Here is a 55,075-nt window from a genome sequence, read left to right as displayed (position 1 = left end):
ACACGGCGTCCGCGCACCGGACGCGGGACGGGGAGCGTACGACGCGACGCCCTTCCTGCCGCGGCGCGGCGGGCTTCCCGCGCACCGCCGGGCGGCGGCGGACTGCCGAGGCTGCCCCTTAACCGGGAGGCGAGCGGCACCGTCTTCGGGGCGCGGTGCCGCGCACGCCCGGCTGATGCCGGTGGGAGAGCGGCCCGGCGACCGGGAGGGCCGGCGACCGGGAGGGCCAGGCCTTCATCGGCCCCGCGGGGCGGCTGCGCGACGCGGGCATCGACGAGGACGCGGGCATCGACGAGGAAAGAGTTCTCTCTGACGAACGCGGTCAAGCACTTCACGTTCCCCCAGGACGAAACCCGCAAGCGCCGGATCCACCAGGCGCCGAGCCTGCGGGAAACCCCTGCGGGAAACCCTGGCCTGCCGGCCCTGGCTGCTCGCCGAACTCCGTCTGGTGTCCCCCGGCTGATCGTCATGCTCGGCACCACGGCCGGGCGCTCGCTCCTCGGCCCGTCGTACCCGACCCGCGCCGAGTGCCACCGTATCCGCGACCGGCGCGCGACCCGGCTCCCGGCCCGAGGGCGGCCCGCGTCGATCCGGGCAGCCGGCACGGTCCCGGGCAGCCGGGCTCAGCCGCCCGCGCGGTCCGGCGGGCGGGACAGCGGGCTCGTGTCGATGCGGCGCAGCAGCGTCATGGCGTCCTCGCAGACGAGGACGGCGCCCGCGTCCTCCAGTTCGGCGCGCGAGGTGCCACCGGTGAGGAGGCCGATGCAGGGCAGACCGGCGCGGCCGGCGGCCTCGACGTCCCACACGGTGTCGCCGATGAACACGGCGTCCTCGGGCTCGGCGCCGACCGCCCGCAGGGCGGCCTCCACGAGGTCGGGCGCGGGCTTGGTGACGTCGACGTCGCCGCCGGAGGTGACGGCGTCGATCACCTCCTCGGCGTCGAGGCGCCCGCGGATGGCGTTCACCTCCTCCTCGGAGGCCGAGCTGGCGAGCACCACCTGCCAGCCGCGGGCGGCCACGGCGCGCAGCAGCTCCGTGGCGCCCTCGAACGGCCGGAGGTTCTCGTACCAGGTGGCGTAGAGGGCCCCGTGGGTGTCGGCGACGGAACCGTCCTCCTCGCGCCGGCGGTTCTGGCCGAGCACGTGGTCGAGGAGGCGGTCGGCGCCCATGCCGATGGCGCGGTGGATGCGGGCCATCGGCACGTCGTGGCCGTGCCGGCGCAGTGCCTGCCACCAGGCGAGGGTGTGCAGGTAGTTGGTGTCCACCAGAGTGCCGTCGACGTCGAACAAGGCGGCGCCGCGGGATTCCTGTGCCCCACGCGTTGTCATCGTGTCCTCCTCGGGCCGCGCCCGCGGTCGGCGGCGGCCGTACGCACGGCGGCAGCCGTACGGGCTGCGGGGTGCGATCAGGCCGCTTCGCGGTCGCGGGTGCCCGCCATCGCCACGGACATGCGGGCCGCCGGGTCGCGGACCGCGCGGATCACCACGAGCACCTCGCTGGTCGTGCCGGGCTCGGCCAGCCCGCGTCGCTCGAACCAGCGTGCCCGGGCCGCCATCACGGGCCCGTAGGGCTGGGGCCGCCGGTCGGTGACGTCGGCCCTCAGGCCGGCGCGGCGCAGGCCGGTGACGGTGGCGGCGACTCCGCTGAGCGAGGACTGGACGATGAGCAGCACGCCGCGGGGGGTGAGGAGCGGGGGGACGGTCCGGCAGATGCGGTCCAGCAGGAGCCGCCCGTCGGGGCCGGCGTCCCAGGCCCGGCGCGCGCCGCGCGCGGGTCCGTCCGGCGCGTCGGCGGGCACGTAGGGCGGGTTCACCGTGACGAGGCCGAAGCGCTCGCCGGCGACCGGCTCGGTGAGGTCGCCGCGCAGGACCCGTACCCGGCAGCCGTGGAGCCGGGCGTTGCAGCGTGCCGCGGCGACGGCCGCGCCGGAGATGTCGGCGGCGGTGGCCTCGGCGCCTCTGCGGGCCGCCGCGAGGGCGAGGACGCCGGTGCCGGTGCACAGGTCGAGCGTGCGCACGCCCGGATCGATGCGTTCGCGGGCCAGGCTCTCCAGGAGGAGGGCCGTGTCGCCCTGGGGTGCGTAGACACCGGGCGGTCGGATCAGCCTGAGCGGGGTTTTCGTGGTCATTCCGCGCGAATACCCCGATACGGCGCGGACACGCACCGGCCGCGTGGTGCGGGCGCCCGCGATTACGACCGCCTACCGCGGGTACCCGCGCTGCCGACCGGTCCTTTCGCGGGCCAGGGAGGTGAACACGATGGCGCACACCACGATCGAGGTGGATGCCGCGCCGAGCGGGGTCCACGACCGGTGGACGCGGTTCGGGGCGTCCGGCGCCGCCACCTTCGTACGGTCCGGACGACTGCCGTACCCGCGTGGACCCGGCCGTGGAGGTGGAGCCCCACAACCTGGCCGACAAGGCCGAACCGCCCGGCCGGCAGCCGGTCGCGCGAGCGGCCTTCCGATCCTCTCAGGAGACTCGTCATGATTCCTTTGCTCATCGTCCTGCTTGTGATCCTCGTGCTCTTCGGCACCGGTTTCGCCCTAGACGTGCTGTGGTGGATCGCCCTCGCCCTGCTCGTCGTGTGGGTGCTGGGATTCTTCCTCCGCTCGGGGGACCGGCGCTGGTACCGCTGGTGACCGCACCGCCGCGGTAACCACCGCTCCACCGACGGCGCCGGCCCGCTTCGGGCCGGCGCCGGGCCGTGCGCGCACGGGATCCGACGTCACCTGTCGCTGACGTCACCTGTCGGCCGTCCTGAGACGTGTCACTGGACTACGTCTCAGGAACGGCCGACAGGAACGGCAAGAGGGAACGCCAAGAGGGAACGCCAAGAAGGCCGGACAAGAAGGCCGCCGGGAACGCGCGCCGGCAGGGAGGCGTCAGGGAAGGCGTCAGGGCGAGACGAACAAGGCGTCAAGGCGAGGCGAGGCCGTCCTCAGGACGAGGCCGTCTGGCGGGCGAGTGCGTCCACCACGTCGCTGAGGAGGCCCTGGCGCCGGTACGCGGCGCGCTGTCGGGCCGCCCCGACGCCGTGGGCGCGGATGCCGTGCCACTGGCGCAGCACCCGGTCGGTGTCGCCGGTCAGGTCGAGCTGGGGTCGCACCCGCGCGACGAGGCGGTCGACGAGCTCGGCCGCGGGCCGCTCGGCGCCGGTGCACGGATCGATGCCGTAGCCGGAAAGGCCGTAACGGGCGGCGAGTTCGTGGGCGAGCAGGAGCCGGCGCAGCGGGGTCCGCTGCACGGGCCGGTGCGCGCGCTCGTCGGCGAGCAGGCTCGCGGCGAGGGCACGGACGAGGGCGGCGACCATGACGACGGTGTCGACGTCGGCGTTGGAGTCGGCGACGCGGATCTCCAGGGTCGGCACGTGCTCCGACGGGCGGGCGTGCCAGTACACCATCCGCCGGTCGAGCAGGGTGCCGGTGCGCACCAGTTCGGCCACGTGGGCGAGGTAGCGGGGTTCGTCGAGGTCGGGTGCGGGCCCGACGGTGGGCCAGCTCGCGTACTCGACGGAGCGCCAGCTGGCGAAGCCCGTGTCGCGCCGCCGTGCGAAGGGCGAGTTGGCCGTGACGGCCTGGAGCACGGGAAGCCACGGGGCCATACGACGGGAGAGGGCGAGGGCGAGTTCGCGGTCGAGGCTGCCGACGTGGACGTGGCAGCCGCAGACGAGGCCGTCGACGGTGCTGAAGCGGGAGGCGAAGCGCCGGGCCATGCGGCGGTAGCGTTCGGTGTCCGTGATGGTCAGCGGCCGCGCGGGCGGCACCACCGGCGTGCCGGTGGCGATCGGCAGGCAGCCTTCGGCGCGGGCGGCGGTGCCCACGACGGAGCGCAGCCGCACCAGTTCGTCCCGCAGGTCACCGCACGAGGCGGTGGGCTGGGTCATCGTCTCGACCTGGGCGTTGAAGAGCTCGTTCTGGACCTGGTCTCCGAGGATCCTGGCGGCCGACGCGATGACGTCCGGAGCCCGGTCGACCGGGGCCCGGCTCGTCGGGTCGACGAGGACGAACTCCTCCTCGACCCCGATGGTCAGATCGTTCATGTCCGCCTCCTCGCTTCGGTCCGCGACTACCCGGCCGGCGGCGGTCCACCCGTGCCGGGGCGCGCCGGGTGTGCCGTGCCGGGACGCGCCGGGCGTGCGTGGCAGGGCGCGCCAGGCGTGTTCCGTCCGGGGTGGGGCACTCGCCCCGGTGGGACCCGTGCACCACGGGGCCCGTGGTGAGTGCCGAGCCGACGGGAGCATGATCATGATCCGGACGCCGGACCTCCTGTCCTTCCTGGAGGGCCTGGCCGTGCCGCGTGCGACGCGGGGCGGCGCCGGGCCGTTCGACGAGGGCCGCACGGTGGCGGTGACGGGTGCGCGTGCGCGTGCGGACGGGTCCGAAGGGCGGGGCCGTGGCGCGCTCGGCGGCTTCGGCCCGGAGTCGGCCGGGCGTGCGCCGTACACGGCCCTGGCCCGTCGTCCGGTGACCGTCGCGTCGGCCACGGGAGCGGGCGCGCCGGCCACGGGAACGGGCGCGCCGGCGGCCCGTGCCTCTCGCGCCGGCGACGGCGCGCCGAAAGGCGGTGACCGGCCGTGACCGGTTTCGAAGTCCGCGACGTCTCCCTGCACACCGAGGAGCTGGGGCGGTTCGAGGTGCCGCGGGGCGACGGCTCCCGTGAGGCCGAGCCGATCACGGTGCCCGAGGGCACCGTGATCAGCCTGGGTCTGACGTTCCGGCTCGGCCAGGACGTCGACGGGCTGGCCTTCGAGGAGTCCCTGGCCATGGAGGGGAAGGTCCTCACGACGACCCGCACCGTCCTCGGCGGCTTCCGGACCGGCGGCCCGTACGAGGTACGGCTGCCTCCGGAACGCCTGCCGGTGGGCCGGGCGCACTGCGGCGTGTACACGGTGACCGGCCGGTTCACGGACGGCGGCGGCCGGGAACTCGCCGCAGAGGGCTACCGGCTCCGTCTCGAGCACCGTTCGGGGCACCCCGGCTCCCTGCCCGCCGCTCCCCCGCACCCCGCCGCTCCCCCGCACCCGGCCGCCGCCCCGCACCCCGGCTCGCCTCCGTCGGCCTCACCGCGCCCCGCTCCGGCGGCCGGAGCTGGCACCGTGCCCGGCGTACCGGGGCCGGGCGTACCGGGCTCGTCAGCGCCGGCGGCATGAGGCCCGGCGCACCCCCGGGGCGGCCGGTCGGCCGCCCCGGGGGTGCGCCGGGGTCCGTCGGGCCGGTGGTGTCAGCCGCCGGTGGTGCGGGGCGCGGTCGGCGCGTCCTCGGTGAGGAGTCCCGCGCGCAGTTCGCCGAGGATGCGGGTGAGCAGGCGGGAGATGTGCATCTGGGAGAGGCCGAGGCGGGCGCCGATCTCGGCCTGGGTGAGCTCCTCGCCGAAGCGCAGCGAGAGGATCGTGCGGTCCCGTTCGCCGAGGTGGTCGATGAGCGGCTTCAGGGAGGCGAAGTCCTCGATCAGTTCGTACGAGGGCTCCGGCTCGGCCAGCCGGCGGGAGCCGCTGCGCGGCGGGTCGCCCTCGTCGGAGACGGAGGCGTCCAGGGAGCGGGCGGTGTAGCCGCGGGCGGCGAGTTCGCCTTCGGCGACGCGTTCCTCGGTGACGTGCAGGTGCTCGGCGACCTCGGCGCGGGTGGGCCTGTGGCCGAGGCTCTGTTCGAGGGCGTCGGCGGCCTTGGCCATGTCGATGCGGAGTTCCTGGAGGCGCCTGGGTACCCGGACGGCCCAGGTGGTGTCACGGAAGAATCGTTTCATCTCTCCGACGACGGTGGGCAGCGCGAACGCGGAGAACTCGATGCCGCGCTCCGGGTCGAACCGGTCGATGGCCTTGATCAGGCCGATCGTGCCGACCTGGACGATGTCCTCGCGCTGTTCCGGCCGGTTCTTGAAGCGCCGGGCGGCGAACCGCACGAGGCTCAGGTTCAGCTCGACGAGGGTGTTGCGTACGTAAGCGTGCTCGGGAGTGCCGGGTTCCAGTTCGCGCAGCCGGGTGAGCAGCGCGGTGGACAGCGTCTGCGCGTCGTCGGTGGAGACCTGGGTGGGCCGGTCGATCTCGGGCAGTCCGTCCAGCGCCTCGCGGCGCATCGAGGCCGCCGGGCTGGGCGGCGCGGGGCGGACGGTACTGCGGCGCGTCGGCGTCGCGTTCCTGGACATGTGACTCCTTCGACGGTGACCGGCGGCCTTCGCCACGCGGGGTACGCGGAGGGATCCGTCGGTCCGAGCGTCTGAAAGGAGGATTCCCGTTCCCGTCCGGTTTGACACGAATTATTCGGATCGGTGAGGGAAGCGGCCTCGTGAAGGCCCGGAGAACAGCCCCGGCACGCCCCGGAGAGGAGCGCACCATGCCCCGTGGATCGAGCGCCAAGCGCGAACGTCAGTACGAGCACATCAAGGAGAGCGCCCAGGACCGCGGCGAGAGCACGAAGCGGGCCAAGGAGATCGCCGCCCGCACCGTGAACAAGGAACGCGCCCGCGCGGGCGAGTCCAAGACGGCGAGCAAGAGCTCCGTCCAGGACATGTCGTCCTCGCGTCGCGGCGGGAAGCGCTCGCACAGCGGCTCCGAGGGACCGACGTACGACCAGCTGTACGCGGAGGCACAGCGCCGCAACATCCACGGCCGGTCCTCGATGAACAAGGCCGAACTCAAGCGCTCCCTCGGAGGCAACTGACCTCGGGGGCCCCGAAGGGATCCATCGTGACGCTCGACGGAACGACCGTTCTCGTCCTCACCAGCAACTACGGGACGGAGCAGGACGAACTCATGCACCCGATGGCGGTACTGCGGGAAGCCGGTGCCCGCGTCACTGTCGCCGCCCCGCGGGACGAACCCGTCCTGACCCTGATCTCCGACCGCCGGCCGGGAAGCGTCGTCGAGCCGGACACGACCCTCGCGGAGGCCTCACCGGAGGCGTACGACGCCGTCGTCGTGCCGGGCGGCACGCTGAACGCCGACCGGCTGCGCACCAACCACCAGGCCCAGCGCCTGATCGCCGCCTTCGCCGACGACGGCAGGCCGGTGGCGTCGATCTGTCACGGACCGTGGCTGCTCCTGGAGAGCGGGGTGGTCAAGGGCCGCGAACTCACCTCCTACCCGTCCCTCCGGACGGACCTGGAGAACGCGGGCGGCCACTGGCAGGACCGTGAGGTCGTCGTGGACACCTCCGGCGGCCATCCGCTGATCACCTCGCGCAGACCCGCCGACCTGGACGCCTTCTCGAAGGCGATCGTCGAGGCGCTCGAAGGCCGTACGGCCCGAGCCTGAACGCCGGCGCGCCCGCCGTCGCGCGCCGCGCCTCCCCGACCGCGCCCCCTCCCCCGACGCCGACCCCACCACCCACGGGAGATCACCATGACCACCGCACGCGAGATGATGACCGCCGACGCGACGTGCGTCCGCTGGGACGAGACCATCGCCGAGGCCGCCCGGAAAATGGTCCGGCTCGACGTGGGCGCGCTGCCCATCTGCGGCCCCGACGAGCGGCTCAAGGGCATGCTCACCGACCGTGACATCGTCCTGAAGGTCGTCGCCGAGGGCAAGGACCCCGCGGCGTGCACGGCGGGCGAGCTCGCCCAGGACGAGATCGTCACCGTCGGCGCGGAGGACTCGGCCGACGAGGTGCTGCACGTGATGAGCGAGCACCGGATCCGCCGCGTCCCCGTCATCGACGGGCACGTCCTCGTGGGCATCATCGCCCAGGCGGACGTCGCCAGGACCCTGCCGGACCGACCGGTCGGCGACCTGGTCGAGGCCATCTCCGAACACTCCTGAGGCTGCGCCCGGGAACACTCCCGAGGCTGCGGCCGGAGCGGAAACGCCCCTGGCAGCCGCGCACGGACGGCGCGGCTGCCAGGGGCGTTTCACGGGTCGCCGCGCGGGCGCGGGTCACCGCTCCGACTCAGGGGTCACCGCTGGGGCGGCTGCTCCGGGGGCTGCTCCCGGTCCGTTCCGCCCAGCTGCTGCTTCATCCTGTCCTGGGCGGTGTCGACCTGGCTGCTGTACTTGCCCTGCGTCTTGCCGTCGACGTAGTCGCCGGCCTTGTCGATGCCCTGACCCGCCTTGTCCTCGTGGCCCTTGAGCATCTGCTTGAGCTTGTCCATCACGGACATCGCGGCCCTCCTCGAGTGGCCCCCCTGTCCCGTCCAGCATCCCGGACCCGGACGCGGCCCGCATCCGCAGAGCGGCCCGGCCGGTGCTCCGGGCGCGGTCACCGGGAGGCCGACACGGTGTCCGACCCCGGGTGTACGGGCGGCCGGGCCGGTTCCGTCCGTGGTCTGACGCGGGGCCCGGGCGCGGGACCGTAGCGTCCTGGGCATGATCACACCGATCCGGGCGGCCGCGACCGCCCTCCTCGCCTGCGCCGTCGCGTTACCCGCCACCGCCCTTCCCGCCACCGCGGCGACGCCCACGGCCGTCGCCGCGGCTCCCGCGCCCGCGCCCGCACCCCTGGCCGGCACCGCCCCCGCGGCCGACCCGCTCGAACTTCCCGCACCCACCGGCGGGTTCCGCGTGGGCGCCTCCGTCCTGCACCTCGTCGACCGGTCCCGTCCCGACCCGTGGGTGCCCACGGCAGACGGCCGCGAACTGATGGTGACGCTCCACTACCCCGCGGCCCGCAAGGCGCACGGCCGGCCCGCCCCGTACGCGACCGAGGACGAGGCGCGGCTGCTCCTGCGGGGCGTCGGAACGGCGGACCCGGCGTCGGTCCGCGCACTGGCCGGCATGGGCACGTACAGCGTCAGGGACGCGCGGCCCGCGCCGGGGCGCCATCCGCTCGTGGTGCTGTCACCCGGCTTCGGCGTGCCGCGCTTCACCCTGACCGCCACCGCCGTGGAACTGGCCTCGCGGGGCTATGCCGTCGCCTCCGTCGACCACGCCTACGAGACCTCGGGCACCTCCGTGCCGGGCGGGCGGGTCCTCACCTGTGTGGCCTGCGCGGCGCTGGAGGAGGGCCGGGTGAAGGGCAGTGACGTCACGGCCGCCCGTGCGGCCGACGTCCGCTTCCTCCTGGACCGGATCACCGGCCCGCACGCCGCCTGGCCGTACGCGCGGAGCATCGACCGGTCACGGATCGGCATGGCCGGCCACTCGATCGGCGGAGCGAGCGCGGCCACCGCGATGCTCGCCGACCGGCGCATCGACGCCGGGGTGAACATGGACGGCTCGTTCTGGGACACGTTGCCGGCGGGCGGACTCGGCGGCCGGCCGTTCCTGTTCCTGGGCACCGACGACGCGGTGCACCGTCCCGGCGGCGAGGACGAGACCTGGGACCGCACGTGGCAGGCGCTCGACGGCTGGAAGCGCTGGCTGACGGTGGCGGGCGCCGACCACTTCACGTTCTCGGACGGGCCGGTGATCCAGCGCCACTTCGGCCTGCCCGCCGGGCCGATCCCGGCCGACCGGGCCCTGGCCGTGACCCGCGCGTACGTCGCCGCGTTCTTCGACGAGCACCTCAAGGGCGTACCGCAGCCGCTCCTGACGGGGCCGAGCGCACAGCACCCCGAGGTGCGGTTCCACCGGCCGTAGCGGCGTACGGGCCGTACGGCCGGGCCGCGGGGGGAGCAGTCCCGGGGCGCCGCCGGGCGCGTACGGCCGGAGGCCGCGGGGCACGCCCGGGACGACCGTCTCAGGCGCGTCCCGCGGCCTTCTGGCTCCGCCGGGACAGCGAGTCCACGACCACGGCGGCGAGCAGCACGGCGCCGGTGATCATGAACTGGACGGCGTTGCTGACGCCCATGATGTTCATGCCGGACTGGATGGAGCCGATGACCAGTGCGCCGAGGAGCGCGGACCAGACCGAGCCGCGGCCGCCGAACAGGCTCGTGCCGCCGATGACGGCGGCGGCGATCACGTTCATCAGCAGATTGCCGCCGCCGGAGGTCTGACTCGCGGACTGGATCTGGCCGGCGAGGAAGAGGCCGCCGATCGCCGCCATCGTGCCGGAGACGGTGAAGACGCTCATCCGGACGAAGGGCACGCTGATGCCGGCCCGGCGGGCGCCCTCGATGTTGCCGCCGACCGCGAAGATCTGCCGCCCGTAGCGGGTGCGGCGCAGCACGAAGTCGAGGAGCACCAGCAGGATCAGGAAGATCAGCAGGGGCAGCGGCAGTCCCTGGTACTGGTTGAGGATGTACGCGGCGACGAAGGCGATGGCCGCGATGACGACCGTGCGCAGCACGATCTCGCCGAACGGCCGGAACGGCACGTGGGCGGCCTGCCGGCGCCTGGCGTCCTGGAGCGAGGCGAGCAGGAAGAGTCCGACGCCCACGCCGGCCGCGACGTAGGCGGTGGCCGGGCTGTGGAAGATGGTCGAGTACAGCTTGGCGACGATGCTCTCGCTGGGGATGTTCACCGTGCCGCTGGTGCCCAGCACCTGGAGCATCAGGCCGTTCCAGAAGAGGTTGCCGGCGAGGGTGACGACGAAGGCGGGCACGCCGACCTTGGCGAAGAAGAAGCCGTGGATGAGGCCGACCGCGGCTCCCCCGGCGACGGCGACCAGCAGCGCCAGCCATTCGTTCATGCCGTTGAGCACGTTGAGCACGGCGAAGATCGCCGCGCACAGTCCGCTGACGGAGCCGACGGACAGGTCGATCTCGCCGAGCAGCAGCACGAAGACGATGCCGACGGCGATCATGCCCGTGCCGACGATCTGCTGGCTGAGGTCGGAGAGGTTCTGCGCGGAGAGGAAGGTGCTGTCGAGGCTGCCGAAGACCGTCCAGATGACGGCGATGGCGACGACGACGGGCAGCGAGCCGAGTTCGCCGCTGCGCATCTTGCGCCGGAACTCGCCGACGTAGCCGCGCAGGCCCTCCTCGCGGACGATGAGCCGGCTGTCGACGGCGGGTACGGCCTTGGGCGCGGGTTCCTGGGACGGGGCGCCTGCGGGGCGCTCCGGGCCGCCGCCGGAGTCGCGGTCGCCGTTCATGGCTCCTCCTCCCCGCGGGCCTGCCGCTCCTCGCGGATGCGGGCCTGACGCCGGGTCACGGCGCTCTCGGTGGCCCCGGTGATGGCGGAGATGATCTCCTCCGTGCTGGTGGACCGCTTGTCGAAGAAGCCGTTGTTGCGGCCGAGGCGGAGGACCGCGATGCGGTCCGCGACGGCCATCACGTCCACCATGTTGTGGCTGATCAGGATGGTGCCCAGGCCGTGCTCGCGGAGCCGTTCCACGAGATCCAGGACCTCGGCGGTCTGCTCGACGCCCAGGGCGGCGGTGGGCTCGTCCAGGAGCACGACCTTGGGGTCGCCGACCAGGGAGCGGGCGATCGCCACCGTCTGGCGCTGGCCGCCGGACAGGGACGCGACGGGGATGCGGACCGACGGGATGCGGATGGACAGGGTGTGGAGGAGCTCGCGGGAGCGCTGCTCCATGCGGACCTCGTCGAGCACTCCGAAGCGGCGCAGTTCGCGGCCGAGGAAGAGGTTGCCGACCACGTCGAGGTTGTCGCACAGCGCGAGGTCCTGGTACACGGTGGCGATGCCGAGGTTCTGGGCGTCGTGGGGCCGGTTGATCGAGACCCGCCGGCCCTGCCATTCGATGACGCCCTCGTCGGGCGGGTTCACTCCGGCGATCGCCTTGATGGCGGTCGACTTGCCGGCGCCGTTGTCGCCGACGAGGGCGACGACCTCTCCGGCGTTCACCTCCAGGTCGAAGCCCGACAGGGCCTGGACCGCGCCGAACCGCTTGGAGATCCCCCGCAGGGACAGCACAGGTGTTTCCGGCACAGCGACCGCCTCCGACGCCTACCAGGACCGTTGCGGGCCGCGCGACCGCCGCGGGCCGCGCGCTTCCGGGCCGCTCACTTCGGGCGGCCTACTCCAGACCGGCCTGCTTGCAGGCTTCCTCGTACGTCGGCGTGCAGATCTCGTCGACCGTGTAGAGCCCGTCCTTGACGACGGTGTCCTTGATGTTGGTCTTGTCGACCACGACCGGCGTCAGCAGGTTGGCCGGGACCTTGTCGCCGCTGCCGTTGGTGACGGTCAGGGGCACGAGGTCCTTCGGGAGCGCCTTGCCCTCGGCGAGGTCGACGGCCATCGTGGCGGCGATGTCCGCCTCGGGCTTGTACGGCTTCATGACGGTGATCGTCTGATCGCCGACCAGGATGCGCTGGATGGCGTCGAGCTGGGCGTCCTGGCCGGTCAGCGGCACGTTCATGCCGGCCGCCTTGAGGGCGGTCGAGATGCCGGCGGCGAGGCCGTCGTTGGCGGAGTAGACGCCGACGATGTTGTCCTTGCCGAGGGCGCTGATCGCTCCGGACATCTGCTGGTTGGCGTTGTTGGGGTCCCAGTTGGGGGTGTCGTACTCCTTGCCGATCTTCACCTTGCCGTCGAGGACGGAGTGCGCGCCGGCCTTGAAGTCGGCGGCGTTCGGGTCGGTGGGCGAGCCGTTGTGCATCACGATCTGGCCGGAACCGGCCTTGTCGCCGAGTGCGTCGAGGAGTGCCTTGCCCTGCAGTTCGCCGACCTTGCGGTTGTCGTACGACACGTAGGAGTCGACCGGGCCCTGGGCGAGACGGTCGTAGGCGACGACCTTCACGCCGGCGGCGTGCGCCTTGTCCACGGAGGACTGGATGGACTTGGAGTCCACCGCGTCCAGGATGAGCACCTTGTCGCCCTTGGCGAGCGCGGTGTTGACCTGCTGTTGCTGGGTGGTCGCGCTCTCGGCGGCGTTGTAGTAGTCGACCTGGGCGCCGGGCGCCAGCTCCTGGATCTTCTGCTCGATGTAGGGCTTGTCGAACTTCTCGTACCGGGTGGTCTTGCTCTCCGGGAGCAGCAGGCCGATCTTGATGTCCTGGCGCCGTTCCGAGTCCGGGGCGGACTGGGCGACGCCGCTCGTGGTCACCACGCTCAGGGACAGGACCGCGGCTCCCGCGACGGCGATCGCCGCGCGCACTGTTCGGGTCATGGCAGGCTCCTTCCGCGCGCCCTCGACCCCTCTACCGCGGGGGCTGCGAGGCTTGCGAAGACTGCCTGACCGCGGGAGCGTCGGCGCACCTTATGGCCTATGTATCGACACTAGCCCCAACCCGCGGGGCCTTCCATTCGCGGCGCCGCACCCCCCGTGGGCGCGGCGCCGCGAACGGTCCGGGCGGCCGGTCGGCCGGTCGGCCGGCGTGGCCGACCGGGCAGCGGGCGTGGCGGGCCGGTCAGCCGGCGTGCCGGGCCATCCAGGCCTCGACCTCGTCGGCGGACCGGGGCAGGCCGGCCGACAGGTTCTCGTGGCCGTCCCCGGTGACGAGGAGGTCGTCCTCGATGCGGACGCCGATGCCCCGCCACTCCTCGGGCACGGTCAGGTCGTCCGGCTGGAAGTAGAGCCCGGGCTCGACGGTGAGCACCATGCCGGGCTCCAGGACGCCGTCCACGTACTCCTCGTTGCGGGCGTGGGCGCAGTCGTGGACGTCCAGGCCGAGCATGTGGCCGGTGCCGGCCATGGTGAAGCGGCGCTGCAGGCCGAGTTCGTACGCGCGCTCGGCAGGCCCCTCGATGAAGCCCCACTCGACGAGCCGGGCGGCGAGGTGGCGCTGGGCGGCCTCGTGGAAGTCGCGGTAGGCGGCCCCGGGCTTGACGGCGGCCATGCCGGCCTCCTGGGCCTCGTACACCGCGTCGTAGACCTGCCGCTGCACGGGCGTGAAGGTGCCGCTGATGGGGAGGGTGCGGGTGACGTCGGCGGTGTAGAGGCTGTGGGTCTCCACGCCGGCGTCGAGGAGCAGCAGCTCGCCGGGGCGCACGGGTCCGTCGTTGGTGGTCCAGTGCATGATCGTGGCGTGGTCGCCGGCGGCGCAGATGGAGCCGTAGCCGACGGAGTTGCCCTCCAGGCGGGCGCGGCGGAAGAAGGTGCCCTCGATCCAGCGCTCGGAGGTGGCGACGGCGCGGGAGAGCTCGGAGACGGCGTCGGTGAAGCCGCGGACGGTGGAGTCGACCGCCTTGCGCATCTCGCCGATCTCCCAGGCGTCCTTCACCAGGCGCAGCTCGCTCAGCACCTCCTCCAGCTCGTCGTCGCGCTCCTCGTCGGTGCGGACGGCGGCCTCCAGGGCCGGGTCGACGCCGCGGACGACGCGGGTGGGGACGGTAGAGGCGGCGAGGTCCAGGACGGCGGTGCGGACGTCGCGACAGGGCAGGCCGAGAACGCGCTCGGATTCGGCGAGGGAGCGGCGGCGGCCCATCCACAGTTCGGCGTGGTAGCCGATCCAGAACTCGTCGGTGTCCCGTCCGTCGCGGGGCAGCTGGTAGCAGTAGGCGTCGTGCCCGCCGTCCGCGCGCGGTTCGAGCACGAGGGCGCCGTCCCTGGCCTGGTCGCCGGTCAGGTGCACGTAGCCGGAGTACGGCCGGAACGGGTACAGGTCGTCGTTGGAACGGGCCTTGAGGTTGCCCGAGGGGACCACCAGGCGCTCGCCGGGGAAGCGGGCGGAGAGCGCCGCGCGGCGGGCGGCCGCGTACGGGGCCTGCTCGTCGAGGGCGAGGTCGTGCCGTTCGGTGTCGGCCCAGCCGGTGCGCATGAGCGCCGACAGTTCCGCGGAGACGCCTCCGTACAGACCGTTCTTCCGTGCCTTGGCCACGTCGTACCCCTTCGTCTCGTGCCGGGTGCCCGGTGTCCGGTGCCCGGCGTCGGTGAGCGTGCGGTTCCGGAAGGTAGTGGGCGGAGCGGACGCCGTGGGCCCGGGAGTGCCAGTGGCACCGATCGGCCATACGGAGCGACGGGGAGCGCCGACAATGTGGGCATGACGAACGCGAAACTCGGTGAGGCGCTACGGCTCCTGGGCGTCGGCCCCACGGCCGGCCGGGTCTACCGGGCCCTGCTGGAATCGGCGCCCGCGCCGCTCGGCGTGATCGGCCGGGCGGCGGGCCTCGGCGGCGCCGAGCTGACCTCCGCCTACGCGGAGCTGGTCGACGCGGGTCTGGCCAGCTCCGCCGAGGACGAGACCGACGTGGTGGCGCCGGTGCCGCCCGCGGCGGGCCTGGAGATCCTGGCCCGGCACCGGGCGGCGGAGCTGGAGGAGTCGCGGATCGCGGTCGGCGGTGCCTTCGAGTCGTTCCGGCGGCACCGGCTGGCCGCGTACAACGACGATCTGGTCGAGGTCGTCACGGGCGAGGCGATCGGGCCGCGGATGCGGCACGCGTGGGCGAGCGCGCGGGAGCAGATCCGGCAGTTCGAGTCGCCGCCGTACGTGCCGCTGCCGGGCGCCACGGAGGACGCGCTCGCGACGCTGGCGCGCGGGGTGCGGCAGCGGGTCGTGTACTCCCGGGAGTCCCTGGAGCACCCGGGGCATCTGCGGGACGCCATCGAGCCCGCCATCGCGGCGGGCGAGCAGGCCCGGGTGCTGCCGTCGGTGCCGGTGAAACTGCTGATCATCGACGAGGCGTACGCCCTGGTGTCGCTGTCGATCCGGGAGGCGGACGTGGTCAACACGATGCTGGTGGTGCAGCCGTGCGGGCTGCTCTCCGCGCTGGTGGCGCTGTTCGAGCAGTGCTGGCACAGCGCGCTTCCCTTCCACGGCGGCGCGGCGCGGCCCGCCGCGCTGCCGCCGGCCGACCGCCGGCTGCTGCGGCTGCTGGCGGGCGGGGCGAGCGACGAGGTCATCGCGCGCGAGCTCGGCGTCAGCCGCCGGACCCTGTTCCGGCGGCTGCAGGTCCTGATGGCGAGACTCGGCGCGGCGAACCGCTTCCAGCTCGCCCTGCAGGCCCAGCGCGCCGGCTGGCTGTGAGAGCGCCCCGGCCACGCCCCGCGGGACCGGCGGCAGCGCGAACCGGCACCGAGGTGCCGCGGCCGCATTCGCGGCGGCGGTGAGCGGCACGGAGCGGCTCCCCCTCCTCACTTCGGGCAGGTCGGATGACGGGTGAGTACGCCGAGTACGCCCTGGACGAGGCTGGTGATCCGTGTGGTCGAGCACTCCCGGCCTCGGCGAGGGCGTCGGCGATGCCGTGTTCGCGGGTCGCGCGGACGTCGTGGACGGCGCCGGGCAGGGGGGCGTGAGGCCCACGGCTGCCGCCCGAAGGGGGCGGCGATGACCTGCACGTTCATCCCGTGCCTCTTGCGCCTGCCGGAGCAGGGGAGAACGGCCGGGCCGCGGCAGCACCGCCGGAGCATGTGCCGCGGCCGTGAGGCGCGCGGGCGCCGCCCGTCCGCACCGTCCCGAGGCGCGCGGACCCCACCGGCCCCGCACCGTCCCAAGGCACGCGGACCCCACCGGCCCGCACCGTCCCAAGGCACGCGGGCGCCGCCCGCCCGCACCGTCCCAAGGCACGCGGGCGCCGCCCGCCCGCACCGTCCCAAGGCACGCGGGCGTCGTCGGTCCCCGCGGCCGTGGGCCCCACCGCCGCCGGGCTCCACGGCCCTCCCCCCTGCACTCGTCACCGCCTGACGAGAACCCGCACATTGTGGAGGTGACTTGAACCGCGTCTCCCCCACCGCACTCCGGACCGGCACACGGCCCGGGGCCGGATGCCGGGCTTCGCCCGGTTCGCCCCCTGCCCCTCACCACCCCCCGGAATCTGTTACTCCGCTCTGCGGAGAAGCTGTCGCCATTACGTGAAACATGCTGCACGGGCGGCTTCCGACGGTGCGCGAATGGCGCGGAAAAGGCGTCAACGGAATTGGCTCGTACACCCGTTGGCGTGCTTTGATCTGGCCCGCCGCGGCAGACGGATTCCCCCCACCGAACGAAAGGTGCGCTCCATGCGTAACGACATCGAGACCCGCGAGATCGCCGACACCGAGCTGGACGCCGTGTCCGGCGGTGTCATCAGCGTCCAGGGCGGGCTCGCCGGCGCCGTGACGGGCGACGTGGCCAACCTGCTCGGCACCGTCGGCAACCTGCAGACCGTGCAGAACGTCGAGGGCCTGGTCAACGGCGTTCCCGGCCTGGTCCAGGGCGTCACCGGCGTCTCGGTGAACACCGGCGCCATCACCGGCATCGCCGGTCTCTGAGCGAGTCACCGCCGGGCCGCCCCGGGGCACACGCCCCGGGGCGGCCCGGCACCCGGGGCGGGTCGGTCGGCGGTCGTCCCTGCCGCGCGGTCGTTCCGCCGCGGCAAGGAAATCGCGGTCGCACCACGGTCACACCGCAGGAAAGGGAAATGCCATGCAGTTTCGCCAAAAGGCCCTTTCCCGCCTGCAGTCCCCCGAGGAACTCGATCTTCCCGTGCGTTTCGCCCGCCCCCAGGGGCGACTCGTCCTGGCCGTCACGGTGCTCGTGATGGCCGCCGCCGGGTACTGGGCGTTCACCGGCACGGTGACGTCGAAACTGACCGCGCCCGGCGTCCTCACCCCCGCCGAGGGTCGCCACCTGCTGCAGAGCCCGGTGGCCGGCCAGGTGACCGAGGTCCTGGTCTCCGAGGGCACGACCGTCGCCTCGGGGCAGCCGCTGGCCGTCGTCCGCACGGACCGCGGCGACCGGCCCGTGCGCGCCGTGGCCGGCGGCCGGGTGGCCGCCCTGTTCGCCCGTACCGGCGCCGTCGTGACGGCCGGCGCCGACGTGGCCGCCGTCGAGCGGGTCACGGATCCCGGCGAACCGCTGGTGGCGGTGTTGTACGTGCCGGCGGGCGAGGCCGCCGGAATCCGTGCGGGCGCCGCCGTCGACGTGACGGTCCGCCAGGCGACCGCGGGCCGGGCCGGGACGCTGCGCGGCCGGGTCGCGGCCGTGGGCCGCACGCCGCAGTCCCGCGCCCGGATCGGCGGCTTCCTCGGCGACGACGGGCTGGCGGCGGAGTTCACCCGGCAGGGCAACCCGGTGGCCGTGCTCGTGCGCCTGCCCCGCTCCCCCGAAGGCCCCGGACCGGCCGACTCCGGCACGCCGGTCACCGGCGCCGTCCACCTCTCCTCGCAACGCCCCGTCGACTGGCTGCTCCCGTGAACCCGCGCAAGAAGTCCCCTCGTCAGCAGACGCCCAGCAAGCAGGTCCCTCCCGAAAGCCCCTCCCGCACGGAGACCTCCCGTGCGAAGAACTCCCGTGCGAAGAACTCCCGTGCGGCCGCCTCCCGGCGCCGTCCGGCGCGCACGGCCCCGCCCCGCGCCCGCCGGACCCGTACCGTCCGCACCCCGACCGTGCTGCAGATGGAGGCCGTGGAGTGCGGCGCCGCGGCGCTCGCGACGGTGCTCGGGCACCACGGCCGGTTCGTGCCGCTGGAGGAGCTGCGGATCGCGTGCGGCGTCTCGCGCGACGGTTCCCGGGCCGGCAACCTCCTGAAGGCGGCGCGGAGTTACGGTCTGACGGCCAAGGGCATGCAGATGGGCCTGGCGGCGCTCGCGGAGGTCGTCGCACCGGCCGTGCTGTTCTGGGAGTTCAACCACTACGTCGTCTACGAGGGCATGGGCCGGCGTCTCGGCCGGTCCGGCGTGTACGTCAACGACCCGGCCAAGGGGCGGCGGTTCGTGCCGATGGAGGATTTCGACGCCGCCTTCACCGGCATCGTGCTCGTCCTCGAACCGGGCGCCGGTTTCCGGCCTGGTGGCCGCCGGCCGGGCGTCCTGGACGCCGTGCCGGCACGGTTGCGCGGCACCTCGGGCACGATGGCCGCCGCGGTGCTGGCGAGCGTGCTGCTCGTGGCCGTCGGAGCCTGGGTGCCGGCGCTCAGCCGCACGTACATCGACACCTTCCTCATCGGCGGGCAGTCCTCGCTGCTCGGCGTGCTGTTCGCGGCGATGGCGACCGCGCTGGTCCTCACGGCGGCGCTCACCGCGCTCCAGCAGGGCAACCTGCTGCGCGGGCGGATCGTCTCCTCGACCCTGGGCGGCGCCCGCTTCCTGCGGCACCTGCTCCGCCTCCCGGTCGCCTTCTACGCCCAGCGCAGCCCGGCCGACCTGGTGCAGCGGCTGCGCTCCAACGACCAGGTCGCCGAGACGCTCGCCCGCGACCTGTCGGCGGCGGGCGTGGACGCCGTCGTCGTGCTGCTGTACGCGGTGCTGCTGTGGACGTACGACCCGCAGCTGACCCTGGTCGGAGTCGGTGTGGCGCTGCTCAACGTGGTGGCGCTGCGGATCACGATGCGGGTGCGGGCCACGGGCACGCACAAGCTGCGTGCCGAGAGCGCCCGGCTGACCAGCACCTCGTACGGCGGTCTCCAGATGATCGAGACGATCAAGGCCACGGGCGGCGAGGACGGCTTCTTCCGCCGCTGGTCGGGGCAGCACGCGGTCACGCTCGACGTGCAGCAGCGGCTCGGGGTGCCGGGCGCGTGGCTCGCGATCGTGGCGCCCGCGCTGGCCGCGCTGAACAGCGCGCTGATCCTGATGATCGGCGGACTGCGGGCGGTGGAAGGGCATCTGACGGTGGGTCTGCTCGTCGCCTTCCAGTCCCTGGTGACCGGGTTCACCGCGCCCGTCGCGCGGCTCGGCGCGGTCGCGGGCCGCATCCAGGACTTCGCGGCGGACGTCGCCCGGCTCAAGGACGTGGAGAACTTCCCCGTCGACCCGGTCCACACCCGCCGCGAGCCCGCCGGCGGGGCTCGCAGGCTCACCGGCCACGTGGAGCTCGACGGGGTCACCTTCGGCTACAGCCCGCTGGACGCGCCGCTCCTGAAGGACTTCTCGCTCGCGGTCGGTCCCGGGCAGCAGGTCGCGCTGGTCGGCGGCTCGGGCAGCGGGAAGTCCACGGTCTCGCGGCTGATCGCCGGTCTGTACGCGCCGTGGGAGGGCGCCGTCCGGATCGACGGGATGCCGCTCGCGGACATCCCGCGCGGCGCGCTCGCCGCCTCGGTGTCCTTCGTCGACCAGGACGTCTTCCTCTTCGAGGGCACCGTCCGCGACAACGTGGCCCTCTGGGACCCGTCGGTGCCGGACGAGGCGGTCGTCGCGGCGCTCGCGGACGCCGCCGTCCTGGACGTGGTCTCCCGCCGTCCCGGCGGCATCCACAGCCGGGTCGAGCAGGACGGCCGGAACTTCTCCGGCGGGCAGCGGCAACGGCTGGAACTCGCCCGGGCCCTGGTCCGCGACCCGAGCGTGCTGGTCCTCGACGAAGTGACCAGCGCCCTGGACGCGGTGACCGAACGAGAGGTCATGGACAACCTGCGGCGGCGCGGCTGCGCCTGCGTGGTCATCGCCCACCGGCTGAGCACCGTGCGCGACAGCGACGAGATCCTGGTGCTCGACCGGGGCACGGTCGTGGAACGCGGGCGGCACGCCGGTCTGGTGGCCGCGGGCGGCCCGTACGCCCATCTGGTCAGGGAGCACTGAGATGACCACGCCCCGCTCCGTCACGCCCGGCCCCGCCGCGATGGCCGGGTGCTCCGCCGGTCCCGAGGCCGGGGCCTCCGGCGCGCACCCGCAGGACCCGGTGCTCGCCGCGTTCGGCGGGCTCGGCGCGGGCGTGGACTGCTCGGGTCTGCGCGCGCTGTCCCTGGAAGGGCCGTCCGTGCTGTGGCTGGTGGCGCACGGCAGCCTGGACCTGTTCGCGGTGGACGCGGCCGGCGCCGGGGCCTGGCACTTCCTCGGCCGGGTCGGCGCCGGCGCGCTGCTGCTCGGTCCGGCCGAGGGCCCCCGGCACACCCTGGTCGGCCGGCCTTCCGCGGAGTGCCTGCTGCGCCGCGTCGACCTGCGCGAGCTGTACCGGCCGGAGCCCGGCCGGTACGAAGGCGGCGCGCCCGGCTGGTACGAATCCGGTACGCCCGGCTGGTACGGGGCGGTCACCAACGGCTCGTACGGGTCCGGCGCGCCGGTCGCGAGTCCGCTGGAGGATGCGTTCGCGCTCGGCGTGGGGCGCGGTCTGCGGGTCCTGTACGAGGCGCCGCTCGACGACCGGACCGGCGGGCCGGACGTCGTCACGGACGACGAGGTCGTGTGGATGCGGGTGCCGCCCGGGAGCCTGGCGTACGGCGCGGTGTACGAGTCGGCCGCGGCAGGCACCCTGCTCGTGGACGCGGCGCTGTGGCAGGGCATGGTGGAGCAGCAGTACCGGCTGCTCCACGCCCTGGACGGCTGGATCGAGGAGCGGGAGCGGGCGCAGGAGGACCGGACGGCGGCGGGTCTCGCGGCGGGCCGGGCGGCCGGCAGCGAGGCGGACCGGACGCTGCTCGCGGCCCTCGGCCGGCACGGCGGGCGGTCGCGCGGCGGGGGTGACGCCGACGCCACGCTGGCGGTGTGCCGGCTGGTCGCGGCGGACGCCCGGATCGCTCTCCCGGAGACGGTCGGCGGGGCCGCGGCGGCCGCGGGTGACGAGCGGCTCGACCCGGTGGAGCGGATCGCGCTCGCCGCCCGCGTCCGCACCCGGGAGATCGGGCTGCGCGGGCGCTGGTGGCGGGAGAACGCGGGCCCTCTGGTGGGCCGCCGGGAGCGGGACGGCGCGCCGGTGGCGCTGCTGTGGCGGCGCGGCCGCTACGTGGCGGTCGACCGGCCCGGTGGGCGGCGCGAGCGGATCGGCGCGGACGAGGCGGCCGGCTTCGAGGACCGGGCGGTGATGTTCTACCGGCCGCTGCCTGAGGGCCGGCTCGGTCTGGTGCGGCTGCTGCGCTTCTGTGCCCGTGGCACCCGCCTGGAGCTGAGGGACCTGCTGCTGGGCGGTCTGGTGTCGGTGGTCCTCGGCGCGACGGTGCCGCTGGCGACCGGGCGGGTCCTGGGCGCTTACGTGCCGGCCGGCGAGAGCGGCCTGATCGTGCGGACGGCTCTGGCGCTGGTCGCGGCGGCGGTGGTGTCGGCCGCGTTCATGCTGTTGCAGAACGTGGCCCTGCTGCGGATGGAGGGCCGGATCGAGGCCACGCTCCAGCCGGCCGTCTGGGACCGGCTGCTGCGGCTGCCGACGACCTTCTTCACCGGCCGTTCGACCGGTGAGCTCGCCAACGCGGCCCTCGGCATCGGCGTCATCCGCCGCATGCTGTCCGGCGTGGCCCCGGTCTGCCTCCAGGCGGGCGCGGTGGGCGGCGTGAACCTGGTGCTGCTGCTCGCGCACAGCGTGCCGCTGGGGCTTGTGGCCCTCGCGATGCTGCTGGTGGTCGCCGCGGTGCTGCTCGGGCTCGGTCTGTGGCAGCTGCGGTACCAGCGGCGCCTCGTGGAGCTCGGCAACCGGCTCGACAACCAGGCGTTCCAGACCCTGCGCGGGCTCCCGAAGCTGCGGGTCGCGGCGGCGGAGAGCTTCGCCTACGCGGCCTGGGCGCGGGAGTTCGCCCGGACCCGGGTGCTGCAGCAGCGGGCCGGACGGATCCAGAACGCCGTCACGGTCATCGGCGCGGTCTGTCTGCCGCTGTGCACCCTGGTGATGTTCGTGCTGCTCGCCGGTCCGGCCCGGGGCACGATGTCGGCGGCCGGGTTCCTCACCTTCTCCACGGCGCTGACGATGCTGCTGGCCTCGGTCACCCAGCTGACGGGCGCGCTCCTGTCGGTCGCCGCCGTGCTGCCCGTGTTCGAGCAGGTCGAGCCGATCCTGCGCGAGGCGCCCGAGGTGCGCGGCGGCGCGGCCCGTCCGGGCGTGCTGAGCGGCGCGATCGAGGCCCGGCAGCTGTCGTACCGGTACGGCGAGGACGGCCCGCTGGTGCTGGACGGCGTCGACCTCACCGTGGGCGCCGGGGAGTTCGTGGCGGTGGTCGGGGCGAGCGGCTGCGGCAAGTCGACGCTGCTGCGGCTGCTCATCGGCTTCGACCGGCCCACCGAGGGCGCGGTCCGTTACGACGGTCAGGACCTGGCGGCGCTGGACCAGGCGGCGGTGCGCCGTCAGTGCGGTGTGGTGCTCCAGCACGCGCAGCCGCTGACGGGCTCGATCCTGGACTGTGTGCGCGGCGCGGAGGCGTACACGCTGGAGGAGGTCTGGGAGGCGGTCGCCCTCGCCGGTCTCGCCGACGACGTGCGGGCGATGCCGATGGGCCTGCACACGATGCTGTCGGACGGCGGCGGCACGATCTCCGGCGGCCAGCGGCAGCGGCTGATGATCGCCCGGGCCCTGATCCGCAAGCCGCGCATCCTGTTCCTCGACGAGGCGACCAGCGCGCTCGACAACGAGGCCCAGCGCGTGGTCATCGAGTCGACCCGGGCCCTGCGCACGACCCGGGTCGTGATCGCCCACCGCCTGTCCACGGTGATGGGCGCGGACCGGGTGGTGGCGATGGCGGACGGGCGCGTCGTCCAGCAGGGCACGCCCGCCGAGCTGCTCGCGGACCCGGACGGCCTGTTCCACGAGCTGGTGCGGCGCCAGCTGCGCTGACCGGCGGTCCCCGGCTGCCGGCCCGGCCGACCGCGCACACGGCCGCGGGCTCGGCCCCGGCCTCGGCCTCGGCCTCGGCGGTCAGCGCACCCCACGGGTGCGGAACTGGACGCTGATCCGGGGTCCGACGGCGCGGGTGGTCTTCGGTACGGCGTGTTCCCAGGTGCGCTGGCAGGAGCCGCCCATGACCAGCAGGTCGCCGTGACCCGACGGCAGCCGGAGGGCCACCGGGCCGCCGCCGCGCGGGCGGAAGGCGAGGTCACGCGGGTCGCCGAGGGCGAGGATCGCGACCATCGTGTCCTGGGTGGCGGAGCGGCCGGTGCGGTCGCCGTGCCAGGCGACGCTGTCGCGGCCGTCGCGGTAGAGGCAGAGCCCGGCGGTGACGAAGGGCTCGCCGAGCTCGTCGGCGTAGTGGGCGTCGAGCGTCGTCCGGGCCTCGACGAGCGCGGGGTGCGGCAGCGGGGCGCCCTCGCGGTAGGAGGCGAGCAGGCGGGGGACGGCCACCACGTTCTCGTACATCGTGCGCTCCTCGGCCTGCCAGGGCACGCCCGCGACCAGTTCCTCGAACAGCGCGTCGGCGCCGTGGAACCAGCCGGGCAGGTGGTCGACCCATGCGCCGTCACCGAGCTCGGTGCGCCGGATGCCGTCCAGCGGGCCGGGTCCGATGTCGGAGCCCTGGTCGAAGAGGGAGCCCTGGAAGCCGGGGATGTCGGGTCGTGCCGCTGTCATGCGTCCAGGATAGACGAGGGATCGAACATGCGAGCGATTCCGATGTTCGTGGTCACCGCGGCAGCAGGTGCCGGTGGCTCTCCGGGTGGGCCGCCAGGAAGTCCGCGAAGGCCTGCGGCGGCTGCCCGGTCAGGGTGCGGACGTCGTCGGACACGTCGTCCATCTCACCGACGGCCACCGCCTCGTACGAGGTGATCCAGCCCTCCACCTCCCAGTCGGGCGCGCCGTACGCCGCGCGCGAGGCATGGGCCTCGTCACGCGTCTCGGACACGTAGGTGACCGTGCGCCCGCTCGCCGCGCTCAGCGCGGCGGCGATCTCGGCGAAGCTCAGCGCCTCGGGGCCGGTCATGTCGTACGTGGCGCTGTCGTGCTCGTGTCCCGTGGTGCGCAGCACCGCCGCGGCCGACGCGGCGACGTCGTCATGGGTGACGGCGCCCACCCGGCCGTCGCCGGCGGGGCCGCGGAGCACGCCGTCGGGGGACGCCATCGCGGCGAGGTCGGCCTGGTAGGTGCTGTCGCGCAGGAAGGTGAAGGCCACACCGGTGGAGCGGATGTGCTGCTCGGTGTGCCAGTGGTCGCGGGCGTAGGTGAAGGTCGCGTGCGGTGCGGCGTTGAGGTACGAGAGGTAGACGATCCGCCGGACGCCGACGACGACGGCCGCGTCCACCACGGTGGCGTGGGCCCTCACCCGGCCGGGCCCCTCGTGCGCGGAGACGAGGCAGACACCTCATGCGGCTCACGGGTCAAGTCGACCTTGGTCACCCGGCTGCGAAGGCGGCCAGCAACGTGTCCGCCCGGACCTCCAGCTCAGGCGTCAGAGCCCCCTTCACGACCAACCTGACCTCATCGCCGCCGACCGCGCGGGCAAGCCGAATCTCGACCTGTCGATGCTCGCCGACCAAGGGGTACGAGTACCAGCCGTCGGTCCGCTCGTCGTCGGTCGCCTCGATCGCCAGTGCCACCGTCGACCAGTCGGTGGCATCAAAGCCGTAGCCCACGTAGTGCGACAGCAACTCCAGGAACGACCGCAGGTTGCGTTCCCAGATCCATCCCCCGACCTCTGCCATGGCTCCCCCTCAACGCTCAGGAGGACACCCTGTCATGAGCCGAAGCACAGTGACCAGTCAGCTGTGTAGGACGCCGTCCTGGTGTCACCGGTGGGCAGCCGGTCGAGCTTCGCCCGGTCGCGCCCCAGGGCGCGGACCGGCACGCCCGCCTCGGCGAGCAGGCCGGTGACGCGACGGCCGATCCGGCCGGTCGCGCCGGCGACCGCGACGAGTGCGCTCATGGGGTGCTCGCTTCCGGTGACGGGCGTCCGCGGCGGGGAGGGGACGAGATCCCCTCCATGCTGCGGCGCCCTCCGGGTGGCCGCCATCGGAACGGCGGCCCCCGCCCGGGCCGGGCGACTGCGGTGGTGCAAGGCAGTGGCACCGCCGGGGCGGCGCTGCGCCGAGCCAGCAATGTCGCTCGCAGGGCCGGGGGTTCGGACCTGGCGATGCGCTTCGGGCACTGTCAGGGTGTGTTCATGACTTCTTTCGAAGGGGATGCCGAGCTCGTCGCCGCTGTTCAGGACGCGGATTCTGCGTCCTGGGCGGTGCGCGCGGCAGCAGGGCGTCGGCTCGCCGTCGCAGCGGAGGTGCCGAAGATCGCAGAGGTCCTTCGACGGCTCCTGCTCGACGCCCACGACACCGGAGTGGTCCACGAGACGGCCGAAGCCCTCCTTCAGCGGGGGGACCTGTGGGGTTTGCGCGCCGTGCTGGCGGCCTTGGGCCGCGCCGAGGACTCCTCGGTCGCAGACCAGCTCGCTGCCGAAGTCGACTGCGATCCACGCTGGCTGTCCGGCACGTCCGGCGGGAGTGCGTTCTTCCGGCAGCTGGAGGTACTGGCCGCGGACCCGGATGAGATCGTCGGCACGGAAGCCCAGCGGTTGCTGGCCAGGCTGTCCGCTCCCGAGGGATAGCGCCCCGGGCCCGCGCGCCTGCGGGGGCAGGGAATCTGCCCGCCTGTGGGGGGGGGATCACGCCCCCCCACAGACGACGGCCCGTCCGTCCGCCGAACCCGATGCCGTGAGCGGGACGCGGTCGCCGAAGACGCGAGGGAGGGCCGGCCGCCCCCGTCGCGCCGGTACGGCCCGTCAGGCGGGCGACACCGTGTACGTACGGGACGAGGTGTAGAAGTCCAGGGCGGCGCGGCCCTGTTCGCGCGGCCCGAAGCTGGAGGCCTTGGTGCCGCCGAACGGGAGGTGGAAGTCGACCCCGGTGGTCGGCGCGTTGATCCGGACCATTCCGGTGTCGAGCCGGTCGAGGCCTTCCAGGGCCGCGGCCAGGTCGGCGGTGTGGACCGAGGTGACCAGACCGTAGCGGGCGGAGTTGGTGATCCGTACGGCGTGGTCCAGGTCGCGCGCGGACAGCAGGGCCGCGACGGGGCCGAAGACCTCCTCGCGCAGCAGCCGGTGGCCCGGGGCCGCCTTCTCGACCAGGGTCGGCGCCGCGTACCAGCCGCCGCGGTCCGGGACGGTGCCGCCCGCGAGGACGGACAGCCCCTGCCAGGCCGTCCGCGTCGCGTCGCGGGCCGCCTCGGAGATGAGCGGACCGCACACGGTGGCCGGGTCGCCGGGGTCGCCGACCGGGACGGCCCGCAGCGCCTCGGCCAGTGCCTCGCGCAGCGGGTCGAGGGCGTCGCCGACGGCGATGACCCGGCTGGTGGCGGTGCACTTCTGGCCCGCGAATCCGGAGACGGACGCGGCGATGTGCTGGGCCGCCTTCTCGATGTCGGCGTCGGGGAGGACGACGGCCGCGTTGAGGCCGCCCATCTCGGCCTGCACGGGGATGCCCCGGGCGGTCGCGGTGCGCACGACCTCACGGCCGACGGCGGAGGAGCCGGTGAAGGAGACGACGTCGGCGGCGGAGACCAGGGCGCCGCCCTCGGTGGCGCCGCCGGGCACGACGGTGAACAGGCCCTCGGGAAGCGCCTGCCGGACGAGCTCGGCGAGCCGCAGGGCGCAGGCCGTGGCTTCCGGCGCGGGCTTGAGGACGACGGCGTTCCCGGCGGCGAGCGCCGGCGCCGCCTTCCAGGTGGGAATGGCGAAGGGGAAGTTCCAGGGCGTGACGAGGCCGGCGACGCCGTGGGGCCGGCGCCGGGTGAGCAGCAGTCCCGGTCCGGCCGCCGGCTCGTGGACGGCTCCGGTGGGTTCGTACGACGCCTGGGCGTAGTAGCGCCAGAGGGCGACGGTGCGGCCGAGTTCGGCGCGGGCCTCCGCGACCGGCTTGCCGACCTCCCGTACGGCGAGGTCGGCGAGTTCGGTGCTCGCGGCCTCGATCGCGGTGGCGGCCGCGCCGAGGGCGGCGGCGCGGGCGGCGGCCCCGCCGCGCGCCCAGCCGGGCTGGGCGGTGCGGGCCCGTTCGACCGCGTCGGCCGCGGCGAAGGCGCCGGGTGCGGGGATGTCGACGAGACGGTCGGCCGGGTCGGCGGGGTTGCGGGAGATCACGGTCATGCGTCGAACCTTCTCTGTCGTGTCCGAGGGCTTGCGCAGTACAATTTCACATTACTATGTTACGGGTCACATTTTCGGCCAGCGGATCTCGCGAGGCCGACCGAACCCTCCACGTCGGAGTGACTCCTGATGGACCAGCACAAGCGAAACATCCTCGCCGTCGCCGTGGTGACGGCCCTCTCCCTCGGCGCGGCCGGCTGCTCCGGCGGCGGCACCGGCGCGAACGGGGGCCCCGGGAAGGGCGGGGCCAATCCCGCCACCGGAAACCTCGGCAAGGTCGTGGGCGGGGCACCGGCGAAGGGCGGCACGCTCACCGTGCTGTCCAACCAGGACTTCACGCACCTCGACCCGGCCCGCAACTGGGTCATGGGCGACATGGACTTCGGCACCCGGCTGCTCTACCGCACCCTGCTCACCTACAAGGCCGAGCCGGGCGCCAAGGGCGGCGAGCTGAGCCCGGACCTCGCCGAGGACCTGGGCACCTCCTCCAACGGGGCCAAGACCTGGACCTTCCGCCTGAAGAAGGGCCTGAAGTACGAGGACGGCTCTCCCGTCACGGCGCAGGACGTCAAGTACAACGTCGAGCGGTCCTTCTCCCCCGACCTCCCCGGCGGCCCCGACTACGCGGCCCGCTACCTCGCCGGGGCCGAGGGCTACCAGGGCCCGGCCGGCGGCAAGCACCTGGACTCCGTGAAGACGCCCGACGACCACACCATCGTCTTCGAACTGCGCAAGCCGTTCGCCGAGTTCCCCTACGCGACCGTTCTGCCCACCTTCGCCCCCGTGCCCAAGTCCCAGGACAAGGGCCCCCAGTACGACAACCGCCCGTTCTCCTCCGGCCCGTACAAGATCGAGTCGTACGCCCGCGACAAGCAGCTCGTCCTGGTCCGCAATCCGCACTGGGACCCGAAGACGGACGGCGTGCGCAAGGCCTACCCGGACCGGATCGTCGTCACCATGGGCCTCAAGGGCAACCAGATCGACGACCGGCTGATCACCGGCTCCGGCGCCGACGCCTCCGCCGTCTCCTGGGTCAACCTCCGCCCCGAGAGCACGCCCAAGGTCCTCACCAAGCCCGACGTCCGGGCCCGCCTGCTCGCCGAGTCCACCAACTGCACCGAGATGCTGCAGATGCACACCGGCCGCGCGCCCTTCGACGACGTCAAGGTGCGCCAGGCCGTGCAGTACGCCCTCGACCGGCAGTCCGTGCTCACCGCGTCCGGCGGGCCGGCGCTCAACGAGCCGGCCACCGCGCTCATGCCCGGCTCGCTGTTCGAGGGCGGCAAGCAGCCCGACACGCTGAAGATCCCGCCGACCGGCGACGTGGACAAGGCGAAGCAGCTCCTGAAGGAGGCCGGCAAGCCGGGCGGCTTCTCCACCAGCATCACCGTCTCCACCGGCGACAAGGCCGTCGCCGAGGCCGTCCAGCAGTCCCTCGGCCGGGCCGGCATCAAGGTGACCATCGAGACCGTCGACCCGTCCGCCTTCTACGACACCATCGGCGACACCAAGAACCGCACCGACCTCACCTACACCGGCTGGTGTCCGGACTACCCGTCCGGCTCCACCTTCCTGCCCTTCGTGTTCGACGGCCGCTACATCAAGGAGAAGGGCAACTCCGGCAACCACTCCCTGTTCCGCGACGAGCCCACGATGAAGCGGATGGACGAGATCGCCGCGATGACCGACGCCGCCGCGGCCAACAAGGCCTGGCAGGAGCTCGACGGGCAGATCCTCGCCAAGGCACCCACCGCGCCCGTCGTCGTCGAGCGCAAGCCGCTCCTCGTCGGACCGAACGTCGCGGGCGCCTTCGGGCACACCTCGTTCGGCGGCCAGATCGACTACGCGACGATCGGTCTCAAGGACCCGTCCAAGAGCGGGAGCTGAGCCGAGTCCATGACCACCGTCTCCGCATCCCCGGACAGGGCGAAGGAGCGGGCGGAGGCCGGGCCGGCCGGGGGCGGCAGCCCCTGGCGGCTCGCCCTGGCCGAGCTGCGCCGCCGTCCCTCGGCCCTCGCCGCCCTCGCCGTCGTCGCCCTGTTCGCCCTGATCGCCGTCGCCGCCCCGCTGCTCAGCCGCCTGGGCGGCTGGCGCCCCGACCAGTTCGACGCCTCCGCCGTCGACCCCTACCTGGGCGGGCTGCCCATCGGGCCGCTCGGCGGGGTCTCCGCCGAGCACTGGCTCGGCGTCGAGCCGGTCACCGGCCGCGACCTGTTCGCCCGGGTGGTGCACGGCGCCCAGGTCTCGCTGCTCATCGCCTTCGCCGCGACCGCCATCGTGGTGGTCGCGGGGGTCGCGGCGGGCGTGGCCGCCGGCTACTTCGGCGGGCGCACCGACACCGTCCTGTCCCGGCTGATGGACCTCACCATGTCCTTCCCGTCCCTCATCTTCATGATCGCGATGATGTCGGTGGCCAGGGACGTCAACCGGATCCTGCTGATGGTCCTGGTCATCGGCCTCTTCGGTTGGCCCGGCATCGCCCGGATCGTGCGCGGCCAGACGCTCTCGCTCAAGCACCGCGAGTACGTCGACGCGGCCCGGGTGAGCGGCGCGTCCGACTGGCGCATCCTCACCCGCGAGGTGCTGCCGGGCGTCGCGGGCCCGGTCATCGCCTACACGACCCTGATCGTGCCCGGGATGATCGCCACCGAGGCCGCGCTCAGCTACCTCGGTGTCGGCGTGCGCCCGCCGACGCCGTCCTGGGGCCAGATGATCGCCGAGAGCGTCGCCTTCTACGACACCGACCCCATGTACTTCGTCGTGCCCAGCGTGTGTCTCTTCCTCACCGTCCTCGCCTTCACCCTGCTCGGCGACGCGCTGCGGGACGTCTTCGACCCCCGGGGAGGCCGGTCGTGATCCTCTACCTCGGCCGCCGGCTGCTCGGCATGCTCGGCGTGCTCCTCGCGGTCGCCGCCATCACCTTCCTCATCTTCTACGTGCTGCCCTCCGACCCGGCCGCCGCCGCGTGCGGCAAGTCGTGCAGCACCGAACGCCTCGAGGCGATCCGCGCCCACATGGGCCTCGACCAGCCGCTGTGGCGCCAGTTCGGCGACTTCGTCACCGGCATCTTCACCGGGCGCACCTTCGGCTCCGGCCCGTACGCGCTGGACTGTTCCTTCCCCTGTCTGGGCTACTCGTACGAGAACGCCCAGCCGGTCTGGGACCTGCTGGTCGACCGGCTGCCGGTCTCGGCCTCGCTCGCCGTCGGCGCGGCCCTGATCTGGCTGGCGCTCGGCCTGGGCGCGGGCGTGACCGCCGCGCTGCGCAAGGACACGCTCACCGACCGGGCCCTGATGGTCGGCGCGGTCGCCGCCGCCTCGCTGCCCGTCTACTTCACCTCCGTGATGCTGATCTACGGGCTGATCCGGGTGGCCGGGCTGCTGCCCTACCCGCAGTACGTGCCGTTCGGCTCCGACCCGCTGTCCTGGGCGTCGAACCTGCTGCTGCCGTGGCTGGCGCTCGCGATCCTCTACGCGGCCATGTACGCCCGGCAGAGCCGGAGTTCGATGATCGAGTCGATGGCGGAGCCGTACATCCGCACCGCGCGGGCCAAGGGTCTGCCGCGACGCACCGTGGTGGTCAAGCACGGGCTGCGGGCCGCGATGACGCCGATCCTCACCATCTTCGGCATGGACCTCGGCGGGCTGCTCGCGGGCGCCGTGATCACCGAGTCCATCTTCGGACTGCCGGGCGTGGGACGGCTCTTCTACGGGGCGCTCACCACCGGCGACCAGCCGGTGATCCTCGGGGTGACGCTGCTCGCCGCCACCTTCATCGTCGTCGCCAACCTGTGCGTCGACCTGCTGTACGCCGTCGTCGACCCGCGTGTGAGGTACTGATGCCCGAGACCGAACCCCTGCTCTCGGTCCGTGACCTCACGGTCGAGTTCCCGACCCGGCACGGCCCGGTGCGCGCCGTCGACGGGCTCTCCTTCGACGTGCCGCGCGGCCGGACCCTCGGCATCGTCGGCGAGTCCGGATCCGGCAAGTCGGTGACCTCGCTGGCGGTGATGGGCCTGCACACGGGCGCCCGGGTGGCCGGCTCGATCCGCCTCGACGGGCGCGAACTGGTCGGTCTGCCGGAGCGGGAGCTGAACCGGCTGCGCGGCCGGCGGATGGCGATGATCTTCCAGGACCCGCTGTCGAGCCTGCACCCCTACTACACGGTGGGCGAGCAGATCGCCGAGCACCACCGGGTGCACTTCGGCTCCCGCCGCGCGGTCGCCCGGCGGCTCGCCGTCGAGGCGCTCGCCGAGGTCGGCATCCCGGAGCCGGCGCGGCGGGCCGGCGAGTATCCGCACCAGTTCTCCGGCGGCATGCGGCAGCGCGTGATGATCGCCACGGCGCTGGTCTGCGAGCCCGAGCTGCTGATCGCCGACGAGCCGACCACAGCGCTCGACGTCACGGTGCAGGCCCAGATCCTGGAGCTGATCGCCCGGGTGCAGGAGGAACGCGGGCTGGCCGTCGTGATGATCACCCACGATCTCGGTGTGGTGGCCCGGGTCGCCCACGAGGTGCTGGTGATGTACGGCGGCCGGGCGGCCGAACGGGCGCCGGTGGACGGCCTGTTCGGCGCGCCCGCGCACCCCTACACCCGGGGCCTGCTCGACTCGCTGCCGCGTCTCGACGACCGGGACGACGCCCCGCTGCGGGCGATCCCGGGCTCCCCGCCGTCCCTGCTCTCCCCCGCCCCGGGCTGCGCCTTCGCGCCGCGCTGCCCGCGCCCGGCCCTCGGCACGGACGAGGACCGGGCCCGGTGCGAGGGCGAGCGTCCGCCGCTCGCCGGCCCGGCCGCGCATCCGGCGGCCTGTCACTTCCCCGCGTACGGAGGCGTCGCGTCATGAGCAGCACCACCCCACTCCTGTCGGTCCGCGACCTGACGATGACGTTTCCCGGGCGCGGACCGCGCGCCGCGCGGGTGCGGGCCGTGGACGGCGTCTCCTTCGACATCGCGGCGGGCGAGACCCTCGGCCTGGTCGGCGAGTCGGGCTGCGGCAAGTCGACGACCGGGCGGATGATCGTCCGGCTGCTCGAACCGACCTCGGGCACCGTGACGTACGACGGGCGGGACATCAGCCGGCTGCCGCAGCGCGCGCTGAAGCCGCTGCGGCGCGAGTTGCAGATGGTGTTCCAGGATCCGCACTCCTCGCTCAACCCGCGCCGGACGGTGGCCCGGACCATCTCGGATCCGCTGCTGGTGCACGGGAGTTCGGCGGCCGACGCGCGGCGGCGGGCGGCCGAGCTGATGGATCTCGTGGGTCTGATCCCGGAGCATCTGGACCGGCATCCGCACGAGTTCTCCGGCGGTCAGGCCCAGCGCATCGGCATCGCCCGGGCGCTGGCGACCGGTCCGCGCCTGGTCGTGGCCGACGAGCCGGTCTCGGCGCTCGACGTGTCGGTGCAGGCGCAGATCGTGAACCTGATGGAGCGGCTCCAGGCCGAGCTGGGCCTCGCGTACCTCTTCGTCGCCCACGACCTGTCGGTGGTGAAGCGGGTCTGCGACCGGGTGGCGGTGATGTACCTGGGCCGGATCGTGGAGATCGGGCCGAAGGACCGGGTGTACGACGATCCCGCGCACCCGTACACCCGGGCGCTGCTGTCGGCGGTGCCGCTGCCGGACCCGGCGGCGGAGCGGGCCCGGGAGCGGATCGTGCTGCGCGGCGATCCGCCGAGCCCGGCCGCGCCGCCCTCGGGCTGCACCTTCCATCCGCGCTGCCCGAAGGCGCAGGACGTGTGCCGCACGGAGCCTCCCCTGCTGCGGATCACCGCGGCAGGGGAGGCGAGGGAGGTGGCGTGCCACTTCCCGGAGACGGGCCCGGTGCCGGGGGACGGGGCCGGCGGGCCGGGGTCCGTCCGGTCGTAGACCGATTCCTCCGGATCCCGGGCGGGTCCGCCCCGGATCCGAAGGAGTCGGTTCAGCCGGTGAAGCCGGCGGTGATGCGGGTGAACTCCCAGTCGGGCTGGGCGATGCCGGAGCAGGTCTCGGTCACGCCGCCGCCGGCGCAGCCGCGGTCCCGGTTGACGGACCAGAAGGCGAGCCGGGCGAGGTGATGGGCGTTGGCCCAGTCGCGGATCTTGGTCCAGGCCTCCAGGGAGGTGACCTCCTGCTGGTCGGAGAGGCCGTTCATGCCGGAGATGCCGATGTGGGCGTAGGCGGTGGCGTCGTCCCAGCCGTAGACGGACTTCAGCTTGTTCTTCAGGCCCTCGGTGGCGTTGACCGTGTTGCCGTACATGTCGGCGCCGCCGCCGAAGTCGAAGGGCATGATGGTGAAGACGTCGATGCCGGCGTTCAGCGCCTTGGACTGCTCGATGAGCCGGTTGCCCCAGGAGGTCGGGCCGGTGGTCGAGGTGCCGAAGGTGAGGATCGTCCTCAGGCCGGGATTGCCGGCCTTGACGATCTTCAGGGCGTTGAGGATGCGGTCCTGGACGACGGCGTTCTCGAATTCGTCGGTGTTCTCGATGTCGACGTCGATCGACTTCAGGCCGTACGCGTCGATGACCTTCTGGTAGGCGCCGGCCAGGGCCTCCGGGGTCGAGCAGTTGGGGCCGAGCTTGTTGCCCGACCAGCCGCCGATGGAGGGGACGATGTCGCCGCCGGCGGCCCGGATGGCGCCGATGGTGGACTGGTCGACGCCGCCGGTGAGCGGACGCTGGCCGTCCCAGGCCGGGTTGCAGCCGCCGGAGGAGAGGATGAAGGCCATGGTGAAGGTCTTGATGCCGGTGGCGTTCATGACCGTGGCGGGCGCGGGCGGGTTGCCCCAGCCGAGGTAGAGGTAGGGGGCGGCCTGCTTGAAGCCGGTGCCGCCGCCTCCGCCGGGGGTGGTGGTGGCGGTGACGGCGCCGGAGGCCGGGGAGACGTTGCCGGCGGCGTCGCGGGCCTTGACGGTGAAGGTGTACGCGGTGTTCGCGGCGAGTCCGCCGACGGTGGCGCTCGTGCCGGTCACGGTGCTGACCTTGGTGGCGCCCCGGTAGACGTCGTAGCCGGTCACGCCGACGTTGTCGGTGGCGGCGGTCCAGGACAGCGACACCGTGGACGAGGTCGTGCCGGTGGCCTGGAGGCCGGTGGGCGCGGTCGGTGCCTGTGTGTCGGTGCCGCCTCCGCCTCCGGGTCCGTCGAGGCTGATGTCGTCGGCGTGGTAGGTGCCCTGGCCGTACCAGCCGTGGGTGTAGACCGTCGCGCTGGTCTGCGACGCGCCGGTGGTGAAGCTCAGCTGGAGCTGCTGGTACGAGGGGGCGGACGCGGTCCAGGTGGAGCCGCCGCCGTCGACGCCGAGGTAGACGTAGCTGCCGCGGACCCAGCCGGACAGGGTGTACGTGGTGTTGGGCTGGACGGCGACGGTCTGGGAGCACTTGGCGTTGTCGGAGGCGCTCGCGGCGCCGGCCAGTGCCTTGGTGCCACCGTGCACGGGGGTGGAGACGACGGAACCGGTGCCGCCGGAGCAGCTCCAGCCGGTCAGGGCGCCGGATTCGAAGCCGGGGTCGGTCAGCAGGTTGGCGGCCTGGGCTGGGGTGGGAAGGGCGACGAGGGCCGCCGCACCGAGGAGCGACGCGCCGAGCGACGCCACCAGGCGGTTGCGGATGAGCACCGTACCTCCAGGGGGAGTTGAGGAGGGGAAGCGGTCACGGATTGGACTGGACCAATCTGGACTGGACCAATCCCCGCGTCAAGTCCCCCTGGATGCGGAGTCAGTTGGTCGCGGGCCGCAGTCGGTCGATCGGATGGGTGTTCACGTAGTCCTCCACGGTGTCGTCCTTGAACGCCTTCCAGAGGGCGGCGCACCGTGCCCGGTCGAGGTGGACCACCGACTGTCCGCGCTCCGTTCCGGTGCCCTTCACGGGCGCGTTCATGAAGGTCATGTCGCCCGCGCGCACCGACCGCATGTTCCAGACCAGTTCGCGCATCTCGCCGTCGCCGAACCGCTCGTCGACGGAGACCGTCTCGGTGAAGATGTCGAGGGTCCTCTTCAGCCCCGCCGGGTCCGTGAGTGACGCGGAACCCATCACCTTCTCCAGGACGGTGCGCAGGTAGTTCTGCTGCCGGTGCGTCCGGTCGAAGTCGCCGTTGGGCAGGTTCTTCCGCTCCCCCACGTAGTCCAGGGCCTGTTCGCCGTTCAGGTGCCTGCGCTCGCCGTCGGACATGATGACGTCGACGCCGCCGACGGCGTCGGTGAGTTTGCGGAAGCCGTTCCAGTCGATGACGGCGAAGTGGTCGACCCGGACGTCGGTCAGCCGCTGCACCGTGTCGATGAGCAGCGGCGGCCCGCCCCAGGAGAAGGCCGCGTTGAGCTTCGCCTTGCCGCGGCCGGGGACGTCCACCCAGGAGTCGCGCGGCAGCGACACCACGTAGGCGGCGGAGTGGTCGTCCGGGATGTGGACCAGCATCATCGCGTCGCTGCGCTGGTCGCCGTACGTCCACAGCCTGCCCTTGGCGTCGCTGCCGGTCGTGGGCACCTCGGAGCGCGAGTCGAGGCCGACGAGGAGGAAGTTCCGGCCGCCCTTGGACGCCGCGGGCACCGGGGCGTCGGTCGGGAAGGTCTGCGGGATCCGCTGCACCCGGCCCGTGTAGTGCTGGTACGCCCAGTAGCCCGCGCCGGCGGTCAGCAGCACCGCCCCGACCAGCAGGGCGAGCGCCCCGAGCAGCACCGTCCGCGCCCGGGGCCGGCGGCGGCGCGGGCGCGAGCCGCCGGCTGGCGGGGCATCGCCGGCGCTTTCGGTGATGCCGTCCTCCTCCGCGAGCTTGCCGTCGCCGGCTCCGCCCTGTGTGTCGCGCGCACCCATCCGCCACGCCTCCCCCCTCCGCGGCCCCCGCCCCGGATCGCCCCACCGCGCCCCGACTCGTCGTGCGGGGCGCGCACTTCAGGCCACCAGGATGCCGAAGATCAGGCGGACGCGCGACGGAACGGCCGGACCCGTCCCGGACCGCCGAGACGTGACGGGCGGGACGTGGTCTGCGGCGCCGGGCCCTGCGGGGGTCAGCCGGTGACGGTGATCTGCTGGGCGGGGTCCGTGGTGTCGGTGATCCGATAGGTGGCGGTGAAGGTGGCCGACTGGTTGCCGGTCGGGCACAGGAAGCCGCCGGTGACGGTGGCCGGGACCGGTGCGCCGCTGATGGCGAGGGCGGACGGCGCGCCGTTGGTCCAGGTGCCGTCGACGGCGGTGGGCCCGGCGGGCGAGGCGGTGATGGTGCAGGACGCGAAGCCGCTGGTCTTGAGCACGACACCGCCCTTGGGGATGGTGAACCCGGCGGTGACCGGTGCGCCGTTCTGGGCGGAGAGCGTCCAGGCGCCGTTGGCGGCGTTGGCGGTGACGGTCACGCTGACGCCGAAGACACTGGTCGAACAGCCGCTGAAGGTGGGCGGGTTGATGGGCACGGTGACGGGGCCGGCCTCGTTGTGGTTGGCGGGCGCGGCCGGGACCTGGTTGTTCGGGCCGGTGGTCGGCACGGAGGCGGAGACCGTGCAGGTCATGGTGGTCGAACCGGCCACGAAGGTGGCCTTGCCGGTGAGTTCGGCGGCGAAGGAGTGCCCGGCGGGGAGCAGCGTGGTGGAGGCCGCCTGGGTGCCGGTGCCGCCGAGGGTGAGCGCGGTGGCCGCGGCGAGACCGGTCGCGGCGGTGAGCAGCTTGGACATGGGATCTCCTCGGTGGTGGGGTGTGGGGAGCGAGGAGGTGCGGATGCGCCGTTCGGCGCGTGGTGACCGTCTGCGCGTGGGCTGACGTGTGGGGTGGGGGTGTACGCGCAAAGCGACTTGAGAGTAGAACCCGCCGGTAGGCATGTACAGACACGATTCCCGCCACTACTGACGCCCCGTCAGAAAGATTGTCGTGACAGGCCGCTTGACACCTTCGGCGGGCGATACGGGCGAGTGTGGCGCCACCCCCGGAGCGGAGCCTCGTCCGGGGGCGGCGGGCGAGCGGCGATATCGGCGCACGACGCTCGGACACGGGATCCAGGAGCCCCCACGGCCCCTGTTCGGAAACGATCCCGTCCTCGCACGATCTTGCCGTGTCCCCGCCCCGCACCTTGATCCCCAAGCCCGAAACCGCACGATCCGGCGAAGCTCGCGCCGCCCCTTGACGGCATGCGCGGCCTCACGCGCGCCCCTCCCCACGCTGCCGCGCCCCACACCGGCGTTCCGCAACCCTCCCCCGTCGATTCACAACTCCCCTTTCTGCGCATGACGGTTGACGCTGCGCGCACCCGACTGCGAAGGTGACCCGCCCCCACACCCAAGGAGTTGACGTGCACCTGATCTCTGCGCCGGGGCGCCGCCGGACGGCGCTCGCCGCCCTGCTGTGCGCCCTCGCCCTCGTCGTCGGCATCCCGGCCACCGCCCACGCGGCGGTGCTCCCGCCGCTGGCGCAGAACGCCGACGGGCTCGAGCAGACCTTCGCCCCCGCGTACGACTTCGACACCGACGGCTGCTACATGACGGCCGCCATCGGCTCCGACGGGACCCTCAACCCCGGCCTCAAGCTCGGCGGCACGGTCAACGGCCACTGCCACGACCCCGCCCAGCTGGCCTCGGCCAACAGCTACTCCCGCGCGAAGTGCAACAACGGCTGGTGCGCCGTCGTCTACGCCGGCTACTACGAGAAGGACCAGGCGACCTGGGGTCCCCTCGCGATCGGGCACACCCACGACTGGGAACACGTCGTCGTCTGGATCAGCGGGAACGAGGTCCAGTACGTGTCGGTCTCGCAGCACAGCGGCTACCAGGTGGCCGCCCGCTCCTCGGTGCGCTTCGACGGCACCCACCCCAAGATCGTCTACCACAAGGACGGGCTCTCCACGCACTGCTACCGCTTCGCCAACGCCACCGACGACCAGATCGAGAACTCCACCGGGCGCTGGTTCTACCCGCGGCTCGTCGGCTGGAACGGTTACCCGGCGGGCCTGCGGGAGAAGCTGACCGGCGCGGACTTCGGCTCGGCCACCCTCAAGATCCGGGACGCCGACTTCGCCTCCGCGCTGTCCCGCGCCAAGCCGGCGGGCATCCCGTTCGACCCGAACGCCTGAGTCGGCCGGGGCCGGCGCCCTGCCGACCGGGCGGTCACGCGCCCCAGGTCCGTACGGCCGGAGCGCGCTCCGGCCCCGCGAGGTCCGACTTGAGGGCCAGGCACAGCCGGCCGTGCACGGCACCGGCGGTGGGTCCGTCCTCCAGCGCCCGGAGTTCGCCGGCGAGCTGCCAGTAGCGGCCGGTCAGCGGATCGGCCCCGGCGACGAGGAGCCGCGCCAGACGGCGGCGGAACACCATGGTGTCCCGCGCGCCCAGCGCGTCGGCGTAGGCGGCCACGAAGCGGTCGAGAGCCTGGCGCGGGCCGGGCAGCCGCCCTCCCGCCGACGCCGCGGCGGCCGCCGCGGCCGTGGCCGGCCCACCGGCGGCGTCCGGACCGCCGACAGCCGGGCCGGCGGTGGCCGGTACCCCCGTCAGCGGTCCCGCAGCGGCCGGGTCGGCCGAAGTCGGGTCGGCCGAGGCAGGCTCGAACGGGGCCGGGTCGGCAGGGGCCGGGTCGGCGGCGGCCAGCTCGTACGCCTCGGCGAGCCCGGTGTAGAGCGGAACCGGTCGGTGGTCCACGCCGGCGAGGTGGACGGCGGGTGCGGGTGCCGCGGCGACCAGCTCGTGCAGCCGGGCGAAGGCCAGGACCTGCGCCGGTGTGGGGTCGTCCGGCGGCTGCGGCACGGCCGCCTCCACGACCGAGGCCGCGAGCCGCGCCGGGAACCGGACGGGCAGGCTGCGCCGCCAGAACCGGGCGAGCGCCGTGGTGTCGGGCGGCGTGGACAGCCCGCCGAGCAGCCGGAGCCGCTCGGCCCGCTCGTCCGGGGCGCAGTCCTGGAGCAGCAGCAACGAGGCCTCGTGCCAGCGGAGCGCGGTCAGCCGCCGGCCGACCTCGCCGAGCCGCCGCGCCACGACGTCCTCGAGGGCGTCGTCCCGGTCGAGGACCCGGCCCACGTCGGTCACGGGCAGGTCGAGCGTGCGCAGCGAGCGGATCAGCAGCAGTCGCTCCAGGGCCGGCGGCCCGTACCGCCGGTGCCCGCCGCCGGTACGGCCGGCCTCGGGCAGCAGCCCGCGGTCCGAGTAGAAGCGGACGGTCTTGACGGTGGTACGAGCCCGCTCGGCGAGCTCGCCGATGCTCCACAGCCCGTCGCCCCCGCTATTCACTGAGCCCCACGACGGCCCAGCCACGGCGCGCGGCCTCCGTGAGGACGAGACCCCAGTCCCGCAGGAGCAGTTCGAAGGCGCCGAACTCGCCCACCCATCCGGTGGGATCGGCGGCGTGGGCGTCGAACGGCGCCCGCAGTACGCCGAGTCCGGGCGGCCGTCTCGCCGCCCGGTCCCAGGCGGCGACGAGTTCCCGGACGCCGGCCGGCGTCCGGGCGACGAGCACGCCGTACGCGTCGGGACCGGCGCCGAACACCTCTGGTTCGACCCGGAGTCCGACTCCCTCCGGCCCGTCCCAGACCAGGCCGCGCAGCACGGTGTCCAGGTCGTCGCGCAGCGCGCGGTCGACGTGGTCGCGGACGTCCTCCCAGCGGCTGCCGGCCCAGAAGTGCGGCTTGTACGAAGGACTGGTCCGGGTGAACCCGTAGCGCGCGAAGCGGTCCTGGTGAGGTCCGCGCGGCAGTGTCCAGCCGCCGTCGACGACGGGCGCGTCGGCCTCCCAGAACCCGGTCGCGTCGTCGTACCAGGCGTCGCGCAGCAGTCCCGCCCGCTCCGGGACGGGGGCCGCGCCCAGCCACGACCAGTCGGCGATCAGCACCGTGATGTCCAGACCCATGGTCACGAGCCTACGTCGCGCTTGAACCTCCCCCAGCAGGAGTTCCTACGGTGCCCCGCGTACGGAGCAAGGCGGGACGGGACGAGAGAGAGGAACGCGCGATGACCGCTTTCGTGTTGGTGTCGGGGCCCTTCACCGGTGGGTGGGTCTGGGAGGAGACCGCGGCGCGGCTGCGGGAGGCCGGGGCCGCCGCGTATCCGGTGAACCTCACCGGCATGACGGCCGGTGACGGCCGGGCGGAGGAGGGGGCGACGGCGACGGCCGGTGGCCGGCGGCCGGACGGCGAGGCGCCGGAGGACGGGGTGGCGGCGGGTCGGACCCCCGCGGCGCCCGAGGTCGATCTGGAGACGCACGTCGAGGACGTGGTCCGGGCGATCGACCGGGCCGGGGCCGACGGACACGGCCCCGTGGTGCTCGTCGGCCACGACTACGGGATCCATCCGGTGCTGGGGGCCGCCGACCGGCGGCCGGAGCGGTGTGCCCGGGTGGTGTACCTGGACGCGGGCATGCCGGCGGACGGCGATCCGGCGAGCGCCTTCGTCCCCGATCCGTCCGCCCTGGCGCGCGCGGACGGCACCACTCCGGTCCCGGCGCCCATGGGCGCGGGATGGGTGCGCTGGGGCAGTACGGAGGGGCTGACCGAGGAGCACCTGGCCCGGCTGGACCGGCTGGCCGTGCCGCAGCCCGTACGGACCCTCACCCAGCCGCTGCGGCTGACCGCCGACCCGTCGGAGCGGCCGATGACCGGCGTGCTGTGCACGGCGAACGGCGGGTCGATCTCCATGGTGGAGATGCTGGTGGCCTCGGGTCCGCCCCGCTTCCGCGCGCTCGCCGGTCCCGACGTGGGCTTCTTCGAACTTCCCACCGGGCACTGGCCGATGCTGTCCACGCCCGGCCCGCTCGCCGGGGTCCTGCTGCGGGCCGCGGCCGGCGAGGGCGTGCGCCTGCGGCTTCCCGACTCCGCGTCCGCCACCGACGGCGGCGGCTCCTTCCTCCTCGACGTGCCCGAACGGCCGCGCCGGCGCCGGGGCCGGGTGGACCTCCACCTCCCGGACGCCGAAGGGCCGCGCCCCGCCGTGGTGTTCGTGCACGGCGGCCCCGTCGACCCGGACCAGCGGCCCACGCCCCGGGACACCCCGTTCCTCCTCGGCCACGGGCGGCACGCCGCGGGCCTCGGTCTGGTCGGGGCGACCCTGGACCATCGGCTCCACGGTCTGGCGGACTACGTCCGGGCGGCGGACGACCTCGCGGAGGCGGTGGACCTCGTCCGCGCGGACCCGCGGGTCGACCCGGACCGCATCGCCCTGTGGTTCTTCTCGGCCGGCGGGCTGCTCGCCGCCGACTGGCTCGCGGCCCCGCCGCCGTGGCTGCGCTGCGTGGCCCTCAGCTATCCGGTACTGGCACCGCTGCCGGACTGGCGCGCGGTGGAGGAACGGTTCCGGCCGACGGACCGGGTGACGGCGGCGTCCCCGCCGGTCGTCCTGACCAGGGCGGAACGGGAGCACCCGGGGTTCCAGGCGACGGTCGACCGGTTCCTCGCCGTCGCGGAGGGGGCGGGCGCCGAGGTCGAGCGCATCGACGTCCCCGCGGCCCGCCACGGCTTCGAGCTCCTGGACCACACCGCCGAGACCCGGGCCGCCGTACGACGGGCGGCGCGGTCGGTGCGCGCGCGACTGACGGGGTGACGCCGGTGTGGAGCACGCCGGTGTGAAGCGGTGCGGGCGGGCCTCGGGGCATCCACCGTCCGCCTCGGGCGGGCATCAGCCGGCGAGGATCCTCTCCTTGGCCCGTGCGTACTCCTCGGCCGTGATGTGGCCGTGGTCCTTGAGGTCGGCGAGCTTGGCCAGCTGGTCGGCGTGTCCGGTGCCGCCCGACGGTGTCCCGGTCGCGGTGGCGGCGGCCCGGATGTACTCCTGGAACTCCTGCTCGTTCGCGCGTGCCCGCTGCAGTTCACGCCGGCCCATGCCCTTGCCGCGGGCGATGAGGTAGACGAAGCAGCCGAGGAACGGCAGGAGGACGACGAAGGCGGTCCAACCGGCCTTGCCCCAGCCGTTCATGGCGTCGTCGCGGAAGATGTCGCCGATGATGCGGAAGAGCAGCATGAACCACAGGATCCAGAGGAAGACCCACATGATGGTCCAGAACATATTGAGAAGCGGATAGTCCACGGTTCTCTCCTCCCGCGTCGCCGCGAGTCGGCCATCTCCACGATCGCACGCCGGGGTACCGGCCGCATGCCCCGTCGCCGCGAGCCTCCGGAGGACGAGCGGCTCACCCGGAGCGGCTCCGGGCACCGCGCTGTTCCGGGGCCCGCGCTGCGGCCTGGGCTCAGGCCTGGCTAGCCGGTGCCGCCAGGGACGCCGCCGTCACCGCCGCCGACGCGGGCGACGAGCAGGGCGATGTCGTCGTCCGCGGAAGCCGGGACGAGGTGGGTGAGCAGGCGGTCGCAGAGGGCGGGCAGGGACGGGACGGGCTCGGCGAGCAGGTCGGTCAGTTCGGACAGGCGGGCGTCGATGTCGCTGCTGCGTGCCTCGACGAGGCCGTCGGTGTACAGGACGAGGAGGCTGCCGGCGGGCAGGGTGACGTCCGTGCTGGTGAAGCGGATGCCGCCGACGCCCAGGGGCAGGCCGGGCGTCGATTCGAGCAGGCGCACGGTGCCGTCGGGGAAGACGGCCGCGGGCGGCGGGTGGCCCGCACGCGTGACGCGGCAGCGGCCGGTGGCGGGGTCGACCACGATGGACAGGAAGGTCGCCAGCATCGGCTCGGCGAGGTCGTGCAGGGCGGCCTCCAGCTGGTACAGCACGTCCTCGGGCGCGAGGTCGAGGCGGGCGAGGGCCCGGACGCTCGCGGAGAGCCTTCCCATCACGGCCGCGGCGGCGGTGCCGTGCCCCATCACGTCGCCGATGACGAGCACGGCCCTGCCGTCGTCCAGTGCGATGACGTCGTACCAGTCGCCGCCGACCTCGTTGACGTCGCTGGCGGGCAGGTAGCGGTGGGCGACCTCGATCCCCGGGGGCGGGGTGATGTGCTGCGGCAGCATGCTGCGCTGCAGCACGGCGGCGGTGTCGTGCTCGCGCCGGTAGAGGCGCGCGTTGTCGACGCAGACCGCGGCCCGGGCCGCCAGTTCCCCGGCGAGGGCCACCTCGTCCTCGGTGAAGGGGCCGACGGGCCGGGTCCGGTAGAAGCTCGCCATCCCCAGCACCACGCCGCGCGCGAGCAGCGGCGTCATCATGAACGAGTGCACTCCCAGCCGGAGCAGCTCCGCGGGCGTGTCGGAGTGGCCGGCCGCCGCGGCGACGGCCTGCTCGTCGAAGTCGGCCACGACGAACGGGCGGCATGCGCCGAGCGCCCGGGTGTACGGGGCGCCGGAGGGGAACGTGAGGGTGCGTCCCAGCGGGACGAGGGCGGCCGTGACGGGTGACCCGGTGAGGGGCGCCTTGGCCAGGCGGCGCAGGGTGGCGCCGCCGACCAGGCCGGCGCCGAGTTCACCGCCGGCGGCCAGGCTGTCCAGGACGTCGACGGTGACGGCGTCCGCCAGGTCGGGTACGGCGACGTCGGCGAGTTCCTGGGCGGTGCGCTCCAGGTCCAGGCTGGTGCCGATCTTGAGAGTGGCCTCGTTGACGAGGGCGAGGTGCCGCCGGCCCTTCTCCGCCGCCATCTGGGCCTGCTGCTGGGCGGTGATGTCGATCAGGGTGGCGGCCAGGCCGATGGGGCGGCCGTCGGTGTCCTCCAGCCGCACGTACGATCCCGACCACACGTGGTCGTGGTCCGGGTCGGCCGGGGTGCGGCCCGTGCGGCGCGAGTCGACGACGGGCCGGCCCTCCTCCAGGGCCCGGCGCATGGAGCGTTCCATGTCCGCGGCGTTGACGTCGGGCAGGATCTCGACGAGCCGGCGGCCGATGTGCGCGGCCTGCGGAAGACCGTTCATCTCCTCCAGGGCCGGGTTGACGCGCAGGAACCGCAGCTGGGTGTCGAGGATCGCGATGCCGACCGGGGAACGGGAGAACAGGCCGTCCCACACCGCCGAGGAACCGCGGATCCTGCGGGCGGCCTCCGCCTCCGCGGCGAACACCAGCACCGTCGTCCCGCCGCGGTGCCGGGCCGGGACGGGACACGCCCAGATCTCCATGTCCAGCGGGCGGCCTTCCCTGTGCCAGGCGGTCACCACGCCCATGACGCCGCTCCCGGTGGCGGCGCCCTCCCACAGCGAACGGCCGAGGACGCGGTCCGCGCCCGGGTGGAGCAGGTCGGCGATGTGCCGGCCGAGGACCTCGTGCGGGGTGTAGCCGAGGAGGTCCTCCGCGGCGTGGTCCCAGCGGACGATCGTGCCCTCCGAGCTGGTGGCCACCACGGCCACCGGCAGGGCACCCAGCCACCCGCCCGCGTCCCGGGCCGCGTTCGTGGTCACTTCGTCGAACGGCACCTGCTGCATCGCCACCGCGATCCTCGTCCGTGCGCACCCTGGACGGCTGTCGTCACCCTCAGTATGGCCGGGTGTGCCCGGCCCGTCTCGCGGACGGCACCGCCGGCTCAGAGCGGAAGGGTGATCCAGACGCTCTTGCCGCCGCCGTCGGCATCCCGGCGCAGCGCGCACGTGCCGCCGTGCTCCGTGAGCACCTCGGCGACGGTGGCCAGTCCGCCGGTGGGCGCGGGGACGACCCCGGGGTGGTAGGGGTGGCGGTCGTGGACGGCGAACGCGAGGGTGTACTCGCCGGCCGCGAAGGTGACCGTCAGGCTGGGCGAGGCGACGGCGGCGTGCCGGACGCTGTTGGTGACCAGTTCGCTGAGGATCAGCAGGGCCGGCCCCATCGTGGGGTGGCTCGCGTCGATGCCCCACTCCGCGTAGGTCATCTCGGCGGTCTCCCGTGCCAGGCGCACCGAGGCGGGCCGGGTGGGCACGGTGAGGACGTGGCGGAGCGGCATGGGCTCCCGCCCGGAGCTCATCGTGCCCCCGTACGCGGTCCCGGAGCGGCGGCGAGCAGGCCCGCGGTCTGCAGGTGGGCGCGCGCGCCCGCGATGGCCTCGGGCGTCGTCGCGTACTCCCGGCCCTCCTTCCGGAGCAGGTCGAGCGCGCCGACGGAGTCGAGGGCCCTGCGCTGCCCCGGCCGGATGCCGGAGGTGAGGACGGCGATGCCGCGCCGGTTCAGCTTCTCCACGGCGTCCTTGAGCACCAGGGCGCCGGTCGCGTCCATGGTCGTGACGCGGGAGAGGCGCAGGATGACGACCCGGACGTCGGCGACCTCGGTCAGTTCGAGGAGGAAGCGGTGGGCGGCGGCGAAGAAGAGCGGCCCGTCGATCCGGTAGGCGACGATGTGTTCGGCGAGCAGCGCGTGCTCCTCGTCGGAGTGCTCGCCCGGCAGGTCGGGGCGGAAGTCGACCTGGTCCATGCGAGCCTGCACGGCCACCGCCCGCAGGGCGAGGGCGCCCGCGACGGCGAGGCCGATGATCACGGCGTACACGAGGTCGAGCGCGAGGGTCGCGACGGCGGTGAGGACGAGGACGACGGCGTCGGAGCGGGTGGCCCGGGCCATGGCCCTCAGTGAGCCGACCTCGATCATCCGGACCGCGGTCGCGAGCAGGACACCGGCCAGGGCGGCGAGCGGGATCCTCGACACGAGCGGGGCGGCGGCGAAGACGATGACGGCGAGGACCGCCGCGTGGGTGAGCGCGGCGAGCCGGGACGACGCTCCGGTACGGACGTTCACGGCGGTACGGGCGATGGCGCCGGTCGCCGGGACGCCGCCGAACAGCGGGGCGGCGATGTTCGCCAGGCCCTGCCCGAACAGCTCGCGGTCGGGGTCGTGCTTCTGGCCGACGGTCATCCCGTCGGCGACCTGCGCCGACAGCAAGGACTCCAGCGCAGCGAGCGCAGCGACCGCGACGGCCGGGGCGATCAGGGAGCCCAGCGCGGAGAGGTCCAGGAAGCCGAGGGAAGGGGCGGGGAGGCCGGCGGGCAGTTCGCCGATCGGCTTCGCCCGGTCGAGGTGGAAGACCTGCGCCACGCCGGTGGCGGCGATCACCGCGAGGATCGAGAAGGGGATCGCGGGGCGCCACCTGGCGCCGGCGAGCATGACGGCGGCGACGCCGAGGGCGAGTCCGACGGCGGTCCAGTTCGGGTGCTGGACGAAGGCCCCGACGGCGCTCCAGGTCACCTCGAGGACGCGTTCGCCTTCGGGTTTGGGGACGCCGAGCGCGTTGGGCACCTGCTGGAGGCCGATGACGAGCGCGATACCGAGGGTGAAGCCCTCGACGACGGAGGCGGGGATGTACGCCATGTACCGGCCGGCCCGGAGCAGCGCGAGGCCGACGCAGATGAGGCCCGCGAGCAGGCCCACGGTCAGGACGCCGCCGGGCCCGTACCGGGCGACGATGGGCACGAGGACGACGGTCATCGCCCCGGTCGGGCCGGACACCTGGAGGTTCGAGCCGCCGAACGCGGCGGCGATCGCTCCGGCGACGACGGCGGTCGCGAGACCGGCCGCGGCGCCGAGTCCGGACGTCTCGCCGAAACCGAGCGCCAGCGGCAGGGCGACGACGGCGACCGTCACACCGGCGAGGAGGTCGCGCCGGGGAGTGCGGGCCAGCGCGGCGGCGTCGGCGCGGGTGGGCAGCAGGGCACGCATGCGCTTGCCCAGGATCCCCGGGGTGTTCACCGCTCCGCCGCCTCCGTCTCCCGGAGTTCGGTGAGGAGCTCGTTCTGCCCCGCCAGCATCTCGGTGAGGATCCGGCGCGCGGCCTGCATCAGGTCACGGACGTCCCCGCCGGCCAGGGTGTAGACGACGGTCGACCCCTCGCGGTTGGCGGTCACGATGCCGGACCGGCGCAGCACGGCGAGCTGCTGCGACAGGGCCGGCGCCTCGACGTCGATCTCCGCGAGGAGGTCGCGCACCGGCATCGGCCCGTTCTGGAGCAGTTCCAGTACGCGGATGCGGACCGGATGCCCCAGCATCCGGAAGAACTCGGCCTTCGCCTGATAGAGCGGTACCGGCACGTCTCTGACACTCCTCGTCGTCACGCCCGTCGAACCCGTCGCGCCGGGCGAGCCCGCCCTCGGGGTTCTCGGACTGGACGCCGCGCCCGCGGCTACCTGCGGGCGCGGCCTCTAGAGCATCTAACGAACTGCAGAATTATGCAATTATGGAGTTCCCAGACCGATGAACCCAGACCGATGAAGTGGAACGGATCCTCCTCGTGGCCGAGAACACCGAGAACCAGCTGCCGCCCTGCCCGGAGTGCGCCGGCACGTACGCGTACGAGATGGGGGCCCTGCTGGTCTGCCCCGAGTGCGGCCACGAGTGGTCGCCGGCCGGTGGCGACGCCGCGGCCGGGGGTTCCGGCGAGAAGGTCATCCGGGACTCCGTCGGCAATGTCCTCGCCGACGGCGACACCGTCACCGTGGTGAAGAGCCTGAAGGTCAAGGGCAGCCCGAACGGCATCAAGGCCGGCACGAAGGTGCGCAACATCAAGCTGGTCGACGGCGTCGACGGACACGACATCGACTGCCGCATCGAGGGCTTCGGCAACATGCAGCTCAAGTCGAGCGTGGTCAAGAAGGTCTGACCGGTCGACGGGCACCACACGCGGAACGGGCGAGAGAGACGAGGCCTGTTCCGTATCACCCCGCAGACGACGACCGGCTTCCGGCCGGCGCCCGATGGCACGGAACGGGGCGGCGGCGCGCAGGGCGTCTTCTCCGGATCCGGGTCGTGGGCCCCCGCCGTGCGGACGGGGCGTCGACCGGTGGCCGCCGCTCGGCGCTCCCCGATGGACAGCACCTCGGGGCTACGGGCGGCGGCCACCTTCACCACGTGCGGCCGTCACGGGGCACGGCGGTCACCACATGCGGACGGCACGGGGCACGGCGTCAGGGGCGTACGGCATCGCGGGGTACGGCGTCACGGCATACGGCGCTCGGCGCCGGTGGGCCAGAGCACGTCGACCGTGCGGCCCAGGCTCCGCGCGTAGGCGACCAGGTGCGCGGTGGCGTCCCGCGCGGTGGACGGTGAGCCGTCCCAGACGGCGAGGACCCGCGAACAGGCCCTGATCATCCGCTCGTCGGCCCGGACGCAGGCGGTGCCGTCGGCGGGGTCGTAGTCCACCAGGCTCAGCCGCTGCGTCAGCATGAGCAGCTCCCCCGCCGCGCGCGTCTGTCCCTCGCGCAGCAGCGCGGCGACCCGGTCGGTTCCGGGGATCACCGTCACCAGGCCGAGGCCGGCCCGGCGCGCGGCGCGTGCGAACGCGAGCGGCAGCCCCTGCCCGATCCGCACCAGGCCCGCCCGGCCGACGTCCGTGTACCGGGCGAGGCGGACGCGCAGGTCCTCCTCCAGCAGGGCGAGCGTCCACGGGGCGAGATCGGCGTGCCCCACGAGAGCGATCACGGCGACCCCTACTTCTGGGCGTGCTGGCCGACGTAGAAGAGCAGCCAGACGAAACCGGCGAACAGGTGCGTGCCGAAGATGTAGAAGAAGGCGCGCAGCCAGACGCCCTTCTCCTTGCGGTCCTCGTCGTCCGTGGTGGCGCTCACGGTGTCCACTCCCTCTGCGGGCCGCGGGCCGGGGACGCGGCGGATGCGGCCGGCCGCCCGGTGCCCTCTCCTGAAAGATGCTCACCGAAGAGGTCGGCGAACGGGAAAACCCTCCGAAGGGAAGACCCTTCACGACGATACCCGGAGGCACGGTCCCGGACCGCACCGCACGGGCGTGAGCTTCGCGGCACGGCCCGGACGGTGAACGGCGTGCCGGTGCTCCGGTGCCCGGCCCCTCCAGGGCCGGTGCCCCCGCGCCCGGACGGCGGGCGCACCCTCGTGGCCGCCACCGGCCGCGTGGTCACCCCGGCGCCTCGGCCCGTTCCTTGGGTGAGGGGGCCGGGAGGGCGTGGAGGTGGACGGCCTCGGGGTCGGCGGGGCTGTGCCGTTCGGCCCAGGCCTGCAGGGCGGCGCGGCACGCGTGGTCGAGGTGGTGGACGCCGGAGAGGTCCAGGACGATGCGACGGTCGCGGGGCAGGTCCTCCAGGCTGTCGAGTATCTGGGGCAGCCGCAGGAAGTTCACCGTCCCGGCGATCCGCACCCGCACTCCGTCACGACCCTCGTCGGTGCGCTCCACGCGCAGGTGGGAGGCTTCCCAGGCGGCCTTCGCGACCGACAGCACGAGACCGATCAGCACGCCTTCGAACATGCCGACCACGACGATGGCCACCGCCGTCGCGACGAGCACGAACGCCTCGCCGCGATGGGTGCGCCACAGTGTCGCCACGCCGCGGAACGGGATCAGTTTCCAGCCCGCGTGGACGAGGATGCCGGCGAGGGCGGCGAGCGGGATGTACGCGAGGACGGCGGGCAGCAGCACCGCGAAGAGCAGCAGCCACACCCCGTGCAGCACCCGGGAGGCCTTGGTGCGGGCGCCGGCCTCCACGTTGGCCGAACTGCGCACGATGACCGCGGTCAGCGGAAGGGCGCCGAGCAGCCCGGACACGGCGTTGCCGGCGCCCTGGGCGACGAGCTCCTTGTCGTAGTCCGTGCGGGGTCCGGTGTGCAGCCGGTCGACGGCCGCCGCGCTGAACAGCGACTCGGCGGAGGCGATCAGCGCGAAGGCCAGCACCGTGCCGAGCAGCGCGGGCTCGGCGAGGCCGGTGAAGGTGTCGGCGCCGGGCAGCCGCACGGCGTCCACCACGCCGCTCACCCGCACGGTGACGACCGGCAGATCGGCCACCACGGTCACTGCGGCGGCCAGCAGGACGGCCACCAGCGCGCCCGGCACCGCCCGTACCCGGCGCGGCAGCCTCGGCCACACGACGACGACGGCGACGGTCCCGACGGCGACGGCGAGGGCGGTCAGGGACACGGTCGCGCTCAGGGCCGCGGCCAGGGCTTCGGGCAGGCCCGCGAGCTTGGCGAGACCGGAATGGGGCGCCGGCAGACCGGCCGCGGCGTAGAGCTGGCCCGCGATGATCACGAGGCCGATGCCGGCGAGCATGCCCTCGACGACGGACAGGGAGATCGCCCGGAACCACCGTCCCCAGCGCAGGGCGCCCATGGCGATCTGGAGGAGCCCGGACAGCAGCACGATGAGGCCGAGGGCGGGCAGGCCGAAGGCGCGGACCGCCTCCGCCACGAGCACCGTGAGACCGGCGGCCGGTCCGGAGACCTGGAGGCTGCTGCCCCGCATCATCCCGGTGACGAGTCCGCCGACGATGCCGGTGATCAGGCCGAGTTCGGCGGGGACGCCGGAGGCGACGGCCACGCCGACGCAGAGCGGGAGCGCGACCAGGAAGACGACGAGCGACGCGGCGAAGTCCTGCCGGACGGCGCGCGGGAAGAGTGGCATGCGTGTCCCCCTCGGAGGGTCTCGGCGGACGGGAGGGCGGGCCCCGCGTCGGGACGAGGACAGGTGGGCGGCAGGCTTGCGGAGCAGGGGCACATCCATCCCTCGAGAGCGCACAGCCCTCATGGTTCACAAAGGAGAGTTCAAGAGAAGGTCATCACACAGTAAACACGGCCCGGCGGACTGATCCACAACGACACAGGCGCACGCGCGAGGGACGGCTGGATCCGTCCGGAAGTTGACGCGATAGCCGACGCCATCGGCGCACGGCGCCGCCGGCGCGCCGGACGGAGCGCTCCCCGTACGCCACCGCCCGCCCGACCCGCGCCCCCACACCCCGGCCCGTACCGCCCGCCCCCGCCCCGCGCGTGTACCCGCGGCCCGCGGCCCGCACCCCGTGCCCCCGTCCTCGCCCCGCGCCCGACCGGACGCCAGAGGCGCCCAACGAGGCCGTTAGAGTGCTGTCATGACCACCACACCCCGCCCACGGTTCCCGGCCTGCGTCGACGGTGCCCGCACCGACGGTGGGCGAGCGGCACGGTGAGCGAGGAACCCGTCTTCGTCCGGAGCAGGTGGGGCACCAGCCGGTACGTCTACAACCACCGCAACCCCGTCGGCCTCGCCCTCATCATCCTCACGCCGCTCTTCGCCATCGGCATGCTGTTCGCCCTGCAGGCCGAGACGAGGTGGAGCGAGGGAGAACTCGAGGACGCCGTGCGCGAGGGCGTCGAGAGACTGAACGGCGGCCGGCACTACACACCCCTGGCAGGCGACCACGGCTTCCTGATCGCCGAGGCGATGTACGAGACCGGCGTCGGACCGAAGCACGGCGTCGACACGGACGAGGGGGAGAACGGGGGGTACACCGTCGGCACGGAGGACACCGAATCGGAGTACTGCGTCCGCATCACCCTGACCCCGGACCCGAGCCCGATCGTCCTGCCTTCCGGGGCCGAGAAGCTTCCACCACCCAGCCCGGAGGAGATGGCGTTCTACATCTCCCACGCGACCTTCACCGAGGGCGCCTGCCGCTGACACGGCGATCTTCGCCACGGCCTTCGCGCCGGCCTTCGCGCCGGTCTTCGCTGCGACCTCCCGGGCGCCACACCTGCCGGGCGCCACACCTGCTCGGGCACCACACCGGCTCGGACGCCACACCGGCTCGGACGCCACCGGCCGGACCCTGGCCACCGGCCGCGACAGCCTCCGTCGAAGCGCTTCGCCCGGATTGCCCGGATATTCTGTGACATGTGATCGAGTCCGGGCGGGCGCGGCTCCGTCGACTCACCGGTCCGGGAAGACTTGTGCGGCTGTCGCCGGTCATCCTGACCGTCGTCATTGCCGGCCTGGCCTACGCCACCCCGCCGGAGATGGCCTTCAGCCGTCTGCTGCCCTCGGCGCCGGCCCTGGCCGCCGCCATGTGGCCGGTCCTCCCGACCGTCCTGCTGGGGACGGTCTGCCTGCTCCTGATGATCGGCCTCAGCCTCGTCTTCCCCGACCTGGGAACGTGGTGGACGGCCGCGGGGATCATCGCGGTGACGGTCGCCGCCGCGTACGGGAGCCATCTGCGGCTCCAGCGGGAGCGCACCCTCTTCCAGGTGCGGCTCGTCGCCGACGCGGCCCAGCAGGTGGTGATGAGCCCCATGCCACGGCGGCTGCGGAACGTGGAGATCGAGTCCCTGTACCTGGCGGCCGCGGCGGAGGCCCGGATCGGCGGCGACTTCTACGAGGCGGCCGACACGCCGTACGGGCTCCGACTGCTGATCGGCGACGTACGGGGCAAGGGCCTCCCGGCGGTCGGGGCGGCCGCGGCGATCGTCAACGCCTTCCGGGAGGCGGCGTACGGCGAGAGCGAGATGACCGAGGTGGCCCGCAGGCTGGACGCCAGCAGCACGCGCTACAACGCCGCCTTTCCTCCCGAGGGGCCGATGGAGCGCTTCGCCACGGCGCTCCTGGTCGAGATCCCCCACGAGGGCGGACACGTCCGCATCCTCAACTGCGGCCACCCTCCGCCGCTGCTCCTCAGCCGCGGGAAGGTGCACGTCCTCGAACCCACCGCCCCGTCGCCGCTGCTCAGCCTCGCGGAGCTGATCGGCAGTCAGTACACCGTCGAGACCTACGACTTCGTCCCCGGCGACCTGCTGCTGCTCTACACCGACGGGATCGCCGAGGCCCGCGCGCACGACGGCGTCTTCTTCCCTCTCGCGACGTGGATGCGCGGACAGCCTCCGGCCCCGCCCCGCGAACTGCTCGCCGCGCTGCACCGCGACCTCCTCCGCTACAGCAGGGGCCGCCTGGACGACGACATCGCCGCCCTCGCCGTACGCCTGTGCGCGAGCCCCGAACCCCGGAACGCACAGAAGTGACCCGGGAGGGCGGCTCGCGTACCGAGCCGCCCTCCCGGGTCACTGCCGGGGCCACCGCCGGTCACCTCCGGGGTCACCGCGCGCCGGTCACCACCGGGAGGGGGACCGCCGGGTCACTTCTTCGGCAGCCAGGCCTTCCAGGTGGCCTCGTTCTCCTTCACCCACTTCTCGGCCGCCTGCTCCGCGGTCATCCCGTCGGCGGCGACGTACTTGGCGACCAGGTTCTGCTGCTCGGTCGTCCAGTGGAAGTTCTTCAGGAACTCCGCGGCGTCGCCGCCCTCCTTCGCGAAGTCGGCGTTCATCCACTTCTTCAGCGGCACGTCGGGGTACGCGCAGGCGACGGCCTTCTCGTCGGCGTCACAGCCTTCCTTGTACGGCGGGAGCTCGACCTCGACCAGGTCGACGGTCGCGTTCATCCACTGCGGGGTCCACCAGTAGGTGAGGAAGGGCTTCTTGTTCTTGTACAGCTGCTCCAGCTGCGCGAGGTGCGTGGCCTCGGCGCCCGCCTCGATGGGCTTGTAGTTCAGGCCGAGGTTCTTGATCAGGGCGTTGTCGTACGAGACGTAGGACGGGTCGCCCTTGATGAACTGGCCCTTGTCGCCGCTCTCCGGGGTCCTGAAGAGGTCCGCGTACTTGTTGAGGTTCCTGTAGTCTGTGATGTCCGGCTTCTGGTCCGCCAGGTACTTCGGGACGAACCAGCCGATGTGACCCGTCACGCCCAGCTCGCCGGCCGGGACGACGGACTTGTTGCCCTGGACGTACCGCTTCTCCTCCTGGGGGTGGCCCCAGTCCTCCAGGATCGCGTCGACCTTGCCCTGGCTCATGGCGTCCCAGGCCGGGGTCTCGTCCATCTGCCGGGTCCTGACCTCGTACCCGAGCTCGTGCTCGAGGAGGTACGCGGCGACGGCCGTGTTGACCTCGGCGCCGACCCACGACGGGGTGTGCAGGTTGACGGTCCTGGAGTCGCCGCCACCGGTCTTGGCGGCGCCGCAGGCGCTGACGGTCAGCAGGGCGAGGGCTCCGGCAGCCGCGAGGGCCGTTCTGGTACGGCGCGACCGCGTGCGCGGGCGCGGATCGGAGGGGACGCGGCCGGTGCGGGCGGCGTCGGTGCGGTGGTCCTCGTACGCGGGCGTGGACATGGGTGTGCTGCCTTTCGGTTGACGGGAGCGGGGGGCGCTCAGTGCCGGAGGTCGGCGGAGGGGGTGCGGTCGGCGGGCTGGGTGAGCTTGTCGAGAGCCAGGCCGAGGCAGACGATTCCCGCCCCGGCGACGAGTCCGGTTCCGAGCTCGCCCGCCGTGAGGCCCTTGACCACGTCGAAGCCGAGTGCTCCGCCGCCGACCAGGCCGCCGATGACGACGACGGCGAGGACGAGGACCACGCCCTGGTTCGCGGCGACCAGCAGCGCCGGGCGGGCGAGGGGCCACTGCACGTCGCGGATCTGCTGCCAGGTGGTGGCGCCCAGGGAGCGCGACACCTCCATCGTGGCCGGGCTGACCTGCTTCAGCCCCTGGGTGGTGACCCGCACCACGGCGGGCAGGGCGTACACGGCCGCCGCGGTGATCGCGGCGACCCGGCCCGCGTTGAACAGCTGCACGACCGGGATGAGATAGATGAACTGCGGCAGCGTCTGCATGGCGTCGAACACCGGACGCAGCAGCCGTTCGACCGCCCGGACGCGGGCCGCGAGGATGCCGATGGCGAAGCCCAGTACCAGCGTGAGGGCGACGGCGACCAGGACCTGGGACAGGGTGTAGAGGGCCTTGCTCCAGATGCCGAGCACGCCGGTGGCGGCCAGGGCGAGGACGGCGGTGAGCGCGCCGCGCCAGGTGCCGACGAGCCACGCGACGGCGCCCACGAGGAGGAGCAGGGACCACCAGGGCAGCGCCTGAAGGCCGTTGTTCAGCGGGTTGAGCACCCAGCTGGTGATGTTGCCCGCCCAGACGGAGGTGCCGCCGAGCACGGGGACGTCCTGGTACACGGCGCCGACCAGCCAGTCGACGGCGCTGTTCAGCGGTGCGGCGATGTCCACCGTGACCGCTTCGGGCCAGTCCCCCAGGTTGGGGCCGAGCAGCAGGCCGGCGCCGGAGGCCACGAGGGCGATGCCGGTTCCCCGCCGGCCCACCGGGACGCCGCCCCGCGCGCCGGCCGCCGCCGTCGTCCGGTCGAGCCAGACGGCGATGAGGACGATGGCCAGTCCGGCGGTGAGACCGTGGCCGAAGTCGCGGGTCCTCAGCGCCTGGTACACGCTCTCGCCGAGACCGCCGGCGCCCACGACGGAGGCGATGAC

Annotated in this window: 51 protein-coding genes and 2 pseudogenes (1 of these 53 running past the window's edge); 23 read left to right on the top strand and 30 right to left on the bottom strand. The window is 73.6% G+C overall.

The features are described from left to right. Nucleotides 1-623: 623 nt before the first annotated feature. Nucleotides 624-1,328 (bottom strand): HAD family hydrolase, encoded by a 705-nt coding sequence (locus tag ESG85_RS31395; RefSeq protein ID WP_128984563.1) that lies wholly within the window; start codon nucleotides 1,326-1,328, stop codon nucleotides 624-626. A gap of 77 nt (nucleotides 1,329-1,405) precedes the next feature. After that, on the bottom strand, nucleotides 1,406-2,128 hold the full coding sequence (locus ESG85_RS31390; RefSeq protein ID WP_128984562.1) for a HemK2/MTQ2 family protein methyltransferase: 723 nt from the start codon (nucleotides 2,126-2,128) through the stop codon (nucleotides 1,406-1,408). A 357-nt stretch (nucleotides 2,129-2,485) separates the two neighbouring features. Between ESG85_RS31390 and ESG85_RS31385 the strand changes: the two genes are divergently transcribed. Beyond that, a complete protein-coding gene (locus ESG85_RS31385; protein WP_128984561.1) occupies nucleotides 2,486-2,641 on the top strand; it encodes a hydrophobic protein in 156 nt (51 codons plus the stop codon). 299 nt (nucleotides 2,642-2,940) lie between these two features. On the opposite strand, the gene ESG85_RS31380 is transcribed toward ESG85_RS31385, so the two are convergent. Further along, nucleotides 2,941-4,041, bottom strand: coding sequence for a carboxylate-amine ligase (locus tag ESG85_RS31380; RefSeq protein WP_128984560.1), 1,101 nt, complete (start codon nucleotides 4,039-4,041; stop codon nucleotides 2,941-2,943). A gap of 205 nt (nucleotides 4,042-4,246) precedes the next feature. Here ESG85_RS31380 and ESG85_RS31375 point away from each other — a divergent pair, with 205 nt between their 5' ends. Further along, the gene (locus tag ESG85_RS31375) at nucleotides 4,247-4,579 is read left to right on the top strand and encodes a hypothetical protein (protein WP_128984559.1); all 333 of its coding nucleotides are present in this window, start codon (nucleotides 4,247-4,249) and stop codon (nucleotides 4,577-4,579) included. Next, nucleotides 4,576-5,151 carry a hypothetical protein gene (locus ESG85_RS31370; RefSeq protein ID WP_128984558.1) on the top strand — a complete coding sequence of 192 codons (576 nt, stop codon included), beginning with the start codon at nucleotides 4,576-4,578 and terminating at the stop codon, nucleotides 5,149-5,151. Before ESG85_RS31375 ends, ESG85_RS31370 begins: the two co-directional genes overlap by 4 nt. Before the next feature lie 71 nt (nucleotides 5,152-5,222). Here the strand turns inward: ESG85_RS31370 and ESG85_RS31365 are convergent, their stop codons facing one another. Further along, entirely contained in the window at nucleotides 5,223-6,143 is a 921-nt protein-coding gene (locus ESG85_RS31365; RefSeq protein ID WP_128984557.1) for a SigB/SigF/SigG family RNA polymerase sigma factor, read from the bottom strand. 188 nt (nucleotides 6,144-6,331) lie between these two features. Between ESG85_RS31365 and ESG85_RS31360 the strand changes: the two genes are divergently transcribed. From ESG85_RS31360 to ESG85_RS31350, 3 genes are all read left to right on the top strand, one after another. Further along, the gene (locus ESG85_RS31360) at nucleotides 6,332-6,658 is read left to right on the top strand and encodes a plasmid stabilization protein (RefSeq protein ID WP_128984556.1); all 327 of its coding nucleotides are present in this window, start codon (nucleotides 6,332-6,334) and stop codon (nucleotides 6,656-6,658) included. 26 nt (nucleotides 6,659-6,684) lie between these two features. After that, entirely contained in the window at nucleotides 6,685-7,251 is a 567-nt protein-coding gene (locus ESG85_RS31355) for a DJ-1/PfpI/YhbO family deglycase/protease (RefSeq protein WP_128984555.1), read from the top strand. An 87-nt stretch (nucleotides 7,252-7,338) separates the two neighbouring features. Further along, a complete protein-coding gene (locus tag ESG85_RS31350) occupies nucleotides 7,339-7,758 on the top strand; it encodes a CBS domain-containing protein (protein WP_128984554.1) in 420 nt (139 codons plus the stop codon). Between the two features lie 134 nt (nucleotides 7,759-7,892). On the opposite strand, the gene ESG85_RS31345 is transcribed toward ESG85_RS31350, so the two are convergent. Continuing rightward, nucleotides 7,893-8,096 carry an antitoxin gene (locus tag ESG85_RS31345; RefSeq protein ID WP_128984553.1) on the bottom strand — a complete coding sequence of 68 codons (204 nt, stop codon included), beginning with the start codon at nucleotides 8,094-8,096 and terminating at the stop codon, nucleotides 7,893-7,895. Between the two features lie 205 nt (nucleotides 8,097-8,301). Between ESG85_RS31345 and ESG85_RS31340 the strand changes: the two genes are divergently transcribed. Continuing rightward, nucleotides 8,302-9,513, top strand: coding sequence for an alpha/beta hydrolase family protein (locus ESG85_RS31340; RefSeq protein WP_128984552.1), 1,212 nt, complete (start codon nucleotides 8,302-8,304; stop codon nucleotides 9,511-9,513). Between the two features lie 100 nt (nucleotides 9,514-9,613). Here ESG85_RS31340 and ESG85_RS31335 read toward each other — a convergent pair whose 3' ends face one another. The 4 genes from ESG85_RS31335 to ESG85_RS31320 form a co-directional block, all read right to left on the bottom strand. Next, nucleotides 9,614-10,912 (bottom strand): sugar ABC transporter permease, encoded by a 1,299-nt coding sequence (locus ESG85_RS31335; protein ID WP_128984551.1) that lies wholly within the window; start codon nucleotides 10,910-10,912, stop codon nucleotides 9,614-9,616. Continuing rightward, a complete protein-coding gene (locus ESG85_RS31330) occupies nucleotides 10,909-11,709 on the bottom strand; it encodes an ATP-binding cassette domain-containing protein (RefSeq protein ID WP_128984550.1) in 801 nt (266 codons plus the stop codon). The genes ESG85_RS31335 and ESG85_RS31330 overlap by 4 nt, the downstream gene beginning before the upstream one ends. Before the next feature lie 88 nt (nucleotides 11,710-11,797). Beyond that, nucleotides 11,798-12,889 (bottom strand): ABC transporter substrate-binding protein, encoded by a 1,092-nt coding sequence (locus ESG85_RS31325; RefSeq protein ID WP_128984549.1) that lies wholly within the window; start codon nucleotides 12,887-12,889, stop codon nucleotides 11,798-11,800. A gap of 241 nt (nucleotides 12,890-13,130) precedes the next feature. Next, nucleotides 13,131-14,540, bottom strand: a complete 1,410-nt coding sequence (locus ESG85_RS31320) for an aminopeptidase P family protein (RefSeq protein ID WP_128984548.1) — start codon at nucleotides 14,538-14,540, stop codon at nucleotides 13,131-13,133. Between the two features lie 162 nt (nucleotides 14,541-14,702). On the opposite strand from ESG85_RS31320, the gene ESG85_RS31315 reads away from it, so the two are divergent. Next, nucleotides 14,703-15,686 (top strand): helix-turn-helix transcriptional regulator, encoded by a 984-nt coding sequence (locus ESG85_RS31315; protein WP_128984547.1) that lies wholly within the window; start codon nucleotides 14,703-14,705, stop codon nucleotides 15,684-15,686. 187 nt (nucleotides 15,687-15,873) lie between these two features. On the opposite strand, the pseudogene ESG85_RS31310 reads toward ESG85_RS31315, so the two are convergent. Further along, a pseudogene (locus ESG85_RS31310) lies at nucleotides 15,874-16,027 on the bottom strand (transposase family protein); the annotation flags it as partial. A 630-nt stretch (nucleotides 16,028-16,657) separates the two neighbouring features. On the opposite strand from ESG85_RS31310, the gene ESG85_RS31305 reads away from it, so the two are divergent. The 4 genes from ESG85_RS31305 to ESG85_RS31290 all read left to right on the top strand — a co-directional run bounded on the left by ESG85_RS31305 (nucleotide 16,658) and on the right by ESG85_RS31290 (nucleotide 23,105). Continuing rightward, the gene (locus tag ESG85_RS31305) at nucleotides 16,658-16,909 is read left to right on the top strand and encodes a hypothetical protein (RefSeq protein WP_128984546.1); all 252 of its coding nucleotides are present in this window, start codon (nucleotides 16,658-16,660) and stop codon (nucleotides 16,907-16,909) included. A gap of 154 nt (nucleotides 16,910-17,063) precedes the next feature. After that, a complete protein-coding gene (locus ESG85_RS31300) occupies nucleotides 17,064-17,834 on the top strand; it encodes a biotin/lipoyl-containing protein (protein WP_128984545.1) in 771 nt (256 codons plus the stop codon). Between the two features lie 200 nt (nucleotides 17,835-18,034). Then, nucleotides 18,035-20,152: an NHLP family bacteriocin export ABC transporter peptidase/permease/ATPase subunit gene (locus tag ESG85_RS31295; protein ID WP_246095458.1), complete on the top strand. Its 2,118-nt coding sequence runs from the start codon at nucleotides 18,035-18,037 to the stop codon at nucleotides 20,150-20,152. A gap of 40 nt (nucleotides 20,153-20,192) precedes the next feature. Next, the gene (locus ESG85_RS31290; RefSeq protein WP_128984595.1) at nucleotides 20,193-23,105 is read left to right on the top strand and encodes an NHLP bacteriocin export ABC transporter permease/ATPase subunit; all 2,913 of its coding nucleotides are present in this window, start codon (nucleotides 20,193-20,195) and stop codon (nucleotides 23,103-23,105) included. Between the two features lie 81 nt (nucleotides 23,106-23,186). Here the strand turns inward: ESG85_RS31290 and ESG85_RS31285 are convergent, their stop codons facing one another. The 4 genes and pseudogenes from ESG85_RS31285 to ESG85_RS31270 form a co-directional block, all read right to left on the bottom strand. Further along, nucleotides 23,187-23,834 (bottom strand): alpha-ketoglutarate-dependent dioxygenase AlkB, encoded by a 648-nt coding sequence (locus tag ESG85_RS31285; protein ID WP_128984543.1) that lies wholly within the window; start codon nucleotides 23,832-23,834, stop codon nucleotides 23,187-23,189. A 52-nt stretch (nucleotides 23,835-23,886) separates the two neighbouring features. Further along, a pseudogene (locus ESG85_RS31280) lies at nucleotides 23,887-24,552 on the bottom strand (NmrA family NAD(P)-binding protein); the annotation flags it as partial. Between the two features lie 40 nt (nucleotides 24,553-24,592). Then, nucleotides 24,593-24,901: a hypothetical protein gene (locus ESG85_RS31275; protein WP_128984541.1), complete on the bottom strand. Its 309-nt coding sequence runs from the start codon at nucleotides 24,899-24,901 to the stop codon at nucleotides 24,593-24,595. A 32-nt stretch (nucleotides 24,902-24,933) separates the two neighbouring features. Next, nucleotides 24,934-25,122, bottom strand: coding sequence for an NmrA family NAD(P)-binding protein (locus ESG85_RS31270; RefSeq protein ID WP_128984540.1), 189 nt, complete (start codon nucleotides 25,120-25,122; stop codon nucleotides 24,934-24,936). A gap of 237 nt (nucleotides 25,123-25,359) precedes the next feature. Here ESG85_RS31270 and ESG85_RS31265 point away from each other — a divergent pair, with 237 nt between their 5' ends. Next, nucleotides 25,360-25,794 carry a hypothetical protein gene (locus ESG85_RS31265; RefSeq protein WP_128984539.1) on the top strand — a complete coding sequence of 145 codons (435 nt, stop codon included), beginning with the start codon at nucleotides 25,360-25,362 and terminating at the stop codon, nucleotides 25,792-25,794. Nucleotides 25,795-25,968: 174 nt separating this feature from the next. Here ESG85_RS31265 and ESG85_RS31260 read toward each other — a convergent pair whose 3' ends face one another. Then, nucleotides 25,969-27,327: an aldehyde dehydrogenase family protein gene (locus ESG85_RS31260; protein ID WP_128984538.1), complete on the bottom strand. Its 1,359-nt coding sequence runs from the start codon at nucleotides 27,325-27,327 to the stop codon at nucleotides 25,969-25,971. A 129-nt stretch (nucleotides 27,328-27,456) separates the two neighbouring features. Here ESG85_RS31260 and ESG85_RS31255 point away from each other — a divergent pair, with 129 nt between their 5' ends. From ESG85_RS31255 to ESG85_RS31235, 5 genes are read left to right on the top strand one after another with little or no spacing between them, the layout of a single operon-like run. Further along, complete coding sequence (locus ESG85_RS31255; RefSeq protein WP_128984537.1) at nucleotides 27,457-29,214, top strand: ABC transporter substrate-binding protein; 1,758 nt, start codon at nucleotides 27,457-27,459, stop codon at nucleotides 29,212-29,214. Between the two features lie 9 nt (nucleotides 29,215-29,223). After that, nucleotides 29,224-30,183 (top strand): ABC transporter permease, encoded by a 960-nt coding sequence (locus tag ESG85_RS31250; protein ID WP_128984536.1) that lies wholly within the window; start codon nucleotides 29,224-29,226, stop codon nucleotides 30,181-30,183. Continuing rightward, complete coding sequence (locus tag ESG85_RS31245; RefSeq protein ID WP_128984535.1) at nucleotides 30,180-31,166, top strand: ABC transporter permease; 987 nt, start codon at nucleotides 30,180-30,182, stop codon at nucleotides 31,164-31,166. Before ESG85_RS31250 ends, ESG85_RS31245 begins: the two co-directional genes overlap by 4 nt. Further along, the gene (locus ESG85_RS31240) at nucleotides 31,166-32,170 is read left to right on the top strand and encodes an ABC transporter ATP-binding protein (RefSeq protein WP_128984534.1); all 1,005 of its coding nucleotides are present in this window, start codon (nucleotides 31,166-31,168) and stop codon (nucleotides 32,168-32,170) included. Before ESG85_RS31245 ends, ESG85_RS31240 begins: the two co-directional genes overlap by 1 nt. Then, the gene (locus tag ESG85_RS31235; protein ID WP_128984533.1) at nucleotides 32,167-33,189 is read left to right on the top strand and encodes an ABC transporter ATP-binding protein; all 1,023 of its coding nucleotides are present in this window, start codon (nucleotides 32,167-32,169) and stop codon (nucleotides 33,187-33,189) included. Before ESG85_RS31240 ends, ESG85_RS31235 begins: the two co-directional genes overlap by 4 nt. Nucleotides 33,190-33,241: 52 nt before the next feature. Here ESG85_RS31235 and ESG85_RS31230 read toward each other — a convergent pair whose 3' ends face one another. The 3 genes from ESG85_RS31230 to ESG85_RS31220 form a co-directional block, all read right to left on the bottom strand. Further along, a complete protein-coding gene (locus ESG85_RS31230) occupies nucleotides 33,242-34,912 on the bottom strand; it encodes a carbohydrate binding domain-containing protein (RefSeq protein ID WP_128984532.1) in 1,671 nt (556 codons plus the stop codon). A gap of 100 nt (nucleotides 34,913-35,012) precedes the next feature. After that, the gene (locus ESG85_RS31225; RefSeq protein WP_246095456.1) at nucleotides 35,013-36,104 is read right to left on the bottom strand and encodes an LCP family protein; all 1,092 of its coding nucleotides are present in this window, start codon (nucleotides 36,102-36,104) and stop codon (nucleotides 35,013-35,015) included. Between the two features lie 194 nt (nucleotides 36,105-36,298). Next, nucleotides 36,299-36,955, bottom strand: a complete 657-nt coding sequence (locus ESG85_RS31220) for a hypothetical protein (protein WP_128984531.1) — start codon at nucleotides 36,953-36,955, stop codon at nucleotides 36,299-36,301. A 611-nt stretch (nucleotides 36,956-37,566) separates the two neighbouring features. On the opposite strand from ESG85_RS31220, the gene ESG85_RS31215 reads away from it, so the two are divergent. Further along, a complete protein-coding gene (locus ESG85_RS31215) occupies nucleotides 37,567-38,343 on the top strand; it encodes an NPP1 family protein (protein ID WP_246095455.1) in 777 nt (258 codons plus the stop codon). A 34-nt stretch (nucleotides 38,344-38,377) separates the two neighbouring features. On the opposite strand, the gene ESG85_RS36835 is transcribed toward ESG85_RS31215, so the two are convergent. Together ESG85_RS36835 and ESG85_RS31205 are read right to left on the bottom strand one after the other, a co-directional pair. Next, entirely contained in the window at nucleotides 38,378-39,487 is a 1,110-nt protein-coding gene (locus tag ESG85_RS36835) for a MerR family transcriptional regulator (RefSeq protein ID WP_181019165.1), read from the bottom strand. Next, nucleotides 39,480-40,103, bottom strand: a complete 624-nt coding sequence (locus ESG85_RS31205; RefSeq protein ID WP_128984530.1) for a hypothetical protein — start codon at nucleotides 40,101-40,103, stop codon at nucleotides 39,480-39,482. The genes ESG85_RS36835 and ESG85_RS31205 overlap by 8 nt, the downstream gene beginning before the upstream one ends. A gap of 101 nt (nucleotides 40,104-40,204) precedes the next feature. On the opposite strand from ESG85_RS31205, the gene ESG85_RS31200 reads away from it, so the two are divergent. Then, complete coding sequence (locus ESG85_RS31200; RefSeq protein ID WP_128984529.1) at nucleotides 40,205-41,788, top strand: alpha/beta hydrolase family protein; 1,584 nt, start codon at nucleotides 40,205-40,207, stop codon at nucleotides 41,786-41,788. A 75-nt stretch (nucleotides 41,789-41,863) separates the two neighbouring features. On the opposite strand, the gene ESG85_RS31195 is transcribed toward ESG85_RS31200, so the two are convergent. From ESG85_RS31195 to ESG85_RS31175, 5 genes are all read right to left on the bottom strand, one after another. After that, on the bottom strand, nucleotides 41,864-42,250 hold the full coding sequence (locus tag ESG85_RS31195) for an SHOCT domain-containing protein (RefSeq protein ID WP_128984592.1): 387 nt from the start codon (nucleotides 42,248-42,250) through the stop codon (nucleotides 41,864-41,866). 191 nt (nucleotides 42,251-42,441) lie between these two features. Beyond that, a complete protein-coding gene (locus tag ESG85_RS31190; RefSeq protein WP_128984528.1) occupies nucleotides 42,442-44,535 on the bottom strand; it encodes a SpoIIE family protein phosphatase in 2,094 nt (697 codons plus the stop codon). Nucleotides 44,536-44,633: 98 nt separating this feature from the next. Beyond that, entirely contained in the window at nucleotides 44,634-45,047 is a 414-nt protein-coding gene (locus ESG85_RS31185) for an ATP-binding protein (protein WP_128984527.1), read from the bottom strand. Then, a complete protein-coding gene (locus tag ESG85_RS31180; RefSeq protein ID WP_128984591.1) occupies nucleotides 45,044-46,726 on the bottom strand; it encodes a SulP family inorganic anion transporter in 1,683 nt (560 codons plus the stop codon). Before ESG85_RS31180 ends, ESG85_RS31185 begins: the two co-directional genes overlap by 4 nt. Nucleotides 46,727-46,752: 26 nt before the next feature. Beyond that, nucleotides 46,753-47,094 (bottom strand): ArsR/SmtB family transcription factor, encoded by a 342-nt coding sequence (locus ESG85_RS31175; protein WP_128984526.1) that lies wholly within the window; start codon nucleotides 47,092-47,094, stop codon nucleotides 46,753-46,755. Between the two features lie 200 nt (nucleotides 47,095-47,294). On the opposite strand from ESG85_RS31175, the gene ESG85_RS31170 reads away from it, so the two are divergent. Next, the gene (locus ESG85_RS31170; RefSeq protein ID WP_246095454.1) at nucleotides 47,295-47,663 is read left to right on the top strand and encodes a zinc ribbon domain-containing protein YjdM; all 369 of its coding nucleotides are present in this window, start codon (nucleotides 47,295-47,297) and stop codon (nucleotides 47,661-47,663) included. A 335-nt stretch (nucleotides 47,664-47,998) separates the two neighbouring features. Here ESG85_RS31170 and ESG85_RS31165 read toward each other — a convergent pair whose 3' ends face one another. The 3 genes from ESG85_RS31165 to ESG85_RS31160 all read right to left on the bottom strand — a co-directional run bounded on the left by ESG85_RS31165 (nucleotide 47,999) and on the right by ESG85_RS31160 (nucleotide 50,425). Then, nucleotides 47,999-48,481, bottom strand: a complete 483-nt coding sequence (locus ESG85_RS31165) for a hypothetical protein (protein WP_181019164.1) — start codon at nucleotides 48,479-48,481, stop codon at nucleotides 47,999-48,001. 8 nt (nucleotides 48,482-48,489) lie between these two features. Then, nucleotides 48,490-48,627, bottom strand: coding sequence for a DUF6126 family protein (locus tag ESG85_RS35205; protein WP_164986363.1), 138 nt, complete (start codon nucleotides 48,625-48,627; stop codon nucleotides 48,490-48,492). Nucleotides 48,628-48,928: 301 nt separating this feature from the next. After that, nucleotides 48,929-50,425, bottom strand: a complete 1,497-nt coding sequence (locus tag ESG85_RS31160) for a SulP family inorganic anion transporter (RefSeq protein ID WP_128984525.1) — start codon at nucleotides 50,423-50,425, stop codon at nucleotides 48,929-48,931. Nucleotides 50,426-50,962: 537 nt separating this feature from the next. On the opposite strand from ESG85_RS31160, the gene ESG85_RS31150 reads away from it, so the two are divergent. Together ESG85_RS31150 and ESG85_RS31145 are read left to right on the top strand one after the other, a co-directional pair. After that, on the top strand, nucleotides 50,963-51,457 hold the full coding sequence (locus tag ESG85_RS31150) for a hypothetical protein (protein WP_128984524.1): 495 nt from the start codon (nucleotides 50,963-50,965) through the stop codon (nucleotides 51,455-51,457). Nucleotides 51,458-51,726: 269 nt separating this feature from the next. Further along, nucleotides 51,727-52,788, top strand: a complete 1,062-nt coding sequence (locus ESG85_RS31145; protein ID WP_246095453.1) for a PP2C family protein-serine/threonine phosphatase — start codon at nucleotides 51,727-51,729, stop codon at nucleotides 52,786-52,788. 113 nt (nucleotides 52,789-52,901) lie between these two features. On the opposite strand, the gene ESG85_RS31140 is transcribed toward ESG85_RS31145, so the two are convergent. Both ESG85_RS31140 and ESG85_RS31135 read right to left on the bottom strand, forming a co-directional pair. Further along, the gene (locus ESG85_RS31140) at nucleotides 52,902-53,927 is read right to left on the bottom strand and encodes an ABC transporter substrate-binding protein (RefSeq protein ID WP_128984522.1); all 1,026 of its coding nucleotides are present in this window, start codon (nucleotides 53,925-53,927) and stop codon (nucleotides 52,902-52,904) included. Nucleotides 53,928-53,965: 38 nt separating this feature from the next. After that, nucleotides 53,966-55,075: the 3' portion of an ABC transporter permease gene (locus ESG85_RS31135; protein WP_128984521.1), read on the bottom strand. The gene runs 876 nt beyond the window's last position; 1,110 of the gene's 1,986 nt are visible here — the last part of the coding sequence; the start codon falls outside the window, past its right edge; it ends in the stop codon at nucleotides 53,966-53,968.

Origin of the sequence: Streptomyces roseicoloratus, assembly GCF_004117935.1 — a bacterium.
GTDB lineage: Bacteria > Actinomycetota > Actinomycetes > Streptomycetales > Streptomycetaceae > Streptomyces > Streptomyces roseicoloratus.
This window is presented reverse-complemented; position numbering and strand designations above follow the sequence as displayed.

Excerpts from the sequence above, each read along its gene's own strand:
- ESG85_RS31300 (WP_128984545.1), top strand. The coding sequence starts at position 17,064 with ATGCAGTTTCGCCAAAAGGCCCTTTCCCGCCTGCAGTCCCCCGAGGAA.
- ESG85_RS31270 (WP_128984540.1), bottom strand. The coding sequence starts at position 25,122 with ATGAGCGCACTCGTCGCGGTCGCCGGCGCGACCGGCCGGATCGGCCGT.
- ESG85_RS31240 (WP_128984534.1), top strand. The coding sequence starts at position 31,166 with ATGCCCGAGACCGAACCCCTGCTCTCGGTCCGTGACCTCACGGTCGAG.
- ESG85_RS31335 (WP_128984551.1), bottom strand. The coding sequence starts at position 10,912 with ATGAACGGCGACCGCGACTCCGGCGGCGGCCCGGAGCGCCCCGCAGGC.
- ESG85_RS31380 (WP_128984560.1), bottom strand. The coding sequence starts at position 4,041 with ATGAACGATCTGACCATCGGGGTCGAGGAGGAGTTCGTCCTCGTCGAC.
- ESG85_RS31305 (WP_128984546.1), top strand. The coding sequence starts at position 16,658 with ATGCGTAACGACATCGAGACCCGCGAGATCGCCGACACCGAGCTGGAC.
- ESG85_RS31360 (WP_128984556.1), top strand. The coding sequence starts at position 6,332 with ATGCCCCGTGGATCGAGCGCCAAGCGCGAACGTCAGTACGAGCACATC.
- ESG85_RS31185 (WP_128984527.1), bottom strand. The coding sequence starts at position 45,047 with ATGAGCTCCGGGCGGGAGCCCATGCCGCTCCGCCACGTCCTCACCGTG.
- ESG85_RS31295 (WP_246095458.1), top strand. The coding sequence starts at position 18,035 with ATGGAGGCCGTGGAGTGCGGCGCCGCGGCGCTCGCGACGGTGCTCGGG.
- ESG85_RS31385 (WP_128984561.1), top strand. The coding sequence starts at position 2,486 with ATGATTCCTTTGCTCATCGTCCTGCTTGTGATCCTCGTGCTCTTCGGC.
- ESG85_RS31195 (WP_128984592.1), bottom strand. The coding sequence starts at position 42,250 with ATGTTCTGGACCATCATGTGGGTCTTCCTCTGGATCCTGTGGTTCATG.
- ESG85_RS31390 (WP_128984562.1), bottom strand. The coding sequence starts at position 2,128 with ATGACCACGAAAACCCCGCTCAGGCTGATCCGACCGCCCGGTGTCTAC.
- ESG85_RS31315 (WP_128984547.1), top strand. The coding sequence starts at position 14,703 with ATGACGAACGCGAAACTCGGTGAGGCGCTACGGCTCCTGGGCGTCGGC.
- ESG85_RS31250 (WP_128984536.1), top strand. The coding sequence starts at position 29,224 with ATGACCACCGTCTCCGCATCCCCGGACAGGGCGAAGGAGCGGGCGGAG.
- ESG85_RS31200 (WP_128984529.1), top strand. The coding sequence starts at position 40,205 with ATGACCGCTTTCGTGTTGGTGTCGGGGCCCTTCACCGGTGGGTGGGTC.
- ESG85_RS31365 (WP_128984557.1), bottom strand. The coding sequence starts at position 6,143 with ATGTCCAGGAACGCGACGCCGACGCGCCGCAGTACCGTCCGCCCCGCG.
- ESG85_RS31205 (WP_128984530.1), bottom strand. The coding sequence starts at position 40,103 with ATGGGTCTGGACATCACGGTGCTGATCGCCGACTGGTCGTGGCTGGGC.
- ESG85_RS31190 (WP_128984528.1), bottom strand. The coding sequence starts at position 44,535 with ATGCAGCAGGTGCCGTTCGACGAAGTGACCACGAACGCGGCCCGGGAC.
- ESG85_RS31255 (WP_128984537.1), top strand. The coding sequence starts at position 27,457 with ATGGACCAGCACAAGCGAAACATCCTCGCCGTCGCCGTGGTGACGGCC.
- ESG85_RS31225 (WP_246095456.1), bottom strand. The coding sequence starts at position 36,104 with ATGGGTGCGCGCGACACACAGGGCGGAGCCGGCGACGGCAAGCTCGCG.
- ESG85_RS31285 (WP_128984543.1), bottom strand. The coding sequence starts at position 23,834 with ATGACAGCGGCACGACCCGACATCCCCGGCTTCCAGGGCTCCCTCTTC.
- ESG85_RS31375 (WP_128984559.1), top strand. The coding sequence starts at position 4,247 with ATGATCCGGACGCCGGACCTCCTGTCCTTCCTGGAGGGCCTGGCCGTG.
- ESG85_RS31160 (WP_128984525.1), bottom strand. The coding sequence starts at position 50,425 with ATGCCACTCTTCCCGCGCGCCGTCCGGCAGGACTTCGCCGCGTCGCTC.
- ESG85_RS31345 (WP_128984553.1), bottom strand. The coding sequence starts at position 8,096 with ATGTCCGTGATGGACAAGCTCAAGCAGATGCTCAAGGGCCACGAGGAC.
- ESG85_RS31350 (WP_128984554.1), top strand. The coding sequence starts at position 7,339 with ATGACCACCGCACGCGAGATGATGACCGCCGACGCGACGTGCGTCCGC.
- ESG85_RS31265 (WP_128984539.1), top strand. The coding sequence starts at position 25,360 with ATGACTTCTTTCGAAGGGGATGCCGAGCTCGTCGCCGCTGTTCAGGAC.
- ESG85_RS31140 (WP_128984522.1), bottom strand. The coding sequence starts at position 53,927 with ATGTCCACGCCCGCGTACGAGGACCACCGCACCGACGCCGCCCGCACC.
- ESG85_RS31395 (WP_128984563.1), bottom strand. The coding sequence starts at position 1,328 with ATGACAACGCGTGGGGCACAGGAATCCCGCGGCGCCGCCTTGTTCGAC.
- ESG85_RS31325 (WP_128984549.1), bottom strand. The coding sequence starts at position 12,889 with ATGACCCGAACAGTGCGCGCGGCGATCGCCGTCGCGGGAGCCGCGGTC.
- ESG85_RS31220 (WP_128984531.1), bottom strand. The coding sequence starts at position 36,955 with ATGTCCAAGCTGCTCACCGCCGCGACCGGTCTCGCCGCGGCCACCGCG.
- ESG85_RS31180 (WP_128984591.1), bottom strand. The coding sequence starts at position 46,726 with ATGCGTGCCCTGCTGCCCACCCGCGCCGACGCCGCCGCGCTGGCCCGC.
- ESG85_RS31340 (WP_128984552.1), top strand. The coding sequence starts at position 8,302 with ATGATCACACCGATCCGGGCGGCCGCGACCGCCCTCCTCGCCTGCGCC.
- ESG85_RS31275 (WP_128984541.1), bottom strand. The coding sequence starts at position 24,901 with ATGGCAGAGGTCGGGGGATGGATCTGGGAACGCAACCTGCGGTCGTTC.
- ESG85_RS31235 (WP_128984533.1), top strand. The coding sequence starts at position 32,167 with ATGAGCAGCACCACCCCACTCCTGTCGGTCCGCGACCTGACGATGACG.
- ESG85_RS31290 (WP_128984595.1), top strand. The coding sequence starts at position 20,193 with ATGGCCGGGTGCTCCGCCGGTCCCGAGGCCGGGGCCTCCGGCGCGCAC.
- ESG85_RS31260 (WP_128984538.1), bottom strand. The coding sequence starts at position 27,327 with ATGACCGTGATCTCCCGCAACCCCGCCGACCCGGCCGACCGTCTCGTC.